53 protein-coding genes and 1 pseudogene (1 of these 54 cut by a window edge) are annotated in these 57,671 nt (G+C 52.5%); 21 read left to right on the forward strand and 33 right to left on the reverse strand.

Features of this window, described 5'->3' with window-relative positions:
• The first annotated feature begins 250 nt into the window (after nucleotides 1-250).
• The 3 genes from K0I63_RS14060 (at nucleotide 251) to K0I63_RS14070 (ending at nucleotide 1,870) form a co-directional block, all read left to right on the forward strand.
• Complete coding sequence (locus K0I63_RS14060; RefSeq protein ID WP_041406678.1) at nucleotides 251-499, forward strand: hypothetical protein; 249 nt, start codon at nucleotides 251-253, stop codon at nucleotides 497-499.
• A gap of 81 nt (nucleotides 500-580) precedes the next feature.
• Nucleotides 581-1,288, forward strand: a complete 708-nt coding sequence (locus K0I63_RS14065; protein WP_258406878.1) for a tRNA (adenine(22)-N(1))-methyltransferase — start codon at nucleotides 581-583, stop codon at nucleotides 1,286-1,288.
• 45 nt (nucleotides 1,289-1,333) lie between these two features.
• Entirely contained in the window at nucleotides 1,334-1,870 is a 537-nt protein-coding gene (locus K0I63_RS14070) for an NUDIX domain-containing protein (RefSeq protein WP_220081446.1), read from the forward strand.
• Nucleotides 1,871-1,965: 95 nt separating this feature from the next.
• On the opposite strand, the gene K0I63_RS14075 is transcribed toward K0I63_RS14070, so the two are convergent.
• From K0I63_RS14075 to K0I63_RS14085, 3 genes are all read right to left on the reverse strand, one after another.
• Nucleotides 1,966-2,880: a pseudouridine-5'-phosphate glycosidase gene (locus K0I63_RS14075; protein ID WP_220081447.1), complete on the reverse strand. Its 915-nt coding sequence runs from the start codon at nucleotides 2,878-2,880 to the stop codon at nucleotides 1,966-1,968.
• A complete protein-coding gene (locus K0I63_RS14080; protein WP_220081448.1) occupies nucleotides 2,874-3,965 on the reverse strand; it encodes a PfkB family carbohydrate kinase in 1,092 nt (363 codons plus the stop codon). The genes K0I63_RS14075 and K0I63_RS14080 overlap by 7 nt, the downstream gene beginning before the upstream one ends.
• A 330-nt stretch (nucleotides 3,966-4,295) precedes the next feature.
• Nucleotides 4,296-4,748 carry a YaiI/YqxD family protein gene (locus tag K0I63_RS14085; RefSeq protein WP_220043005.1) on the reverse strand — a complete coding sequence of 151 codons (453 nt, stop codon included), beginning with the start codon at nucleotides 4,746-4,748 and terminating at the stop codon, nucleotides 4,296-4,298.
• 167 nt (nucleotides 4,749-4,915) lie between these two features.
• Here K0I63_RS14085 and K0I63_RS14090 point away from each other — a divergent pair.
• Together K0I63_RS14090 and K0I63_RS14095 are read left to right on the forward strand one after the other, a co-directional pair.
• A pseudogene (locus tag K0I63_RS14090) lies at nucleotides 4,916-5,613 on the forward strand (DUF2461 domain-containing protein).
• Between the two features lie 12 nt (nucleotides 5,614-5,625).
• Nucleotides 5,626-6,495, forward strand: a complete 870-nt coding sequence (locus K0I63_RS14095; RefSeq protein ID WP_258406879.1) for an SPFH domain-containing protein — start codon at nucleotides 5,626-5,628, stop codon at nucleotides 6,493-6,495.
• A 123-nt stretch (nucleotides 6,496-6,618) separates the two neighbouring features.
• On the opposite strand, the gene K0I63_RS14100 is transcribed toward K0I63_RS14095, so the two are convergent.
• On the reverse strand, nucleotides 6,619-7,209 hold the full coding sequence (locus tag K0I63_RS14100; RefSeq protein ID WP_220081449.1) for a TetR/AcrR family transcriptional regulator: 591 nt from the start codon (nucleotides 7,207-7,209) through the stop codon (nucleotides 6,619-6,621).
• Nucleotides 7,210-7,369: 160 nt separating this feature from the next.
• Between K0I63_RS14100 and K0I63_RS14105 the strand changes: the two genes are divergently transcribed.
• Nucleotides 7,370-8,005, forward strand: a complete 636-nt coding sequence (locus K0I63_RS14105; RefSeq protein WP_220081450.1) for a glutathione S-transferase — start codon at nucleotides 7,370-7,372, stop codon at nucleotides 8,003-8,005.
• A gap of 168 nt (nucleotides 8,006-8,173) precedes the next feature.
• Here K0I63_RS14105 and K0I63_RS14110 read toward each other — a convergent pair whose 3' ends face one another.
• The 8 genes from K0I63_RS14110 to K0I63_RS14145 all read right to left on the reverse strand — a co-directional run bounded on the left by K0I63_RS14110 (nucleotide 8,174) and on the right by K0I63_RS14145 (nucleotide 15,338).
• On the reverse strand, nucleotides 8,174-8,578 hold the full coding sequence (locus K0I63_RS14110) for a DUF3169 family protein (protein WP_220071967.1): 405 nt from the start codon (nucleotides 8,576-8,578) through the stop codon (nucleotides 8,174-8,176).
• A gap of 101 nt (nucleotides 8,579-8,679) precedes the next feature.
• Entirely contained in the window at nucleotides 8,680-9,795 is a 1,116-nt protein-coding gene (locus K0I63_RS14115; protein ID WP_220081451.1) for a hypothetical protein, read from the reverse strand.
• A 124-nt stretch (nucleotides 9,796-9,919) separates the two neighbouring features.
• Entirely contained in the window at nucleotides 9,920-10,924 is a 1,005-nt protein-coding gene (locus tag K0I63_RS14120) for a DUF4365 domain-containing protein (RefSeq protein ID WP_220071969.1), read from the reverse strand.
• Between the two features lie 855 nt (nucleotides 10,925-11,779).
• Entirely contained in the window at nucleotides 11,780-12,166 is a 387-nt protein-coding gene (gene pcaC, locus K0I63_RS14125; RefSeq protein WP_220081452.1) for a 4-carboxymuconolactone decarboxylase, read from the reverse strand.
• Nucleotides 12,167-12,424: 258 nt separating this feature from the next.
• A complete protein-coding gene (locus K0I63_RS14130; protein ID WP_220083461.1) occupies nucleotides 12,425-13,285 on the reverse strand; it encodes a patatin-like phospholipase family protein in 861 nt (286 codons plus the stop codon).
• Nucleotides 13,286-13,387: 102 nt separating this feature from the next.
• A complete protein-coding gene (locus K0I63_RS14135; protein WP_011866533.1) occupies nucleotides 13,388-13,864 on the reverse strand; it encodes a MarR family winged helix-turn-helix transcriptional regulator in 477 nt (158 codons plus the stop codon).
• 202 nt (nucleotides 13,865-14,066) lie between these two features.
• Nucleotides 14,067-14,855: an AraC family transcriptional regulator gene (locus K0I63_RS14140; RefSeq protein ID WP_220081453.1), complete on the reverse strand. Its 789-nt coding sequence runs from the start codon at nucleotides 14,853-14,855 to the stop codon at nucleotides 14,067-14,069.
• Nucleotides 14,856-14,894: 39 nt separating this feature from the next.
• Nucleotides 14,895-15,338 carry a carboxymuconolactone decarboxylase family protein gene (locus K0I63_RS14145; protein WP_220081454.1) on the reverse strand — a complete coding sequence of 148 codons (444 nt, stop codon included), beginning with the start codon at nucleotides 15,336-15,338 and terminating at the stop codon, nucleotides 14,895-14,897.
• A gap of 226 nt (nucleotides 15,339-15,564) precedes the next feature.
• Between K0I63_RS14145 and K0I63_RS14150 the strand changes: the two genes are divergently transcribed.
• Both K0I63_RS14150 and K0I63_RS14155 read left to right on the forward strand, forming a co-directional pair.
• The gene (locus tag K0I63_RS14150; RefSeq protein WP_220081455.1) at nucleotides 15,565-17,016 is read left to right on the forward strand and encodes an RsmB/NOP family class I SAM-dependent RNA methyltransferase; all 1,452 of its coding nucleotides are present in this window, start codon (nucleotides 15,565-15,567) and stop codon (nucleotides 17,014-17,016) included.
• Between the two features lie 304 nt (nucleotides 17,017-17,320).
• Complete coding sequence (locus tag K0I63_RS14155) at nucleotides 17,321-17,491, forward strand: hypothetical protein (protein ID WP_190272391.1); 171 nt, start codon at nucleotides 17,321-17,323, stop codon at nucleotides 17,489-17,491.
• Between the two features lie 88 nt (nucleotides 17,492-17,579).
• Here the strand turns inward: K0I63_RS14155 and K0I63_RS14160 are convergent, their stop codons facing one another.
• Nucleotides 17,580-18,113 (reverse strand): YfaZ family outer membrane protein, encoded by a 534-nt coding sequence (locus K0I63_RS14160; protein WP_220081456.1) that lies wholly within the window; start codon nucleotides 18,111-18,113, stop codon nucleotides 17,580-17,582.
• 299 nt (nucleotides 18,114-18,412) lie between these two features.
• Here K0I63_RS14160 and K0I63_RS14165 point away from each other — a divergent pair, with 299 nt between their 5' ends.
• Entirely contained in the window at nucleotides 18,413-18,901 is a 489-nt protein-coding gene (locus K0I63_RS14165) for a glutathione peroxidase (protein WP_220043016.1), read from the forward strand.
• A gap of 892 nt (nucleotides 18,902-19,793) precedes the next feature.
• On the opposite strand, the gene K0I63_RS14170 is transcribed toward K0I63_RS14165, so the two are convergent.
• Nucleotides 19,794-21,614, reverse strand: a complete 1,821-nt coding sequence (locus K0I63_RS14170) for a M1 family metallopeptidase (protein ID WP_220081457.1) — start codon at nucleotides 21,612-21,614, stop codon at nucleotides 19,794-19,796.
• Nucleotides 21,615-21,843: 229 nt separating this feature from the next.
• Between K0I63_RS14170 and K0I63_RS14175 the strand changes: the two genes are divergently transcribed.
• Nucleotides 21,844-22,752 carry a collagenase gene (locus K0I63_RS14175; RefSeq protein ID WP_434086774.1) on the forward strand — a complete coding sequence of 303 codons (909 nt, stop codon included), beginning with the start codon at nucleotides 21,844-21,846 and terminating at the stop codon, nucleotides 22,750-22,752.
• A gap of 11 nt (nucleotides 22,753-22,763) precedes the next feature.
• Here the strand turns inward: K0I63_RS14175 and K0I63_RS14180 are convergent, their stop codons facing one another.
• From K0I63_RS14180 to K0I63_RS14220, 9 genes are all read right to left on the reverse strand, one after another.
• Complete coding sequence (locus K0I63_RS14180) at nucleotides 22,764-23,693, reverse strand: alpha/beta hydrolase (RefSeq protein WP_258406880.1); 930 nt, start codon at nucleotides 23,691-23,693, stop codon at nucleotides 22,764-22,766.
• A 368-nt stretch (nucleotides 23,694-24,061) separates the two neighbouring features.
• Nucleotides 24,062-24,478: an SRPBCC domain-containing protein gene (locus tag K0I63_RS14185; RefSeq protein WP_220081458.1), complete on the reverse strand. Its 417-nt coding sequence runs from the start codon at nucleotides 24,476-24,478 to the stop codon at nucleotides 24,062-24,064.
• A gap of 250 nt (nucleotides 24,479-24,728) precedes the next feature.
• Nucleotides 24,729-25,265, reverse strand: a complete 537-nt coding sequence (locus tag K0I63_RS14190) for a nucleotidyltransferase family protein (protein WP_220081459.1) — start codon at nucleotides 25,263-25,265, stop codon at nucleotides 24,729-24,731.
• Nucleotides 25,266-25,364: 99 nt separating this feature from the next.
• Entirely contained in the window at nucleotides 25,365-25,916 is a 552-nt protein-coding gene (locus K0I63_RS14195; RefSeq protein WP_220081460.1) for a hypothetical protein, read from the reverse strand.
• A 117-nt stretch (nucleotides 25,917-26,033) separates the two neighbouring features.
• Complete coding sequence (locus K0I63_RS14200) at nucleotides 26,034-26,459, reverse strand: hypothetical protein (RefSeq protein WP_220081461.1); 426 nt, start codon at nucleotides 26,457-26,459, stop codon at nucleotides 26,034-26,036.
• Between the two features lie 926 nt (nucleotides 26,460-27,385).
• Nucleotides 27,386-28,357, reverse strand: a complete 972-nt coding sequence (locus tag K0I63_RS14205) for a PstS family phosphate ABC transporter substrate-binding protein (RefSeq protein ID WP_011866544.1) — start codon at nucleotides 28,355-28,357, stop codon at nucleotides 27,386-27,388.
• Nucleotides 28,358-28,680: 323 nt separating this feature from the next.
• Nucleotides 28,681-29,973, reverse strand: a complete 1,293-nt coding sequence (gene phoR / locus K0I63_RS14210; protein ID WP_011866545.1) for a phosphate regulon sensor histidine kinase PhoR — start codon at nucleotides 29,971-29,973, stop codon at nucleotides 28,681-28,683.
• A 316-nt stretch (nucleotides 29,974-30,289) separates the two neighbouring features.
• The gene (phoB, locus tag K0I63_RS14215; RefSeq protein ID WP_041406681.1) at nucleotides 30,290-30,979 is read right to left on the reverse strand and encodes a phosphate regulon transcriptional regulator PhoB; all 690 of its coding nucleotides are present in this window, start codon (nucleotides 30,977-30,979) and stop codon (nucleotides 30,290-30,292) included.
• Between the two features lie 187 nt (nucleotides 30,980-31,166).
• Complete coding sequence (locus tag K0I63_RS14220; RefSeq protein WP_011866547.1) at nucleotides 31,167-32,117, reverse strand: porin; 951 nt, start codon at nucleotides 32,115-32,117, stop codon at nucleotides 31,167-31,169.
• Between the two features lie 301 nt (nucleotides 32,118-32,418).
• Here K0I63_RS14220 and rdgC point away from each other — a divergent pair, with 301 nt between their 5' ends.
• Nucleotides 32,419-33,330, forward strand: coding sequence for a recombination-associated protein RdgC (gene rdgC / locus K0I63_RS14225; RefSeq protein WP_011866548.1), 912 nt, complete (start codon nucleotides 32,419-32,421; stop codon nucleotides 33,328-33,330).
• A gap of 179 nt (nucleotides 33,331-33,509) precedes the next feature.
• Here rdgC and K0I63_RS14230 read toward each other — a convergent pair whose 3' ends face one another.
• Nucleotides 33,510-35,306 (reverse strand): M61 family metallopeptidase, encoded by a 1,797-nt coding sequence (locus K0I63_RS14230; RefSeq protein ID WP_220081462.1) that lies wholly within the window; start codon nucleotides 35,304-35,306, stop codon nucleotides 33,510-33,512.
• A gap of 127 nt (nucleotides 35,307-35,433) precedes the next feature.
• Between K0I63_RS14230 and K0I63_RS14235 the strand changes: the two genes are divergently transcribed.
• The 5 genes from K0I63_RS14235 to K0I63_RS14255 all read left to right on the forward strand — a co-directional run bounded on the left by K0I63_RS14235 (nucleotide 35,434) and on the right by K0I63_RS14255 (nucleotide 42,095).
• On the forward strand, nucleotides 35,434-37,590 hold the full coding sequence (locus K0I63_RS14235) for a tetratricopeptide repeat protein (protein WP_220081463.1): 2,157 nt from the start codon (nucleotides 35,434-35,436) through the stop codon (nucleotides 37,588-37,590).
• Nucleotides 37,591-37,781: 191 nt separating this feature from the next.
• Nucleotides 37,782-39,338, forward strand: a complete 1,557-nt coding sequence (locus K0I63_RS14240; protein ID WP_011866551.1) for a GGDEF domain-containing protein — start codon at nucleotides 37,782-37,784, stop codon at nucleotides 39,336-39,338.
• 76 nt (nucleotides 39,339-39,414) lie between these two features.
• Complete coding sequence (gene ppnN / locus K0I63_RS14245) at nucleotides 39,415-40,767, forward strand: nucleotide 5'-monophosphate nucleosidase PpnN (RefSeq protein WP_220043027.1); 1,353 nt, start codon at nucleotides 39,415-39,417, stop codon at nucleotides 40,765-40,767.
• Nucleotides 40,768-40,785: 18 nt separating this feature from the next.
• Nucleotides 40,786-41,556, forward strand: coding sequence for a flap endonuclease Xni (xni, locus tag K0I63_RS14250; RefSeq protein WP_220043028.1), 771 nt, complete (start codon nucleotides 40,786-40,788; stop codon nucleotides 41,554-41,556).
• Between the two features lie 152 nt (nucleotides 41,557-41,708).
• Entirely contained in the window at nucleotides 41,709-42,095 is a 387-nt protein-coding gene (locus tag K0I63_RS14255) for a DUF3192 domain-containing protein (protein ID WP_220071985.1), read from the forward strand.
• Nucleotides 42,096-42,118: 23 nt separating this feature from the next.
• On the opposite strand, the gene K0I63_RS14260 is transcribed toward K0I63_RS14255, so the two are convergent.
• Nucleotides 42,119-42,589, reverse strand: a complete 471-nt coding sequence (locus tag K0I63_RS14260) for a methyltransferase family protein (protein ID WP_258406881.1) — start codon at nucleotides 42,587-42,589, stop codon at nucleotides 42,119-42,121.
• Nucleotides 42,590-42,730: 141 nt separating this feature from the next.
• Nucleotides 42,731-45,544, reverse strand: coding sequence for an alpha/beta hydrolase family protein (locus K0I63_RS14265; protein ID WP_220081465.1), 2,814 nt, complete (start codon nucleotides 45,542-45,544; stop codon nucleotides 42,731-42,733).
• Between the two features lie 299 nt (nucleotides 45,545-45,843).
• Here K0I63_RS14265 and K0I63_RS14270 point away from each other — a divergent pair, with 299 nt between their 5' ends.
• Nucleotides 45,844-46,851 (forward strand): isocitrate dehydrogenase, encoded by a 1,008-nt coding sequence (locus K0I63_RS14270; protein WP_011866557.1) that lies wholly within the window; start codon nucleotides 45,844-45,846, stop codon nucleotides 46,849-46,851.
• Between the two features lie 114 nt (nucleotides 46,852-46,965).
• Here K0I63_RS14270 and rlmM read toward each other — a convergent pair whose 3' ends face one another.
• From rlmM to K0I63_RS14290, 4 genes are all read right to left on the reverse strand, one after another.
• Nucleotides 46,966-48,057 (reverse strand): 23S rRNA (cytidine(2498)-2'-O)-methyltransferase RlmM, encoded by a 1,092-nt coding sequence (rlmM, locus tag K0I63_RS14275; protein WP_220043031.1) that lies wholly within the window; start codon nucleotides 48,055-48,057, stop codon nucleotides 46,966-46,968.
• A 91-nt stretch (nucleotides 48,058-48,148) separates the two neighbouring features.
• Nucleotides 48,149-48,538, reverse strand: coding sequence for a DUF423 domain-containing protein (locus K0I63_RS14280; RefSeq protein ID WP_041509171.1), 390 nt, complete (start codon nucleotides 48,536-48,538; stop codon nucleotides 48,149-48,151).
• Nucleotides 48,531-49,253, reverse strand: a complete 723-nt coding sequence (locus tag K0I63_RS14285; protein ID WP_220081466.1) for an alpha/beta family hydrolase — start codon at nucleotides 49,251-49,253, stop codon at nucleotides 48,531-48,533. Before K0I63_RS14285 ends, K0I63_RS14280 begins: the two co-directional genes overlap by 8 nt.
• Nucleotides 49,254-49,312: 59 nt before the next feature.
• Complete coding sequence (locus K0I63_RS14290; protein WP_011866561.1) at nucleotides 49,313-50,224, reverse strand: transcriptional regulator GcvA; 912 nt, start codon at nucleotides 50,222-50,224, stop codon at nucleotides 49,313-49,315.
• Between the two features lie 182 nt (nucleotides 50,225-50,406).
• On the opposite strand from K0I63_RS14290, the gene K0I63_RS14295 reads away from it, so the two are divergent.
• Nucleotides 50,407-50,637, forward strand: coding sequence for a hypothetical protein (locus K0I63_RS14295; protein ID WP_220081467.1), 231 nt, complete (start codon nucleotides 50,407-50,409; stop codon nucleotides 50,635-50,637).
• 325 nt (nucleotides 50,638-50,962) lie between these two features.
• Here the strand turns inward: K0I63_RS14295 and thiI are convergent, their stop codons facing one another.
• From thiI to pomA, 3 genes are all read right to left on the reverse strand, one after another.
• Nucleotides 50,963-52,420: a tRNA uracil 4-sulfurtransferase ThiI gene (thiI, locus tag K0I63_RS14300; RefSeq protein ID WP_011866563.1), complete on the reverse strand. Its 1,458-nt coding sequence runs from the start codon at nucleotides 52,418-52,420 to the stop codon at nucleotides 50,963-50,965.
• A gap of 266 nt (nucleotides 52,421-52,686) precedes the next feature.
• A complete protein-coding gene (locus K0I63_RS14305) occupies nucleotides 52,687-53,631 on the reverse strand; it encodes a flagellar motor protein MotB (protein ID WP_220043034.1) in 945 nt (314 codons plus the stop codon).
• A gap of 4 nt (nucleotides 53,632-53,635) precedes the next feature.
• Nucleotides 53,636-54,403: a flagellar motor protein PomA gene (gene pomA, locus K0I63_RS14310; protein WP_220043035.1), complete on the reverse strand. Its 768-nt coding sequence runs from the start codon at nucleotides 54,401-54,403 to the stop codon at nucleotides 53,636-53,638.
• 395 nt (nucleotides 54,404-54,798) lie between these two features.
• Here pomA and xseB point away from each other — a divergent pair, with 395 nt between their 5' ends.
• The 3 genes in view from xseB to dxs are tightly spaced (at most 22 nt apart) and all read left to right on the forward strand, a layout consistent with a single transcriptional unit that may run on beyond the window.
• A complete protein-coding gene (gene xseB, locus K0I63_RS14315) occupies nucleotides 54,799-55,038 on the forward strand; it encodes an exodeoxyribonuclease VII small subunit (RefSeq protein ID WP_220081468.1) in 240 nt (79 codons plus the stop codon).
• Nucleotides 55,039-55,920, forward strand: coding sequence for a (2E,6E)-farnesyl diphosphate synthase (ispA, locus tag K0I63_RS14320; protein ID WP_220081469.1), 882 nt, complete (start codon nucleotides 55,039-55,041; stop codon nucleotides 55,918-55,920).
• 22 nt (nucleotides 55,921-55,942) lie between these two features.
• Nucleotides 55,943-57,671: the 5' portion of a 1-deoxy-D-xylulose-5-phosphate synthase gene (dxs, locus tag K0I63_RS14325; RefSeq protein ID WP_220071990.1), read on the forward strand. It continues 140 nt past the right edge of the window; only the first 1,729 of its 1,869 coding nucleotides appear in the window; it begins with the start codon at nucleotides 55,943-55,945; its stop codon lies off the right edge, out of view.

The following is a 57,671-nucleotide window of genomic DNA, read 5'->3' on the forward strand; positions in this document are numbered from 1 at the left end:
CAAGCTATCACACCAACTTGACAGCAACAAGGTGTTAACAAAAAATAAACATATGTTGCACGGGCGTACATTTTATTCGGGAGTGGAATTCGCTGGCTGGCTTATCGCGCCGCCAGACAAGAGGCTTTGCGGTCATCATACGAGAAGCTTTGCAATACAGATCCCGGCTTGTCGGCTGGTAAAAGCGCTGTTGCAACGCGCCAAGGCTGGTATACTAGGGCCTCATTTGCCACTATTGACGACATTGACGATGACAGACAACGCCACGCCAGCAAACCAAGCAGTAGACTTCTCGGCCATCAACAAGAGCACGGCCGCCTCCTTTAACGAGCAGAAGAATCTGATCAAGCGGCTATTTAAGGGCAACAGAGTCGATTGCCAAAAATGTAAACAACCGCTGCAGCTGATCGTGCCCACCGAGAAGGCACAGACAGGCCATTACGGCGTGTTTTGTAAGAAGGGTTGTACGGATATCGAGCTGGAAATCGATCTGCTTTAATTTTTAACGCCCTAGACCAAGCAACCCATTAAACACCGGCAATGTCGCTACAACCGCCATTCCCGGTGACGAGCCTCCCCTTTGAAACTCAGTCAACGTCTCTCTCACCTGCAGACTATGGTCGATGGCCGCTACGCCCATATCTGGGACTGCTGCTGCGATCACGGCCTGCTCGGCGCCGCCCTGCTTAAGAAACAGGTGGCCGGTACCCTGCATTTTGTCGATATCGTGCCTGGCATAATGCAGACCCTGCAGGGCAAACTTGAGCGCTTCTTCCCACTAAACCAAGATGCCACCAGCCCTCAATGGCGGGTGCACTGCATGGATGTGGCCAAGCTGCCGCTAGCGGACTATCCGAGCGAGACGCCGCAACTGGTGATCATCGCAGGGGTTGGCGGCGAGCTGACCGGCGAGCTGGTAAGTGCGATTCAAGCCTGCGCCGATGCGCTTGGTCAGCACATAGAGTTTCTCCTCTGCCCCGTGCATCACACCTATCAGCTCAGAGACAGGCTAAGTGCCATGGCGCTCAATCTGATCGATGAGAAATTGATTAGCGAGAACAAGCGCTGCTACGAGCTTTTGCATGTGGCGCGCCGCGGCGAGCGTCCCATCACGGCGATTGGCGACAGCCTCTGGTCACAGGCGCCGTTTGAGTTACAACTGGCCTACCTAAGGCGCCTTTTGAAACACTATCATCAGGTGGTCAGAGGCAGTAAGCAAGAGCAGAAGCCGCTGCTCGAGCGCGCCATCTCAGATTATCAGGCGCAGCTGGACCTGCTTAGCGCCTAGCCTGTTGTCTTTGGCATTCCTTTTTCATCTTCAAGTGAGTCACTTATGCGCCTGCTGAAATCCACTATCCATCCCGACCTTAACGCCGCCACGCCAGAGGAGGTATCCGGACAGGGCTTCATCCGCCGCGCGGCGCGCGCCATAGTGCTCAGGGGCAGCCAAATATTGATGCTCTACACGGCGCGGTATCACGACTACAGTATTCCCGGTGGCGGCGTGGATGAGGGCGAAGATATTCGCCAGGCGCTGCTGAGGGAACTGGAAGAGGAAACCGGCGCCCATACTATCGAGATACTGAGCGAGTTCGGCCGCTACCAGGAGTTTCGTCCCTGGTATAAACCCGGATTCGATTTTGTGCAGATGGAGTCTTACTGCTTCGTCTGCGAAATTGGTGAGGAGCTGGGCGATACTAAGCTTGAGAGCCATGAACTGCAAAACGGCATGCACCCGGTCTGGATAGAGATTCATGAGGCAATTGCCCACAATGAGCACACCATGGCTCATAGCGACAAGAAGGGATTATCTATCGAGCGCGAGACCTATCTGCTACGGCTGATCCGCGATGAACTGCTCACTTGCTAAACTGCTCACAAATTAAAATCATCTCAAGATAAACCGCCCGTAAACTCACAAAAAAAGAGCGCCGCAGCGCTCTTTTCAATACCGATAGCTAGCAATTAACGGCTGTATTCACAGGCGATCTGCGCCGCCAACTTGGCGTTGTTAAACACCAGCTGGATGTTGGCCGCCAGGCTACTGCCCTCTGTCTTCTCGGCCACCTTGGCCAACAAGAAAGGCGTCGAGGCCTTACCAGAGATCCCCTTGGCATCCATCTCGGCCACCGCATCTTTAATCACCTGATCGATCATCGCCTTATCCAGGGCATACTCGGCCGGGATAGGGTTAGCAACCACCACGCCGCCCTTGAGGCCCATCTGCCACTTGGCCGTCATGGCATCGGCCACCTGCTTAGGGGTGTCCAGACGATAGTCGACACCGAAGTCGCTCTCACGTGTGTAGAAGGCGGGTAGCGTCTCGGTTTCATAACCGACTACAGGCACGCCTTGAGTCTCTAAGTACTCCAGGGTCAGACCGATATCCAGAATCGACTTGGCACCGGCGCAGACCACGGCCACTTCGGTATTAGCCAGCTCCTGCAGGTCGGCAGAGATATCGAAGGTTTGCTGGGCACCGCGATGCACGCCGCCGATACCGCCGGTGGCAAATACTTTGATGCCCGCCATCGCCGCCAAGATCATCGTCGACGCAACCGTGGTCGCACCATCGGCCTGCTTGGCCACGATGAAGGGAATGTCGCGGCGGCTGGTCTTGATCACCGCCTGACCCGCCTTACCCAGATACTCTATCTCATCGTGAGTCATGCCCACCTTGAGGCGTCCCTTGAGGATGGCGATGGTCGCAGGAACCGCGCCGTTGTCACGGATGATCTGCTCCACCTTGAGAGCCGTCTCGACGTTTTGAGGGTAAGGCATACCGTGAGAGATGATGGTCGACTCCAGTGCCACCACGGGACGACCGGCATCCAGCGCCGCTTTCACTTCTGGGTTGATATCTAGGTACTGCGCTAACATAGAGACTCCTTGATAACTCGGTTAACTGATATTTCAGACATGTTTGGGTTGATCGTTGCCAGATCCGACAGGGCGACCACCGCCGCCGCCATGGCAAACTCGGTCGACTGACGGGTAGACCAGCCTTGAATAAAGCCGTGGGCCAGGCCTGCCAGGAAGGCATCGCCGGCACCGTTGGCGTTGACCATCTCCACCGGAATGGCCGGAATATGGGCCTGCTCCTCACCGTCGCTGTAGAAGACACCGTCGATCCCCAGGCTCAGGAAGACGCGCTTAACCCCCTGCTCGTGGAACCAATTCGCCAGCACTGGCAGCTCACCATAGTTGGCGATAGAGATCCCCGAGAGCTGCTCGGCCTCTTTGAGGTTCGGCTTGAGGGTATGCACGGCGCCGAGATAGGGCTTAATCTTCTCTGCCTTGGCGCAGGAGACGGTATCGACAAACAGTGGGATGTCGGCGAAGTTGCTTAGCAGATAGGCCAAGGCGGCCTCGGACAGGTTGGCATCGATAATCGCCAGGCTGGCGCGCTTGAGCATCTCCTGCTGACTCTTGAGCTGCTCGACCCCGAGACGCTCAAGAATCGCCATATCGTTGATCGCCACATGCATGTCGCTGTCGCCGTCGAGCACAGAGAGGTAGGTGGAGGTCACGCCATCGCTCAGCTGCAGACTGGGCTTCATGTCGATGCCGGCGCGCTGACAGTGCTCGACGATCTGCTGACCATAGGCATCTTTGCCCACGGCGGTCATCAGACGGGTATCCGACCCCAAGCGGGCCAGGTTCTCGGCGATGTTACGCCCCACCCCACCTGGGCTGCAGCTGACGCTCCCCGGGTTGGAATCCCCCACCCGCAGGCTAGCCGCCGGACGACCGAGAATATCCATGTTGGCGCCGCCGATCACCATGGCATACTTGGCCTCGGCCAGGATATAGCCCTTGCCACGAATCACCCCCTTGTTGGTGAGATTCATGATATGCCCCGCCACGGCGGAGCGACTGATCCCTATACGGTCGGCCAGCTCCTGCTGGGGGATCAAAGGGTCTTGCTTGAGTAGTGCTAAGATTTCTAATTCACGTTCCGTCATTTAGGCGATCTCACTAAGCAATAGGTAGTGTCTATATGGGTACTGCCTGGTTATGCAAAGCTATAGCAAGCAAATACCAATAGATAAACAAATGTTTGCATACCAAACTTTTGTTTTACGTTAATCGATCTCGCCAGCGAGCGCAAGGTAAACAAAATCGGAATCAAGTGGTTATGTGAGGTGCGCCACACAGCCCTGCAAGCTATTTCCCACTCAGACAGGCACTTTGGTGTCAGCAAGCACTAACTTTCGAGCATAAAAAAAGCGCCAAATAGGCGCTCATTAATTGACGGACGGCAGCTTAAACTAGGGCTAAATAGTTTAAGCCGCTTAACGCTTGTGATACTTAGTGATCAGGCGATCCAGCTGATTGCCGAAGGCCTGTTTCTCGCTCTGACCTATGGCCGCCGGGCCGCCGGTTTGCACGCCGCTGGCACGCATGGTGTCCATGAAATCGCGCATGTTGAGAATAGACTTGATGTTATGCTCGGTATACAGCTCGCCCCTAGGGTTCAGCGCCAGGGCGCCCTTGTCGATCACCTCTGAGGCCAGTGGAATATCGGCGGTGATCACCAGATCGCCAGGCACCGCGCGCCGCACTATCTCATTATCGGCCACGTCAAACCCAGAGGAGACAGTCACCAGCTGAATAAAACGCGATGGCGGGATCCGCATGGCGTGGTTGGCCACTAAGGTCACGGCAATCTCGGCGCGATCGGCGGCGCGAAACAGTATCTCTTTAATCACGCCTGGGCAGGCATCGGCATCGACCCAAATCTTCATCTCTTCTTCCTGTTATCACAGTCACTCATGGCTGCGAGCACTATAGCATAGCTATCGCGCTTTATAACGGGTGACCTTATCCCTTAGCAAGCGGCATTAACACTCCGGGGATCTCTTATGGTAATTTAACAAGACATTGATTGTAATTAGGACTTAGCGGATAGATTATGACCACATCTGCCACCAAGGAAGCGCTTTTCAGCCCGGACTGTCTCGAGTTTCTCGCCAAATTGGCCAGCAACAACGAGCGTGACTGGTTCAAGGCCCATCAGGCCGAGTATGAGGCCAAGGTTCGCACCCCGGCGCTTAACTTTATCGGCGCCATGGCGCCCCATATCCAGCAGCTCTCGCCGCGCCTCACTGCCGTGCCCAAGAAGGTCGGCGGCAGCCTGATGCGCCCCCAGCGCGATGCCCGTTTCAGCAGCGATAAGACTCCCTACAAGGTCAACTTGGCCTACAGTTTCGCCATTTTCAGGGCAAAGATGTGCACGCTCCCGGGCTCTATCTGCATATCGCCAACGACGGCTGCTTTCTCGGCGCCGGGATCTGGCACCCTGACAGCAAGGCGCTGAGCCAGATCCGCAGCTGCATCGACGATAACCCCAACGCCTACAAACAGGCACTCAAGCAGCTCAGCGCCGCCGGATTTGCCATGGAGGGCGACAGCCTGCAGCGTCCGCCCAAGGGCTATGACAAGCATCACCCCATGTTAGACGAGCTCAAGCGTAAAGACTTTATCGCCATCAAACCGCTCGACACTCAGCAGCTGTTTGCCAAGGATTTCGATACCTGGTGCGCCAAGCAGTTTAACCAGGTCAACAAACTCATGGGCTACCTCTGTTTCGCCCTGGATCTTGATTATTAAAAAGGATTTTTGATGTTTAATCGTAAAGCCAACAAGACTTTCGGCCCACGCCTAAGCGGACTCGGCCGTCTGAAATTTATCGCACCACTCTTGGTCGTACTGCCGCTGGCCACTGGCCTAACGGGTTGCACCAACCCCAACACCCCGGCGGGGGAAGAGGGCTATGTGTTTGAGAAGCCGCGCATCTTCGGCGCCGGCGGCTATCGCGGCACCCTCATAGGCCCCAGCAACTATGGGGTCTCCCTGTGGCGCAATGAGGTGATCAACATCGACATGCGTCCCAACACCTACACGGAAAACTTTAAGATCCTCGCTAAGGACGATCTCAACATCAGCTTCAACTTCCACGCGGTGATCGCCATCAAGTCGGGCACGGTGAAAGAGGTGGTGGAAAAATATGGCGCCGAGAACTGGTATGTACGTTTCGTGCGCGAGACCTTCCGCACCTATGTACGGGACGAAGTGCAGCGCTACGACAGCGTGGCGCTCAAGGAGAACCGCTCGGAGATCGCCCAGGCGGTGTCGGTCAAGCTCAAGGACTACCTTAAGACTTCGCCTTTCCAGCTCAACAATGTGATCGTGGGTAACATCAACTACCCCGACATAGTCGCCATCGCGGTCGAGAAGAAGCTCGCCGCCCAGCAGCTGCTGTCGGAAAAAGAGACCCAGAAGGAGATCGCCCAGAAGGATGCGGAGATCCGTATCGAAGAGGCCAAGGGTATCGCCCAGGCGCAGAAGATCATCAACGAGACCCTGACGCCCAACTATCTGCAGCACGAGGCAATTAACGCCCAACTGAAGATGGCGGACTCGCCGAATCACACTACCGTCTACATTCCGGTCGGCACCAACGGCATCCCTCTGATCAAGGGCGCCAAATAGCAGTAACGGAACCCAAAAAGCCTGTCGTCCGTTAGGCGACAGGCACTAGAAGCGTCAAAGATAAAGCATTAGTAAGGCCTTGATTCGAGTGCCTTAAACAAACTAGTTAGCGAGCAACTTTAGCTAACCACTCACAGCTAGCGATTTAAGATAACCCATAAGCACCTCACGGGCCTGGGCGATACGCGCCTGCTGTCTCGCCTTGCCCAGCACACGTATTCCCTGCATCTGCATCACCAGAAAGCTTGCCAGCTGCGCACATTGGACACCTGCCGACAACTCACCGCGTTGCTGCGCCCCTTCCAGCACCCGCTCGAAGGTCTGATGCAGCTCGTCAAACAGGCGAGAACAGATCCCCTGCACCACTTCATCGCTTAGGTATTTTTCCAGCACGGCATTTTGCAAGAAGCAGCCGAAGGGCTGGTTAGATTGCCTGACGATAAACTCCTCCAGATAGGTCACCAACTCATCTAGGCCAGCCGTCTCGGCAAACAGGGGCGTGAGATTGGGCATGGCATGGTTATCGAAGTAGTAGGCCAGCGCCTCACGATACAGGCTCAGCTTGTCACCGAAGCTGTTATACAGGCTAAAGCGGTTAATCTTAAGGTGATCCACCAGATCCGCCACCGAAGTATCGGCATAGCCTTTCTGCCAGAAGAGCTCCATCGCCTCTACCAGCTTCTCCTGCCTATCAAAATTACAACTTCTCGCCATAGATGATTTTGCTCTGCTTTAGTCACATGTGTTCGCAACAAGTTTCTTGACCGAACGTTCAGTTATGAATTAGATTCTATTCTAAACGAGCGTTCAGTTAAAGCAAAAACCTTAAACTGCGACCACCACAACAACTTCCACAAGAGTCAGAGAGGGATAGATGAAACTCTACGAATTAGCCATGACCCCCAGCGCCAGACGCGTCAATATATTCCTGAAGGAACTTGGCCTAAACGAACAAGAGATAGGCCTCGAGCGTAAGAGCCTCAACCTGCGCGCCGGTGACAATCTGAGTGATGAGTTTAAGGCCATCAGCGTCAACGGCCGCATCCCGGTACTCGAGCTCGACGACGGTCAGACCCTGTGTGAATCTGTGGCCATCTGCCGCTACTTCGACGAAGTCACTGCGCCAGCACACTCGCTGTTTGGCAATACGCCGCTGGAGAAGGCCCAGGTTGAGATGTGGCAGAGGATCTGCGAGCTGCAAGGCCTGTTCGTCGCCTTCCAGGCCTTTAGAAACATCACCAAGGTGTATGAAGACAGGGAGCGCTGCGTCGAGGCCTGGGGCCAAGAGTCCCGCCAGCGCGTGATAGAGTTTCTGCCCACACTAGAGAAACAACTCGGCCAGCAGCCTTTTGTGGCCGGTCAGAAGTTCTCCATCGCCGACATCACCGCCTACGTAATGATGAGCTTCATCAAACACCTGGAGATCACCCCAAGCGACGACCAGCCCCACCTCACCGCCTGGCTCAACAAGATGGAACAACGCCCCGCCATCATAGACGTCAACGGCTAAATTTGAGATAGAAGAATCTAAGGTGGCGAGTTCAAATGCTGAAGCTCGCCTGCCAAATGGCCAAGGACAAAAATAGTGAAGGTTAGGAATACTAGCTCAACGTCACCAGCTTCGGCCGAGTAAAACAAAATCCAGCAAACAACGGAAGCAGTGCTGGCTCGGTTAGATTTACTTGTTCCTGCGTTTACCGGCGCTTTTTCGCCATTTATTAAAATACAAATATGCAATAGCAAAAAAAACTATTCCAATTAAGACTCTTTCCCCCATTGAATCAACGGTTGTTCCTTGTCCTGTCCGCGAAGCTAGTAATCCAAAAAATGAGACTAAAACACCTAGCACTATATACATTAGTGCATAACCTAGAGGCTCCCTTCGCTTCCTTGACTTCTGAGCACGTTCTTCTTTTATTTTCTTACGATATTTATCAGTATTAACCTGTGCTCGCCGCTTAACCGGATCATTAAGAATCAGCTCTATTTCTTTTACGCGATCAGGCCATCTATCCCGATCAATGTGCCTATATGCGTCTTCTAATTCCTCGACGCTATACTTTGTGTAATCAATTTTATCCATATTTGACTAGTAACGCTTCACGTAGTGGGAACAGAATTCCCGGCTAAAATTTACGAGGCACGATCATGAAATACGCCTGCAGTGTCTTTTTATACATATTTTTAATTTTTAACATCCCATGGATTTGTATTAACGTTGTCATAGCGGAAATAGTCTGAACCATTTGGAAAACTATAATGCGCACGATACGCTATATCTAGTACCCATTTAGCAATCTTTTCAGCCTGATTTTTTGATAAATTAAAATTGTTTATATAGAAGTATGAGAGTGATTTCTCTGCGACCGGATATGATTTGATGATTTCTGCATAAACCTTTTTATATGAAGAACCAGTTTTAGACCATGCTGCTAAAGCCATATTAACTTCTTCCGTTGAGTTATAGGTATCGGAGTCAGAAAGAGCCCATGGTCTGAGAGCTGCATTTGCCCATACATCCTGAACATGGTTTCTTAGGCGAGCAGTTGGTTGTAACGTACCTTCATCATTTCCTGGCCCCATTGTTTCATCCAAAAGATGGGCGAAGTATTGAACTGGGTTTGGTAATAATGACTGAGAGAGTTTGACGTCCGGACGAAATTTGATTGTGCAGGATTGGTCGAATGCTTCAGAAGAATTTATATATATAGCCCATGGTGCTAGAAAATCATAAGGCTGGCCAACAGACATGAACCATTTTCTTTTTGTTTGCTTTGAAAGAAAGATAAGTGGCGATCTCCAAACATCTCCAATTAGTGCTGTGTATTTGGAGTGACCATAGCTTTCTTGTAAATCTTGCAGAAACTCATTTTTCTGGGCTTTCGAGTCAATTAAAAAAAGTGAATACATATCTCCACGCCAGCCAAAACTAGTTTCTTTTACTGCAATACGTACACCACCCGTAATATTCTTTTCCCAGTAAACACTGCGTATAGATTCTTCTCCAAATTGAGGAACTTTTTCAAACTGGTCTTGATCTGCTTCTAATGCGGCGCCACCAGAAATATCAAGTGCTGATGAACCTAAAATTAAATTACTATTTAGATTTTCAGGAATGTCGAGTGGGGCATATAGTTGTGTTGATTTTGAGTTAAACATGGATCTGGCGAGTGTTAAAGCATCTGAACATTCTTGACTAGATACATTGCCGGATATTGTAGGAAAAGTTTCCGCAATGGCATTAGAAACGATAAGTGATAGCATTGAAGCAAATATGTGAATCTTAATCCTTGAGCGCACGTGATATATCCTTTGTTTTAATAAAAAGCACGATCATGCAGTTTGCAAATATGTATAACGCGCGCTCTGCGGCAAATTTGGAGCGCAGCGGAAAATTTGTCCGACAGCAGCACCTTGTTAACCCTTACACAGATCGACCATGCCACGGAGCAAAACTGACGAATTCACTTTTACCCGGCTTTATTTCAATCAAGCCAATCTCCGACATAAACTTAATCCACTCAAACATTTGCAGACCTATATCATTCAACCGAACACCACACTCGTATGCAAAATACTCGTAAGCGGCATTAACGCCAGACATGACATCTCCGTTTGACAACACTACATCAGGAACTTCCTCATCATCCCACCAGTCTTCAGCATCTTGATCTACAAAAAACTCTATATAAGGATATGCATCCTCTAGTTGACCAATACTCATCATGTACTGCCAGTGCTCCCTAAGGATCACCCTTTCAGTTTCACTTTCTTCATAAATATAGAGCTGGCTTCTAGTCTTACTTTGCCAATCCCAAAACTCTAACTTATGACATACTGCTCTGCTCTCGGCTGTTGCCAAGTGCCAAATTAGGTCGTAATCTCGATAGCAGACATCTACATGCTCGTTTTCGTCCCCAAGAGCTTTCTTCCATTCTTTGATGTCGTTTTCTTGCAAAATAAGACGAAATGCCTGCGAATCTAGCTTGCTGCTCGTGGGAACATTAATTGTTGCAGTCTCTTGGCTTAGCGTAAGAATTTCTCTGCCCCAAGTGTTTTTTACGTACTCAGATATATTAAGAATTAAGAACTCTTCCGCTGACTCAATAAATAAAACAAGATAAGTCGGCATTGGTTGTAGAAACCAATAACGAAGGTGGTTAACTGATAAAGATATTTTTACTTCTTTGCTTTTCTCGTACTCTCCTAATGAAATGGTTTTTGCCATTTTACCTTTCATTTGAAACCACACGAGCGCGCTAGTCAGTTGCTCCTTCCCAGAAGAAAGTTTACGCGTAAGGTGCATCCCAATATCTCGAGCACCTCGATCATGTTCATAATTAATAAACTCTCCATACTCAGAAGCGAATGCTCTGAATTTCTCCATATACTTTCTTTCAAAGGAGTCAGTCTCTCCAACTACGATCACGTTTGTCTCCTTTTGGGGTTAACAACTTATTAATGAGACCTTGCAAGGTACGCTACCTTGTAAGGTAGGAAACCAAGCATGTAAATAAGTGGGGTCAGAGTCATCTTCTAAAGGAGGTGATTGGCTCATGTGGTTGGCTTTTTCATTCCCTGAATGGCGTAGTCGATGTTTGATTCGAGTTGGCCTAGCTCTGTCCTTGATTGGTGATACTTTAATCTATCTTGTCGGGACTACACAACATGCCCGCTCACATTTAATCAAAGATTTCTCTCTAAAAAATAGTGAGTTGAATCTATGTATTCTCAAATGACGATAAATCGAAGAGACGTTAGATACCGAGTGTAGATACGGCTGTGACCTTCGGTTTCAGGGATGAAACCGTAGAGCGGCCAGGGATGGCGCACAGCGTGTCACAGCAGTATCTGCACATAAGCCCACCGCAGGTGATAAGTCACAATGAAGGTGCGACCTTCAAATACCTTACCAAAAAGCATTCAGGTAAATGCCGCAACTTGGAACAAACCGAGAGTCCCAGGACACCAGAAGAAGCCAAATCGAAGAGACGGTATATACCGAGTGTAGATACGCCGGTGAGCTTCCGAAACAGGGCCGAAAATGTTCCCGACATTTTTCGGCATTCCCTCCATCCTTGGAGGTCAGATGGCGCACAGCGTGTCACAGCAGTATCTGCACATAAGGTCGCTCATTCACATCCATGTGATCGCGACATTGGTACATCCATTTACAGCACCCGCCGGGCAGGCGATAAGTTACAGTGAAGGTACGACCTTCAACGCCCCTTCAAACAACAATCCCGGTAATCGCAACAACAGAAACAAAAGGGCAAGAGTCCCCTTATGACTCTCCTTCCAACCACTCGCTAATCACCTTATTCGCCGCGCGAAACGCCTCAACCCCGGCTGGCATGCCGCAGTAGACGGTTGAATGAAGCAGCACCTCTTGGATCTCCTCGACGGTGCAGCCGTTACGCAGCGCGCCGCGCACATGGCCCTTGAGTTCGGTGGAGGCCTTGAGTGCGGCCAGGGTCGCTATGGTGATCAGGCTGCGGGTGCGTCTGTCGAGTCCCTCTCTGGCCCACACCTCGCCCCATGCGTTGCGGGTTACCAGCTCCTGCAGGGGCTGGGTAAAATCGCTGGCCGACGACAGCGCCCTGTCGACAAAACTATCGCCCATCACCTCGCGCCTGATGGCTAACCCTTGATCATACTTGGCCTTATCCATAGAGACTCCTTCTACGTCATGATTATAAACACTCGTTTAAAGTGCTTGTAAAACCGCCAAAGGTCAACCCCATTCCTGAGCCTGAGCTAAGAGGTATGAACCAGAGCCATGAACTTGAAGATGAGTAATGAGACTAAAGAGCAGCGAGGGTTAAAGCGGAGGCTTAAACAAACAATAGGAACAAAGTTTAGACTGCAAGATTAAGACAGGTTGCGGTTCACCTGAGTGAACACGAATCGCAAGAGAGGGCGAAGAGAGTTAGCTGTTTTCGATAAAAGCCAACAGGCTTGGGATAAAGGCTTCACCCTCACTAAGGCCGCGGCGATAGACGGCTTCGACCTTACTCACGTCCCGCTCCAGACGCGATAGCCCCAGCGGCGTGGCGGGCTGCAACACAAGGGCACTGCCATCGGCCTGGGCCTTGGCCAAATCATCGAGCGCCTGATTGTAGACTTGGTGGCGGGTAAGCAAGGCGCTGGCCACCTTGGGATAGCGGCGATAGAGACGTTTCGCCAGCCATTTGGCCTTGAAGGCCGATTTACGATAGTCCTGCTCCTGGGTCAGTATCACCACCTGACGCTTAAAGCCATCTTCACGGGCCTGTGCCAGGGGGATCGGCGCCCCTATGCCGCCATCGAGATAGGGCGTGCCGTCGATGAAGGTAGGTTTTGAGATAAATGGCAGACTGCTGGAGGCGATAAGCACCTCGAGAAAGGTATCGTGATCGGCAAAGTCTGCCATGCCGAAGAAGTCGGTCTCGCCGGTCAGGCAGTTAAAGGCCCCCACCTTAAACTCGGCCTCGCTACTGGCGAAGGCGTCGAAATCATAGGGCACCAGCTCATGGGCCATGCGGCGGTAGGTAAAGTCAGTGTTGACATAGTTGCCGGTGCGCAGCAGGTGCTTGAGCCCCATGTAGCGCTTATCGGCAAGAAAATTCTGTTGAATGGTGAGATTACGCCCCATCTGACGCGACAGATAGGAGGCGGGATAGATGGCGCCGGCGGATACCCCCACCAGATACTGAAAATGGATCCCAGCCCTTAAGAAGGCATCGAGCACGCCCGCGGTATAGATGGCGCGCAGGCCACCGCCTTCGAGTACCAAGGCGCAGTTATCCACCTTGAACTCGGCCGCTGCTGACGTTTCAGAGCCTGGCAAGGGTGAATCTGACATTCCTGATCCCGGTAATGCTGAGTCTTGTAGCGGCGCGCCCAACACGAATTACTCTTCCGCCTGGATCTGCCCCACCAGGAGTACAGGTGCGGCATCCAGCTCCTGGGCATCCATCATGGAGGCGATACGCTCGACGGACGAGAGCAACTGGCTCTGTTCCCAGTCTTCAAGGTTTTGATAACGCTTGATAAAGTGATCCTGCAGCGGCTTAGGCGCGGCCTTTAAGATCTCGATTCCCGCCTCGCTGAGAGACAGGTGCCACTTGCGCTTGTCTGACACGCTACGGGTTCTCACCACCAGGTCTCGCGCCTCGAGGCGATCGATAATGGTGGCGACCGTGGCAGGGCTGAGCGCCACTTCCTGGGCGATCTCCTTGGCCAGCGGGCGGTCGTAGGCGGCAATGGTCTGCATCACCATAAGCTGCGGTCCGGTGAGGCCAGATTGCTTGTTGAGCTGCCGAGAATGTATATCGATGGCGCGGATCACGCGGCGCAGCGAAATCAGTAGTTGTTCGTACTTTTCCATAATCTCCTCTCGTTTCAGCCGCACCATACCAGAAATAATTTCCAGACTCATGCTCTATTAGCAAAAAAGCAATACAAGCTTATCACTTGCTCTGCTTTTGCACTAATGCCAAGGGCTTATCTATGCTGAGGTTTTTTAAATATCGAGAAAGATGGGCTAAGCACAACGCTTGCAAGCCGACGAAGGCTTGGGGCACTATGCCTTAACCGGCGCCTTGAGTCAGACACTGGCGATAACGCTTGGGGGTGATCTTAATCAGCTGTTTCAGCTCTCGGGTCATATGAGCCTGATCGGCAAAGCCAAGCGCTAAGGCGACATCGGCAAGGGGCGCCAGAGGTGAGTGTTTCAAGGCCTGCAAGGTCTGCCTGGCCCGCATCAGCCGCTGATAATATTTGGGGGTCATCTCGAGATAACGGCGAAAATACCTCTCTATCTGCCGCTGACTCATGACCCCATTCTCAAAGGCCGTCATGTCGGCATCGGGCCTGTCTAGTGCCTGCAGCACCTCGTTGATCACTTGCGGCAATGGCTGGTTTAGCGTCTGATTGGCTCGCAGCCAACGATAGGTCAGGCTTAACCGCTGAAGATGGCCACGACATGCGCGCAGCGATGCCGCCAAGGCCATGAGTTCCGCATGAGAAGTGAGCGGCGTAATGGCCTCCCTCCCCTGCTCGAAGGCGAAACGCTCCATCATCCAGGCCCGCCCGGCGCCGGGCAGGAAACGCACGCCAACGGCCAAGGCGCCGGGCGGCAGCGTCACCCTGGTGGTCTGCTTGTTGACGGGTAGAAGATAGACTCCGGCGGGCACCTCCTGCTCGTCATAACCCAGCGGCGCACCGAGATTAATCAGCAGGCCGCTGGCCGCATCGCTATGGAGCCAAGCATGCAACTCATCGGCCTCTGCTGGGCACGAAACTGACCAGATCCCCTGAACTAAGTCAGACAGCGCGCCCTTAGGGCAGAAGAGGTGAAAGTCTAAGTCGCTGGTCACGTTTGCTCCCTTTAAATTCTGGTCTCGAAACCTGTCTGTCTAGATAAGGCTAGGCTTGAGCGCCTTACAGAGACGATTCCAACTATTGATCGCGTTGAGCCCTAAGGTCAAATCGACCAATAACTTGTCGCCAAAATAGCGCCGCGCTTGTTCACGGGCCTCGATAGAAATGTGCGGCAATGCCAACTGCTCGGCCCAGGCGAGCGCCTCACGCTCCGCCTCGCTGTAATAGGGTAGACCACGCCAGGCACTGAGGCCGACGATCTTGTCCAGGCTTACGCCCAACTCCAAGGCAACCTTGGTATGCATCTCAATACAAAAGGCGCAGCCATTCACCTGAGAGACATGCAGTTTCAACAGCTCAAGCTCCGCCAGCCCCAACTTCTCATGGTCACTAAACACCTGCTTTAGATAGTTTTCTTGGCTGTATAAGATGCCCAGGGCCTCTGGCGCCAGCGTCATGTAATCGATATTTGTACTCATTTGGGTTCCTCCGATAGTCGAGTAGCATCAGGATACCCAGCATCCGATTCGCGCTATTGCAGATTTTCGACATGAGGCGAACTTAACGTGCCTATGTGAATGAGGCGAGCGTGGCAACTAGAACCAAGGTTTCATGGGGTGTTTCGCGTGCCTCTGCGGTAGCAAATATGCCGACATCTGGTACACTTGCGCCCTCAGTATCAGATCTCAGCTTAGGCATACACTCATGGGCGACTCCACAACTTCGGCAACCACCTCTAGCAAGACTCCTCTGGCGGTCACCAGCATCAGCAGCGAGCAGCTTCATCAGGCGCTAAACGCCCAGAGCGGCGCCGAGAAACGCGCCCTGAGTTACAGCCTGACCATACACCAGCTATTTTGTCAGACCCTGCAGAGTAAGCTGCCGGGCGATCGCATCTTGGCCGACTATTTTCGCGCCCATAAGAAACATGGCTCCAAAGACAGACGGGTGATCCGCGAAACCCTGTTTGGCCTGTTTCGCTGGCATGGCTGGCTCAAGTTAATCCCGTTAAAGGATGACAGCCAGCAGGCTATCACCCAGCAGTGGTTTGCCCAGCTAGCCATGACCGCCGCCCTGGAGGCTCACCCCTGGCTGGATATCGTCTCGGCCTGGCGCGGGTTTGCTGGACTCGATGAGCCAGCAATAAATGCTCAAGCAGACTCAGGTTCTGGTTCTGGTTCTGGTTCTGGCTCAGACACTGACGCTCTTAAGATCAAACAGGCCATGCTAGAAACCACTTTCCCAGCTCAAGTCTTCCCCTTGACCGCACTGGCGCCGGACTGGTTCTGGGCCCATTTCGACCAAGACGTCGAGATGCAAGAGCACTTAGTAAGCAGCCTGTGCAGCCGCCCGCCTATCTGGGGTCGTCTGCAGGGGATCTCCCTGGCTAAGGCCAAGAGCAAGCTGGCGGAGCAAGAGATAATGGCGAGCGGCAGCGACTACTTCAAAGATGCTATCAACCTTGGCCATAAGAGCATCAACCTCAATGGCGTAGCACTCTATAGCGAAGGCAAGCTGGAGATCCAGGATCTCGGCTCTCAGGTGATAGGCAATATCTGCACGCCCAAGGCAAATGAAACTTGGTGGGATGCCTGTAGCGGCGCCGGCGGTAAGAGTCTGCAGCTGCGATCGCTCATGTTGCAGCAAGATAGCAAGGCCAGCGGCAGCGTGGTCGCCTCAGACATTCGCCGCAAGCCCCTCGAAGAGCTGGCTAAGCGCGCAAAGCGCGCCGGTTTTAGCCAGATCAGCACCCAGCCTTGGCAATCGGATGCACTGCCGGTTGCCACCGGTCATTTCGACGGCGTGCTGGTCGATGCCCCTTGTAGCTGCACCGGCACCTGGCGACGCAACCCGGATATGCGCTGGCTCGATGACGCCAGTGCCATCACAGACAAGGCGAGCCTGCAGCTGGATATCTTAAGCCGTGCCTGTGAGGCGGTAAGACCCGGCGGCGTATTAGTCTATGCCACCTGCTCTATCAGCCCGGTGGAAAACCAGCAGGTAGTCGAGGCCTTCCTAGCCAAACGACCCGACTTCAGCCTGCAGACACTGACCCATCCCTTCACCAATGAGGCCACACAGATGCTGACGGTACTGCCCTATCAGGCTGATAGCGACGGCATGTTTGTCGCTAAGATGATCCGCCAGGGCGAATAGTCTTCCCATCTCTCAACACGCAGCGCCGCACTCTTGCGGCGTGCGCTTTCTCCGTGCGCTGGCTCCGTGCTCTGGCTCAGTGCGCTGGATCCGTGCTCTTTGCTCAGTGCTCTGGCGGCGCACGTGTCACCTGTTCGTCTCATCTCTGTCACCTAAGCGTCATCTTAGCTTCTTACCATGCGACTTCGGCTTGATTAATGACAAGAGGCTGGTATCAGCAGATTAGTCATTGAAAACTCGCCACAAAAGATTAATCACAGAAGATTCGTAACAATAAGATAAGTCACAAGCGACAGGTGAGATCATGTCACACTATGATGAATTTGAGATGGCATCGGAGCAGACACCCACTTGGGAATTTGATGCCCAGGATAAGCTACGCAACAAGCGTAGCAAGCAGAGACGTCGCCATCAGGCAAACCAACCAAAGCGTTATGACCATGATGACGAGTTTGACGAAGAGATCTGGCGCTAGCCACTCTTGAGTAAATACCTAGCTCAGATGAAAGCTTGGGTGTGCGTAAGATCCCGCTCACCCAAGTTGCCGAGCCGCTAATCGCCGATTAGAAGTGGGCGCTGGCACCGATATAGAAGCCGCTGTCGAAGGTGTTATCGGAGCGATTATCGTACTGCAGGCGTATGTTACGGTAACCGGCAAACAGCCCCAGGCTGGGGTTGACCTGAAACTGGATCTTGCCATCCAGCTCGTACTGGCCATCGACGCTGCCGAAACTCAGCACGGAAGGCGCATAGTAGGCCGAGGTTTTAAGGGCAATGTTTGAGCCCAGATCCAACGAGTAACGACCACCGATCGCCACCACGCTGCCGTTACTGCTGTTTTTCGCCCAGTAATGGGAAAACTTTGGCCCTATCTCGAAGTGATGCGCCCCGGCATCGTGACTCATATGGGCCGCGGCCGAGACAGTGTGCCCCTCATGATTGGAATATAGATACCCCATCACCAGATTGGCCGACGGATTAAGATCCATCTGCAGATCCGTAGAGATCACATCATCATTTATTCCAAGATTAAAGTCGTTGGCCTGGGCCGTGAGGCTCAAGCTGCCTAAGAGCAGTAGCGCAAATTTGGTTTTCATCTTCACCCCTTAAAATGCGGTTTTTATTCGGCCAAGAGGGTATCAGACTGTATTTTCGCTCACCATTAAATATGCTTCATCAAATTGTTTTTAAAGGCATTATTAACAAACTCGCTGCATATTCACCCCATAGAACTTACAAGCCCATCGAGTCAGACACAAAGGTCACCTAAGGCAGCTGGATGCCGACCCGCAGCAGGTTAGACCCTTGCGAACTCATTCACCTCGAAACCGCAATTTAAATTGCGCACAATATATTTTATTGCTAGGCTTATAGCATCATCAGGAGGACTCCTATTATGTCGATTTACGATTTTTCACTCACCCGCATCGATGGCAGCACCCAGCCGATGGCGGATTACAAAGGTAAGGTACTGCTTATCGTCAACACGGCCAGTAAATGTGGCTTCACCCCTCAATATCAGGCGCTACAGGCGCTGTATGAGCAGTTCGGTCCTGAGCATTTTGCCGTGCTCGGCTTTCCCTGCAACCAGTTTGGTCAGCAGGAGCAGGGAGATGAGAGCGAGATCAGTCAGTTCTGCGAACTCAACTTTGGCGTCAGCTTCCCGCTCTTTGCCAAGATAGAGGTAAACGGCGACAAGGCTCATCCTCTGTATCGTTACCTCAAGCGTGAAGCCAAGGGGGTGCTTGGCAGCGAATCGATCAAATGGAACTTCACCAAGTTCCTGGTCGACGGACACGGATGTGTGCTGGAACGCTTCGCTCCCACCACAAAACCTGAATCTTTGGCAGAAAAAATTGCTGCTTTAGTGAGCCAATCCAAATAGATAGGAGAATGTTGGAAATATTTTCAAACATTTTTGGTTATTTTTTGAACTTTTCAACATTTGAAAACTCCAATTATTGAACGCGAAGATTTGCTTTTTCATGTTCATCATTCTCCCTGGGACTTCTAGCGCAGTCCCCCTAGATCTAGATGGATCGACAGGCAACCTCCTTGGTTGCCTTTTTTTATAAAAATCATCCATATCAATCTATTAGGATTCAAACTCCCATAGCTTCCAGCCCAACACCCGGAGCAATTTATGTCTATTCCCGACGGCAAGATGACAATCTGGCATCTATACTAAAAGGTTAAAATTGCCCCTTTGGCTACGGATAGGAAAAAAATTTGAATTTTTTACAAGCTTTATTGAACTTATCTGCTAAGGGAGACTCTGAATAAGTGAACGGATTAGCGGGTTGGGTAATTTAGCTAACGAATGATTCGGTAGGCTTACCTGGCTCAAGTTACATTGTTCATCATCATCTCCCTTTGGTGACCCTCTAGGTCCCAAGAGCATCTACCTCGCTAGCGCATTGAGGTTTATGACTCGACACTTATTTGATTCATGGCAACCTTTGGTTGCCATTTTTTTTGCCTGTTTAGACGCTTTGGCACCTAGCTTCCCAGCTAACGGGAAAAATCGGCCTTTTTCGAAAATTTTTTAACTAATTGTCGCGGCGTGGGGAACTAACTCGATATTGGTGACTCTGAAGAGATGTAACAGATTTTTCATCATTGTTTGTTCATCATCTCCCTTCGAGACTGAGTTGGTCTCAGGAGGCAAGAAATTTCGCTAGCGCACAGATTTCTTTCTCCAAATAGATAGTTGTGGCAACCCCTTGGGTTGCCATTTTTTTATCCTGCTTCTTTCGTTCTACTGCAAGCGCTCTGTCTTACTGCAATAGCTGCTTATCCAGCTGCACCGACAGCGAAGGATGGTAGCCCGCCCTCGCCTTCTGATAGATGCGACGCAGCTCCTCGCCATATCCGGCCAGCAGCAACTCGTTGTACAGAGGACGCACAAACTTCCCCCGCCCTATCTTCATCAGATAAGCCTCGACGAAGGGCAGTACGGGATCGTAATGATTACGTATGGCGACCCGATACCAGTCACAGGCGATCTCGGCATTAGTGCTGCGGCTGAAATCGAAGCTGGTCTCTAAGTCGATCAACGACTCTTGCTCGAGTACCTCGGGCAGGCTGTTTAGGAAGTACTGCCAGTGGTGCACCCGCCAACCCGCCGTGTTGGCCTTATTGATAGGCTCTCCACTGAGCCAGGCGGCGCGCAGGGCATCGACCTTCTCCAGGCTGTCTGAGCTAGGCGGCACGAACCAGGCGGGCATCCCCTCGCCATAGACCCACTCGAGCAACTCGGCCTCGGTTATCTTATCGCCATGCTGAACAAGCAATGTCTGTCTGGCGTAATCGACGAAGGTTTCAGTGGTGATCGCCTCGAAGGCAAAATGATTCACATACTCGAACAGGAAACGGTCGAAGGCGTCACGCCCCAGACGATGCTCCAGCTCATGGACAAACATGGAGGCCTTGTCATAGGTGAAGCGGTTAAAGGCATCGTTAGGATCGCCCGCCTGCACATTGGCCGGCAGGGTCTGCGCCTCGAGTGGCATGCTCACCAGCTCCTCCTTGAGCCGGCCATATTCCAACACTACCTCCAGTTCGGCCAGCTCCTTGCCATACACGGCCTCGACGATGCGATTGGTGAAATAGGTGGTAAAGCCTTCGTTGAGCCAGAGATCCCGCCAGGTGGCGTTGCTCACCAGATTGCCCGTCCAGGAGTGGGCCAGTTCGTGGGCGACGGTAGAGACCAGGCTCTTATCGCCGGCGATGAGTGTGGGGGTCATGAAGGCGAGCCTTGGGTTTTCCATGCCGCCGAAGGGAAAGCTAGGCGGTAAGATAAGCATGTCGTAGCGATCCCAGGCATAGGGGCCTAACAGGGACTCGGCGATCTCCACCATCTTCTCGGTATCTTCAAACTCCTTCACCGCCGCAGATAGCACCTCGGGCTCGGCATACACGCCGGTGCGTGGGCCGATAGCGCCAAAGTGAAGATCCCCAACGGCAATTGCCAGCAGATGAGTCGGAATAGGCTTTTCCATCTCGAAGCTAAACTCGCCCGTTAACGGCGCATCGCCGTGGTTCATGGCGCTCATCACGGCGCGCATGCCTGGCGGCACTGTGATCTTGGCGTCGAAGGTGATTCTCGCCTTGGGGCTGTCTTGCAGAGGGATCCAGCTGCGAGCGTTGATCGGCTGCGACTGACTGAAGAGAAACGGCAACTGCTTACCGCTGGTCTGCTCCGGTGATAGCCACTGCAGCCCCTGAGCCGAGGGCGAGGTGTGATACTGCACTGTGACCTGTTTACTTGGCGAGCGAAGTTCGATGGCCAAGCGCTGACCGCGCACCACATCTTGCTCATCCAGTCGGTAGACCAAGGCATTGCCGGCCTCGTCCTGCACACTGGTTATGGTGAGCTCGCGGGTATCTAAGTAAAGGACACGGCAATCTTGCTCGCGATAGTCTAAGTTAAGCTTGGCGCTACCTATGAGTTGCTGCGCCGCAAAATCGACCTCGAGGGCCAGGCTCAAATGCGTGACCCGCAGGGCGTCCACATTGGCAAATGAATGATGATCTTGTTGATTATCCCACTGAGTGACCACAAGGATTCCTTTTTTATGATGTAGGGCTGGTGCCATTTTAGTCCCGCAGGCCAAGAATGTCATGGCCACCCGATAGAGCGACCTGACTAAAGAAAGCCTAAGGCGATTGGCTCAAACAAATGGCCTTTACAAACGGGCTAAGCAAACGGGCTAAGCAAACGGGCTATACGGACCGCTTATACAATCTGCGTAGAAATTGACTTCGATGAATGAAGGTGAAACAATTGGGATATTTTATACAAAAAATAACAATAAGGAAACCTCTGTGTCTCAATCATCTCTCATGGGTTTTGTGGTTGCCCTCCCCCTGCTGACCAGCTTTGCCCTACAGGCAGGCGAAACCTCGCCGGTTGCTCCCTTGCAAGCCGTCTTAAGCCAAAACCACGACTGCAGCCCCACCATCACCATTCGCTCCCAGGCGCTCACCCAGGAGCAGATAACCCAGGCCTGCGCCCTGATGCAGAAGCAGGAAGCCAAGTTCCACCAGCTGTTCGGCACCCAAGGCAAGCCGGTCGCCAATGACAACAATCAGCGTATGCGCGCCAACGTCTACCACAGCCGCGACGACTATACCCGCTATGTCACGGCGCATTTCGACGTGCCAAGCGACAACGGCGGCATGTTCCTGGAAGGCCTCCCCCACCTAGCAGGGAATCAGGCAGAGTTTGTCGCCTATGAGCGCGGTGGACAGATCTGGAATCTAGCCCACGAGTATGTGCATTACCTGGATGGTCACTTCAATCTCTATGGCGACTTTTGCGCCTCGCTGCACGACTCCCATAGCGCCCCGGAATATTGCCCTGAGCCGGCGCCGCTGCTGCCTCACCTAGTGTGGTGGAGCGAAGGACTGGGGGAATATATCTCTCAGGGAGACGACAACCCGGCGGCCATCGCCATCATCGCCAAACAGCACTTCGAACTGAGTGAATTGTTTAACACCAGCTACGAGCACAACGGCGGCACAGATCGCGTCTATCGCTGGGGCTATCTGGCGGTGCGCTTCATGATGGAGCATCACAAAGACAAGATAGATACCATGCTGGGCTTTACCCGCAAGGGCGATTACCCGAGATATCAGGCATTGGTAAAGCAGTGGGGCACCAGCATGGATGCGGAGTTTCAGGCCTGGCTTAAGGCGCTGAATGCCACCAGCACCGCTAAACAAGCCTCTTAAAGCCGAGCTTACTACTGAGTACTGCCTTCCCCATCGCGCGCCAGGAGCCAATAGAGGCCTTGGCTCGCCGTGGTGGGAAAGGCGGTTTCGTGGCGCGCCCCCGCTATGGTGAGGCTCTCGAGTACCAAGTTATCCCCCAGCTGGCGCCTTAGGTGGCGTCCGAGTTTATCCGCCCCGGCGACCATGTCGTGTAACATGCCCGCCTTGGCAGGTGTCTCCAGCGCGCCGACCGCCAGAAACACTCGCCGCGCCTGTTTGTCATCGGCCCTCGGCTTTGCCGTTAGGGATAACAGCTGCTCGCCGTTAAACCACACCGAGGGGCTGCCCAACACATAGTTATCAAACAGATTCGGCCTTTCCAGTAGCAAATAGGCCCCAAGCAGGCCGCCGAGGGAGTTGCCCACAAAGGTGCGCTCCTTGTCATCTACCCGATAATGTTCGGCCATGAAGGGCAAGACCTGAGTCTCTAGATAATCGGCGTAGTGACTGGCACCGCCGGTTGTTAGCTTCCAGCTCGAATCGTTAAAGGGGGTATAGTCACGCACCCGGCTCTGCGCCCCCTTGTCCCCCTTGGCATAGGAGAGACCGACTATGATGGCCTCACGCATCTTGCCGCTATTCATGGGAAAGCGGGTCATGCCCGAGACAATCTGAAAGGCATAGGGCGCATCGGAGACATAGACCACGGGGTAATGTCTCGTGCTATCGGCTTGATATGAGCGCGGCAGCTTTACCCAGAGTGGATAGATGCGCTTGCTCACGGGGTCGGTCAGCTCGAGCACAGCTGTACGGGGGATCTCCACCTTAGGCACTGGCGCTTTAGCAACCGCCTTAGAAGCCGGCGCCGCATCGACGACTGGCTCAACAGCGGCGGCCATAGTGCTCAATGAAACGATTAACGGCAAGATGGCCAACGATAGGGCCAGTTGGTGTAACTTCATGTCGGTGCGCTATCCCTTGTAATGATGTGTGACGAATAAGCAGGCCAGCCTACTTTAGATGGCACTAAACATGAAGTTTTTAATTGATTTAATAAGGTTTTTTAAAAAAGATGAAAATATTTAAGAATTTTTATGAACTAATCCCGATGAAAGCACTCTGATAATATGAACAGAATTTGCATCGATTAGTTATCCCAGTGACAGGTCTTAATTAATCATCAGTGTGTTTACCGTTCATCATCATTCCCTTTAGATAGTTTCTAGCGCAACTATCCTTAGATTCCGAATTTGGAACTTAAGCGACCTCATCAGGGTCGCTTTTTTTTATCCTGAATTTCACCACTGTGCGCGACACAGGATATCCACGGCTAATCGCTGGAGTGTTTCTCAACATAGGCCCTGAAGTTATCTAAGATGCTCTGCCAGCCCTGACGCTGCTGCTCCACGGGATAGCTAGATTCGGTCTCAAAACGTTGAGTCACCCTGACACCGGCATCATTAGGGATAAAGGCAACCTCAACCTCGCGGCCATCTTCCAGCCTATAAGCAATCGCCTCGTGTGGTGCGACATGGGTAAACTCGCCGCAGTAGTCAAACCCCATAGCACCATCTTTGGCTTCCATACGATAGCTAAATTGCCCGCCCGGCGTTAACGCCTGCTCTGCGGCCGGGCAGCACCAGTCGTCGCTGGCAAAATACCAGCCTTTAATTTCCTCCGCCTGGGTCCATGCCGCCCACACCCGGTCGATACCTGCCCTCACCTGAGTTTCAATCGTCAGCCTCATAGGTTTCCCTCCCTAAAAATCATCATCTAGTTACGCTTATTCAACCTAACGTGAGAGTAAGTGAAGCCCAAGACAAAGGATAACGCCATCATGCTTTTGGCTGCTCATGCACTAAAGACGACCTTATATAAAATTGGAGAGACAATAACAATTGAAGAGACGATAGTGACGAAGCGGAAACCCTAAGCGGTAAACTCAGGCTTTAAGATCATAGATTTAAGGTCATAGACTTCAGACGGTGAATTCGCCCCTAGGGTGCGATGTGCAGCAATGGCCAGCGAACCAGCCAGCCCTTTGAGTTGACCCTATGCTCAAAGGTCTCGCGGGATCGCTTGGGGTTAGCCGTAATGCGGCAATTCAGCAATGATTCAAAGCCGAAGGCGGCGATGCACTGATAATGATTGTCTGCAATCTGCCTGATGCCGATGGCCGTCTCCTTCTCAGGCCAATGACCCATGGCATCCAGCGAACTGGTATAGGGGGAGTCGCCATTGCGCTCATGCATTGTCGCTTGATTTCGAACCTGCCAGTTAAGCCCCGGCATCTGCACCTTTAACTGCGCCTCATAAACCAGATAGGCGTCCGGAGTCAGTTCTGCTTGGTCGAAGTAGATCACATCGAGATCGTTTAAAGGAGTCGGTTCGTTGAAATTATGCAATAAGTCCCAAACTAAGTTTCGAACAAAACCTGCCGCAATATAGCATTGGGGCAAACCTAATTGAGACACATGATAAAGTGCCTCAACTCTGACTGGATCTTGTCTGATTAGTTCTACGATTTTTTCCATTTTCGCCCTGCGCCGTAACGCTTCATTAACGGATCTCCAAAAAGCGTAGCTTTTTGGAGGTCCGTTAATGAAGGGCGTAAGTTGAATGATTTGTTATATCTACAATGCACCATTGTAAGATATCGGATCTTTATCAATACCAACATCTATGCGTACTTCATTGATAAAACTGATTGCTAATTCTCTAACTTTGTCCCATTCATAAGCCGCACTGCCATTGGATATTTTTATCAAATGGTCGATGAGACGGTCATGCGCATCCATTGCCTGTTGAGGCGCTAGCATTGCCAAGTATCCGTACGCCTGCATGCGCTGCTCATTGAAGAGAGCGAATGCTTTAGCTGCATCTGGTTGCTGAAGGCGGCCTGATTGAAAGGAGTCAAAGGTCGCCAGCAACTTCGACACTATATCTATCACCGCACGGTATATAACTATCTTGTCGTTGTGATTTCGAAGATAGGTGTCTTTATAGACGTCAAGCTCCCTTTTTGTAGCCTCAAGCTCCTTGTTCAAAGAGTTTCTCTCGCGGTCTAAAATTCGAGATGCCCAAACTTTTCCTAGCCAGCTGGATAGAGCAAATATGATTGAACCGGCAACACCAACAGATGCGATTGCTGCGGTAATAAACTTAAAGACATCATCCCAGCTCAATGCACTTAACCTCCATGTAGATATAACGCCGCATTAAGGTGTGAGCAGCGCTTGCCTATACTTTGAGCGAAGCGAAAACGGCAAGCGTTGCGAATCACTCTTAAATGCTTTGTTAAATTACATTTCTTCAATACCAGTCATGATTAAAGCCATTCTACTTATTAATTCTCGTTCTGTCGGCAAAGTAACATCTACAAGTGTTAATCCCTGTTCTTTAAACTTTTCGATTCTCTGCTCAGTGGACATGGCTTCACTACAAATCCCTTTTGGGAACTTTGATCGTGAAAGGTAAAGCTCTGCATAATTACCATTTTTTTCGTAAAATGTAGTTTTCGTATGTTTAAATAAGTGTTTTATATCTTCTTTGATCCAATCAACTCTCACATTTTTCATTCGAGTCAATTCAAGAAAAGTTAATAGTTCATCTCTTTGGATAACGACACAATCAGCGCCCATTTTCCATGCCAACATTGATAAGTAACTACCTAAAATTCGGTGTAACCTTGCTTGTGCCTCACGATAAACGTCATCACCTGCCGCCATTTTAATCTCCTGTAATTTAACATTTTATTAGTGCGCATGCGCGTTTATCTCGTTGGACCAGTGAAAACGCGCACAGTTAACTATCTGTATGTAATGAACTTATCAACATTTTGCCGCTTTTCATATAAGTAATCCATCTGGAAAAACGCGCATGCGCGTTTTCCAAACCTATTATCTACTTAACAAGGATTGCAATTAGTTGATTTTGAAGGGAGTTATATTATCAATAACGGCAATACGCGCACGAATTTAGGCTTAAAGTCACCCAAAAGTCACATAATTTAAATATGACTGTGTATCTGTCCAGTTTCTACTTCTTGTGGTGAATCGCACAAACAGGACTTAGATAAGAAATTGTTGAGTAGTAAGTTTGCGATTTACTGGCTGACCAATAACTCACTTCGGGGCAAAACCAAATCAGCTTTTTCATTCCCTTTTCGCCCCAAACACGGCCAAATCGAAGAAACGTTATATACCAAGTGTAGATACGCCGGTGACCTTCGGTTTCAGGGATGAAACCGTAGAGCGGCCAGGGATGGCGCACAGCGTGTCACAGGCGTATCTGCACAACCCTCGCCGGGCAGGCGTTAGATTGCCGTGAAGGCATTACCTTCAAGTCCATAGCAAATACCCAAGCAGCCAAACGCTACAACCCGAAAGCATCCCACACTCCCCCGCCGGGCAGGCGTTATATTGCCATGAAGGTGTGACCTTCAAGTCCATAGCAAATACCCAAGCAGCCAAACGCTACGACCTGAAAGCATTCCCACATTCCCCCGCCGGGCAGGCGTTAGATAACCATGAAGGTAGGCTCTTCAAACACACTCAACAAATAAGAATGCAACCAAGACTCAAACAAAAATCCCGTCTTATTTGGAAGACAAAAAAGGCCTCACTAGGAGGCCTTTTCAGTTCAAGCTGTCGTCTTACAGACGGATACCCGCTTTTTCTAGGTCTTTAGCAGTCACACTACGTGGTAGTGGTACATAACCGTCTTTCATTACGATTTGCTGACCCTGCTTTGACAGTACGAAGCGTAGGAATTCACGCTCGAGTGGTGCCAATTCTTTGTTAGGGTGCTTGTTCACGTAAACGTATAGGTAACGTGATAGTGGGTAGCTACCGTCAGCAGCGTTAGCAGCTGAAGCTTCGATGTAGTTGGTACCTTTCTTAGCGATAGCAACCGCTTTCACGCCTGCTGTCTTGTAACCGATACCTGAGTAACCGATAGCGTTAAGTGATTGAGATACAGACTGAACCACTGATGCAGAACCAGGTTGCTCGTTTACGTTAGCCTTGAAGTCGCCCTTACAAAGTGCTTTCTTCTTGAAGTAACCGTAAGTACCAGATACTGAGTTACGACCATATAGCTGAACGTCTTTAGCAGCCCAAGAACCGTCTAGACCTACATCGCCCCAACGTTGAACATCGCTACCGCCACACTTGTGTGTTGCAGAGAAGATGCCGTCGATCTGCTCGATGCTTAGACCCTTGATTGGGTTATCTTTGTGTACGAATACTGCAAGAGCATCGATTGCTACACGGATAGCAGTTGGCTGGTAACCGTAGTGCTTTTCGAATGCTTCGATTTCGTTAGGCTTCATCTTACGGCTCATTGGACCGAACTGTGAAGTACCTTCAGTCAGTGCTGGTGGCGCAGTAGATGAACCCGCTGCTTGAATCTGAATGTTAACGTTAGGGTACATTTCTTTGTACTCTTCCGCCCATAGGGTCATCATGTTGGCTAAAGTGTCTGAACCTACAGAAGATAGGTTACCTGATACACCACTTGTTTTTTCATAAGTTGGCAGTGATGGATCAAGAGCGGCCATAGAGGCTGCTGAGAATACACTAGCGGCTGTTAAACTCACCGCACCGACAAGCTGTTTAAGTTTCATTCTATGCTCCAGTGTTAAGCGGACTTGCTTACTCGTTTCATTTAAGTTGCAGCCAGTATCAATCGCAACAGTGACAAGTCTATGACTGTGATGTGACACTTAGATGACAATGACAAATTAAATTGCCGCAAATGCGCTTTTTAGCGTCGCCATATTAAGTTTGACATCAAATCGTCAAGTTTGCGTCATGGGTGGCGGCGATTTCCATAGCCTAGCCGCCATTAAATAAGGCCCATAAAAAACGCCGTCATTAGCGACGGCGTTTAATCTATGCAATCCGACTAGTACCAAACTTCAGCCGTCTAATACCTCACATCAAACCGCTAAAGGTCGAGCAGATGATTAGGGATGATGAAGCTAAAGCGGCTACCCACCCCGAGCTTACTCTCTATGGTGAGATCGCTCTGGTGATGATGCAAAGCGTGTTTGGTGATGGCCAGACCCAATCCCGAACCGCCACTCTGGCGCGAGCGGGCGCTATCGACCCGGTAGAAGCGCTCGGTCAGACGGGTAAGATGCTGCGGAGCTATGCCCTCGCCGGTATCTGTCACGCTAAACTCGGCCCCCATAGGCACACGTTTCCAGCGAATGCTGATCTTACCGCCGGGCTCGGTATAACGAATGGCGTTCGACACCAGGTTAGAGCAGGCACTGCGAAGCTGCACCTCGCTACCATAGAGATTCAACCCGGGATCCGCCTCGATAGACAGTTCATACTGCCCCAAGGCCAGCGCCTGCGCCTCCTCTTTGAGAGTCTCCATGAGCACTGTCATGTTCACCTTGGTCTCAAGGTTTACCGCGCTGCCATCTTCGATGCGCGACAGCACCAGCAGCTGCTCGACCATGGAGCGCATGCGATTGGTCTGCTGCTGCATCTGCGACATCGCCTTGGCGTTAGGCGAGTCTGGCTCGGCCATCCCCTGCATCATCTCCAGGTAACCCTGCAATACCGTCAGCGGCGTCTTGAGCTCGTGAGAGACGTTGGCCACAAACTCCTTACGCATCCCCTCGAGCTGGCGAATACGTGTGATGTCGCGGGCAATCAATAGCCGCTGCCCCGAACCATAGCCCATGATACGTATCTCCAGGATCCGGCTATCACTCTGGGTGTCGATAAGTTCGAACGGCTCGTCGAAATCGGCCTGCTTGAGGTATTTGGAGAAGTCGGGATGACGGATAAGGTTGTCGATACGCTGACCGTTATCCTGGGGCCACACCAGGCCTAACATCAGCTGAGCCAGCTTGTTACACCAGGCGATGTTGTTCTCTGAATCGAGCACCACGGCCGCATCGGGTAGCGCCTCGGCCCCTTGTCTGAAGCGGGCGAGAAGATAGGCAAGCTGGCTGACACGTTTACGGTTTTTACCTTGCAAACGGTAGATACCGTTGAACACCCCTTCCCAACTGCCACTGCCGTTGGGGGGCGTTAGTCGCTTATCGCGCCACAGCCAATAGTTGAGTCTTGAGATCTGTTTATAGTGCCAAATGAGCAGGGCGATACTGCCCAGCAACATGATCCACAGCACCTGATTTATGAGTAATCCAACGGCAAGACAGAGCAGTAGATATATCACTAATCGAGTGAGTAGTTGATACCCTGAATATGAATCAAACATAGATAAGCCATAGTGAGCGAATGGGCACAAGATAGCTTAAATTGCCGCTTGTGCCTATCAATTTGCTTGGATCTATCGACCCTTGCTGTTTGTTTCTGCGGCGATCTTTTGTGTTTTTCCCCAGCAGTCCATGTCTGAAGCAATGATGTACACAGGCATGGGATGGCTGATAAATAAGACACAAGAGGCGCGGCCCCTAGGGTTCATCTAAACAGCGTCTGTGCTTTCTTGCCGGCTAGCAGTCTATGGTTACAACCCCCAAGCCATGCAATCAAAACCTGTTTAGATGAATCTTAAACCACAAAGAAATTTGGCCCTAGAGACGGGTCGAGAAACGGTAGCCTGCACCACGAACGGTTTGAATCAAACGGTCGTGATTCGATGGCTCGACGGCCTTACGCAGACGACGAATATGCACATCGACGGTTCTGTCTTCGACATACACATTGGTGCCCCAGACATTGTCTAGCAGCTGCTCACGGCTGTAGACGCGCTCTGGATGGGTCATGAAGAAATGGAGCAACCTGAACTCGGTCGGGCCCATCTCCAGTACCTGATCGCCCACGGTCACGCGGTGGCTCACAGGGTCGAGTACCAATCCTTGTACGTCTATCGGCTCTTCCAGTGCCGTTGGTGCCGCGCGGCGCATTACCGCTTTGATGCGTGCCACCAGCTCTTTGGGCGAGAAAGGCTTGGTAATATAGTCATCGGCGCCCACTTCGAGCCCCTTCACCTTGTCTTCCTCTTCGCCACGGGCCGTCAGCATGATGACGGGAATGTGACGGGTAAACTCATCCTGGCGAAGTTTCTTGGCCAGCTGGATACCACTGCCGCCTGGGAACATCCAATCGAGCAACACCAAATCTGGATAAGGTTCTGACAACATATCCAATGCTGAGTCGAAATCCTCTGCTGTAGTTGTCGTAAATCCATGTTGTTCTAAAACAAAAGCTAACATCTCTCGGATGGCCAGCTCATCTTCAACTATCAAAATCCTAGCAGTCATATGCGATCTTCTATCTGTGAATTCCCACGTGTCCATTATTGGTCTTTTTTATTACAAAATTATGAAACCGCAGGGCTAGTTTGTCATAAAACAGCTTATTTTGTCATAAATCTTACATCAAAAAGGGAGGCATAAGCCTCCCTTTAGTCAGCACTCGACTGGCGAGTGAAAGTTATTTATCAATAACTTAGAACTTGTGCTCTAGACCCAGACCGAAGAATTTATCGGTAGTGTCAACACCTTCGAAATCACGGTTGGTGTAGAAGGCAAACAGTTTAGTTGGCTTACCTAGCTTGTAGTCACCACCCACTGACCAAGAATCACCTTTGTCTTCCATGTCTTGGTACTGAGCCTTCAGTACTACGGCATCGATAGTGTAAGCAGCGCTTACCAGGTAACCTGTCTTGCTGTCAGCACCAACAACGGCAGTACCGTCTTTCTTGTAAGTCTCTTCCTGCTGCTGGTACATACCACCAATCTTCAGGCCAGCGATCTTACCTTGAACAGTAGCGCGAACGACTTCATAGCCTTTAACGTCTGAGTCGTAAGCGATAGAAGCGAAGATAGGAGACTTCTTCAGCTTAGCATCACCGTACATAGCGGCAACGCTGAAACCGTCTTGGCCATACTGTGAGCTAGCGCCTTCAGCAGCATAAGTCACACCTACTTTGAAACCGCTGAAAGAAGGCGTCATGTAAGTCGCAGTCTGCTCGATACGGTTTTCACCTTTGAACAGGTGCTTCAGGTCACCAGACAGGTCGTTGAACTGGTCAACTTTACCTTGAGATTGCTTCAGCATGGTGTCGTTACGACCCACAGAGAAAGCACCGAAGTTACCCTTTAAACCAACGAACTGGTTACGAGCCAAGAAGTTTTCCTTAGCCGCATCACCTGTGTCCACTTCATACTCAACAGTGTAGAAAGCTTCAAGTGAGCTGCTCAGCTCGAAAGCACCCTTCACGCCAAAACGAGAAGCGTTGCTCTGAATAGTCGTCGTTGCATCACCATCTACATCGTTAGATTGAGCCGTTACGTTTAGTTTGCCGTAAACAGTCAATGGCTCTGCAGCGTGTGCAGAAGCGAGAGTGGCAGTTGCTAGCGCAGAAGCGAGTAGTGTTTTACAAAAAACGTTCATCATTTAATCCTTTCGACGTTTGTTCGTCTTGGTTATTGGTTTGGACGGCCGAAAGTGTGCAACTTTTATGTTGCAGTTTTATTTCATCGATTTAGCAACTGGATAAATTTGATAATATGAACTACGCCCCCTGGCCACAAACCCAGGCGATATGGGCGGTTCGAGGCGATAAAAAGAAATATTACAGTTTGATGAATTATGTCACTTGAGCAATATTTGTGACATTTTGAGGAAGATTGTTAGCGGTTTACCCGCGCGGCGCAATGGCTTACACTGCGGCTTTATTTTTGATTGAGCGCCTATCATGTGGTTTAAGAATCTTACCGTATATCGTTTTAATAAACCTTTCTCTGTCGATACCGAAGCGCTAGAGAAGTCACTGGAAGACTTTACCTTTTCTCCCTGCTCAAGCCAGGACATCAGCAAGTTCGGCTTCTCCAAAGCACTGGGTAAACTCGGCCACACCTTAGTACACAGCGCCGAGAACAGACACCTTATCTGTGCCACCAAAGAGGAGAAGATCCTGCCTTCTCAGGTGGTAAAAGAAGCCCTCGAAGAAAAAGTGGCGCAGATCGAAGCCGAAGAAAACCGCAAGCTCGCCAAGAAAGAGAAAGACGCGCTCAAAGAGGAGATCACCACCACGCTATTGCCACGCGCCTTCTCTCGCCGCAGCCAGATCCACGCGTTGATATTGCCTGAGATTGAGATGATCCTGGTAGACTCATCAAGCGCCACCAAGGCAGAAGAGTTACTGGCCCTACTGCGTAAGGCGCTAGGCTCGCTGCCAGTGATCCCTATGAGTTTCAAGACGCCAATCGAAGCCCAGCTGACCGAGTGGCTCAAGAGCAACAGCGCGCCTGCACCATTTGAGATGCAGGATGAGGCCGAGCTTAAGTCAGATTCAGATGAAGGCGGCATAGTACGCTTTAAACAGCAAGACCTGACCGAAAATGAGGTGCTGGCGCATCTTGAGGTGGGTAAGCAGGTGCATAAGCTGGCGCTGCATTTCGGCCAGTCTATCGCCTTCGTGCTGCAGTCAGATGCCGGCATCAAACGCCTGAAGTTCTCGGAAGAGTTTAGGGCGCACAACGACGAGGTGAGCACAGAAGATCCACTGGCGCGTCTGGACGCCGACTTCGCCCTGATGGGCAGCGAGCTGATCGCCCTGATGAACTCGCTAGTCGAAGTATTGGGCGGCCTGGAAGATAGTCTATAAGCTAGCCAGGAAGATGGCTTGTAAGCCAGCCTGTAAGCTTAGATTCTTGACGGCTTGAGAGACTAACTTTCGAGTTGCCAAGGAATAAAAAACCACCCAAGCGGGTGGTTTTTTTACTGGTATGTTCTTGCGTTCAGACGATGCAACTGGCCCGACACCACAAATGCGATAGGCGTGAATTAGCCTTTCAGCTTACCTTCGCCATCGAAGGGCCAATCAATTCCCAGCCAGGCCTCGAAGAAGGCTTTCTGTTTCCGGCTCGGCTTATCGACACTAACGAGCTTAAGCTTCTCACTGGGCTGCTCAGCCAGCGTCAGCGCCACCTCTTTTAGGGTATCGTTACTAAAGAGCGTCACCTTGATGCTATCGCCCGGGGTAAAGTCTTTGATGCGCGCCGCAAAGCCCTTGGCGGTGACCTTAAGGCCATTTATCGCCACCAGCTCATCGCCCGCTACTATGCCTGCCCGCCAAGCCGGTCCCTCACGTTTCACATGACTTAGCTTCAGGCTGCCCTCGCGGGTCAGCATGCCGGCATAGGCGATCGCCTTATTATCACTGCCATAATCTTTCTTCAGTCCCGCCTTGGCCAGCAAGGCCTCATAGTCCAGCACCAGCGGGCTGTTGACATGACTCTGCCACCAGTCGCCATAATCTTTGCCCGACAGCTCACGCAAGATCTGCTGCACATCGCTAACTTGGTATCCCACCGGAAGCTTATAATCTTGATATAGTTTGGCATGCAGATCCCGATAGGAGGCCTTGAGGCGGGTGTCACTCAGCAGGCTAAAATCCAATGCCAGCGAGGTCAGGTAGCCTTCGGCATAGATGTTACTGCTGTGGTTCTGGGCATAATCGCCACCACCGGCCACCCACTGACCGGCGCTGGCCTCGGCGACAGACTGCACCTCCCGCCCCGGTGTCTGCTCGTTGCGCGTGATACGCCGCGCCAGATCTTCCAGAAACTCCTTAGGAGTGATCACACCGGCGCGCAACAAAAGCTGACTCTGAAAATAGCTGGTCGAGCCTTCGGCGATCCACAAGAGCTCGGTGATCCCCTCCTGCTGATAATCGTAGGGTACCAGGCCCTGAGGGCGATAGGCCTTCACGTTCCAGGTATGAATAAATTCATGGGAAGCCGTCTTGATAAAGCCGAGGTAATCTTTGCGCTCGCGAAAGCTAAAGCGTGGGCGCTGGATAACGGTAGAGTTCAGGTGCTCGGTCGCGCCACTGGCGCCGCTGGTGGCGTGCACCATATAGACATAGCGCTTAAAAGGATAACCATCCCAAATCGCCTTAGCCTGGCCGCTAAGCTTGGTAAGGTCTTCCACCATCTTATCGAGATCATAGTTACCCTCCCCCCAGACCACCAGCTCGTAGTCACGGCCGTCTGCCGAGAAAGCTCTGTGCTGGCTGATCCCCGTCTCTATGGGCGAGTCCACCAGCACATCATAATTGTCCGCTATAAATAGATGGGCATCCTTTGATTCCATGCCCGAGTAGCTGCGCCAGGCCTCAGGCACTTTTAGCGAGACATTTACCTTTTGATCGCGAAATTCTGGGCTATAGACAAATACGCCGCTGGCATCCAAATAGGCATGGGAAGCGTCGATATGGCTCACTCTCTGCCCCAGGCTGTTGGCATACAGCTGATAGGTAACCTTGACCTGAGTCGGCTGGCTCAGTTTCACCTGCCATTCGCCGCTGGCGCTGCGCTGCCACGCTAGCGCCTTGCCCGACTCATCTTCGGCCCTAAAGTGGCGGATCGCATCCCCCAGGGGCAACACCTGATACTTACCGGTGCGCCACACGGGCAGATTCACACTAAGCTGCTTGGCCTCGCTGCGGGGAAAGTCGACCTCCACCTTGGCCAGGTGATGCTGAGGCTGGGTGAGATCGATCCGGTAATTAACATCTGCGTGAGCTTGAGACAGGAAAAAAGGACTAAAAATCAAAATCAAGGGTACAGCTAGTTTCACTCTGGCTTCCTTCTGTTATCATAGTTGTAATGTGAAGTTCGTCAGTATAACCCGATTTATCCCTCTCACTGCGGACAGAATTCTAAAAACATAATATGCCCGCCTGCGGCTCGGTGATGCTACGAAAATGCGCGTATTTCTCTACAGTCTGCTGCTGTTCTTTTGCTGTGCGACCTCGGTCAATGCAGCCTTCAGCCAATTGATCAGCAAAGAGGTTAAGTTTAAAGAGTCGGCCCCCGAGTTTTACCAAGACGCCATCGCCAGCCTCTCCTTTCCCATCGAATTTGCCAGCGAAGTGGAATTCAACCACCTCGCCGATACCCAGGGCTTCAGTAGCCAGGAGCTAGAGCAGCAGCTACAGTGGCTGGCCCGTGTCTACCTAGAGCCGGGTATAGGGGTCGATGACGCCATGGAGAAGGCGCAGCAGGTGATGACCCAACTTGAGATCATCGCCGATACCCCCTACGACAGGGCTTACTTGCTGATGCTCCAGGGGCGCAAGACAGGCCGGGATAAGCAAGATTACCAGCTGGCGATCACTTACTATCAACAGGCGCTGGCTCAGCTCAAGGCCAGCGAAGATCTGCCGACTCAGCTGCTGCTACACAACATTCATTATCAGCTTGGCGACCTCTATCGCATCACGCTACAGAAGAACGCCGCCCTCACCCACCTCAACCAATATCGCGAGCTGGCCTATCAGCTCCGAGACGACTATCTGATCGCCAAGGCCGAGTCGACGCTGGGGCGCTACTACAGCGGCGATGAGCAGTTTGCCAAGGCGCTGCAACATTATACTGAGGCGATCCGCCTGGCCGAGGGGCTGGACAAGCCTTTCCTCAACGCCATCTTGTCGCTGCGCCTCGCCCGCGTCTATCGGGATCTCAAGTCTTGGGATGAGGCCCTGACCTACGCCCACAAGGCCGCCGACGGTTTTACCAAGGTGGGTAAAGACAACTATCTGTCTAGCGCCATGACGGTGATCGCCATGGTGTATGGTGAACAGGAGCGCTGGAATCAGGCGATCGATTACTACCTCAATGCCCAGCAGATAGATGTCAGACGCGGTAACCTGACCGCCCAGGCTCTTAACCTGCACAACCTGGGCGAAGCCTATTTCAACAACAAGGAACCCAAGCGCGCCCTGACAAACCTTATCAAGGCCAACGGCTTATTCCTGCAGAAGAAGAGCAAGCACTACCTGATCTATAACGATCTGCTGATCGCCCAGGTGGCCAGCCAACTCGGCGACTGGAGCATGGTCAACGCCTATGCCGCCAAGGCCTTCGTATTGGCCCGGGAGAAGAAATTGCCGGAGCAGATGTTTGAGGCGCTGCAATATAAGACCCGCGCCTTGAAGGAACTGGGCGATATCGACAAGGCCCTAGCGGCGCTGGAGCAGCTAATCGCCCTGAGTCAGGATCTCGAGCATGAGAGCCAGAAGCCCTCAGACTATAGCCCGAGTGTGTTGGCCGAACAGCAGCTCAAGCTGCAGCTCAGTCAGCTACAGGCATCAAACAAGACACAAGAGAAGCAGGCGCATCAGTTCAGGCTGGCCGCCAGCATCATCTTTATCGTGAGTCTGCTGCTGGCCCTGGCCGGCATCAACCAATGGCGCGGTAAGAGTAACTTGAAAAGGCAACTGGCAAGCCTTCAACAGAAGGTAAATCAGGAACCCATCACCCAGCTGCCGGGCTATCACGGTTTCATCGCCCGCATGGGGCAGAAAAATGAGATTGCCCAGCTGGCGCTGCTCTCTCTTGATGACGGCCACACGCTGGATCTCAACCTAGGCAACGACACCTATCTCGAGGCCACCGCGCGCCTGATGGACACCCTGAGCCGGGGCCTGGCCGGAGAGGCCTATCTTATTCGTCCGGGCCTCATCCTGCTGACCCTTAACGAGGTAAACGCCCATCAAGCACTGCTGGAGCGGATACGCTGCTTGCTCGATGACCAGCCACAGAGTCAGGGCACTCATTTCAAGCTGGGCTGCATCAAGGTGCCGCTACTTGGTAATCCGGACATCAAGGTGACGCCGGATACTTACTTCAATGTGCTGCAGATGTTGGTGGCAGGCGCCATGAGTCTGGGGACGCAAAAAGATTGTTATGTCAGTATTACACCACTGAATTTTGCGCCGGCAGCAATTTTGTCTAACCCGCTATACTTACACTTGGAAAAAGGGATCAGCCGAGGATTGGTAAAGGTCGAATGTAATGAGAATAAGGCACTCATCCAATGGCCCAAATGGCAGGGAGCAAACGATGCAGACCCCACATAATTTCACAAAAGTATCCTGCTTGGGTCACATACCCTCGACGGTGCATTTGCATAACCTACGAGATCGGATACCATTGGCCTCAAATAGGTCTCCATTAGACAATGGTAAAATTGTTCGGCAACTTCTAACTGCTTTACAATATAGAAGTTTCTTCCATAAACTGACGCTGAAGCTTATTGATAAGGTCTAGAATGAAAGACGCTATGACAAGCCTCTCCCAGGTATCGCTCCTTCAGCAGAAACTCCATTCTGCCAAAATCGCCTTGGCCGAACTCAACGATCAGAAGGCCCAGAGCCAGAGCTCACTGCTGCAATTTATCGGTCATCTCAGCCTCGCCTGCAAGGGTCAGAGCATAGAGCTGGACAACAAGTTGGCCAAGCTGCGCCACAACCTGATCAACGTCGAACATATCGACGAAGTCTTGCCGGATCTGCTCGAGGTCGAGCAGCTACTCAAGCAGCAGTACCACCATGTGATGGGGCAGCTCGAAGATGGCCGCGCCAGCCTCGCCAAGGTGATCCGTCAGCTACAGCGTGTGGACTCGGTACCGGACAAACTCAAGAAAGAGATCGCCTACTATAAACAAGATCTCGGCAAGCCGTTTCATACTTATTGGGATTACTTTCCTAAGGTAGAGCGCCTGGTGGGCTTCTTCGAAGCCATCATGCATGAGCAGCTCAGCCAGGGCGACAAGCTAGAGGTTCTGCCGAAACACAGGCAGCTGGCTCACGAGCTGGCGCAGATGATCTCTGAGATCGAGTTTCGTAAGGATCAGCGCGATCAGGTACTGGTGATCAAGGATTACCTGGCCGCCGAAATAGATGTCGACGGTCTTATCGACGCCTATCAGACCATACTCTCCCTGCTGCTGGAAAATATTGCACTGGAGAAGAGCGCCTCTCAGGAGTTCCTCTACGCCCTTAACGATGCCCTCTCTGCGGTGCGTGAAGTGGTGAATGACTCCTACAACAGCAACCAGCGCAGCTATCAGCTGAAGAAGCAGCTCAACCGTGAGATCAACTCGCGGGTCGACAATGTAGGCGATGCCATCATAGACATCGACGACATAGACCACCTCAAGCTGCAGGTCACTGAACAGTTAGCCTCTATCCGCACCGCCCTTGGGCGCAAGGAGGCGCTGGAGCAGCGCGAACAGGCGATGCTGCGCAAGTCGATGGAGACGATGCGCGACGAGCTCAACGAGCTGAGCAAAGAGGCCAACGCCTACAAAGAGCGTCTGTTCGAGCAGCAGAAACTCAACCTGCTCGACACCCTGACCCAGCTGCCTAACCGCGCGGCGCTGGAAGAGCGTATGGAGCAGGAGTTCCGCAACTATCAACGCCATCGTCATCCGCTTTGGGTGGCGGTTGCCGACATAGATCACTTCAAATCCATCAACGATAACTTCGGCCACAGCACTGGGGATAAGACGCTACAGGTGATCGCCATGGCGCTGAAAAACTCCCTGCGTGAATCTGAGTTTGTGGCCCGATACGGCGGTGAAGAATTTGTCCTCCTCATTCCGGATGTGTCGGCCAACGACATAGAGCAGCTGTTGAATCGCGTGAGGGAGAAAGTAAAAAATATTCCCTTTAAGTTTAAAAATCAGAGAATTACAGTTACAGTATCAATAGGTGCTGCACAAATTCTTGAAAACGAGCAGATAAGCGAAACCTTCGAACGCGCCGACGCAGCACTCTACAAGGCCAAACATGAAAGCAGAGACAGAGTGATTATTGACGCCTAATCCTGGGGGCCTTCCCCAGGAGTTTCCACCCTTTTCCCCGGTGTCATGGCTTTGAATCTACTGCTAAGGAGTCGCCATGATCGTCAATATCAGTCCCAGAGGCAGTATGGATCAACTTTCCCAGCTGGAAGTTGATCGCCTCAAGCAAAACGCTAGCAGTGAACTCTACCAACTCTTTCGCAGCTGCTCCCTGGCGGTGCTCGCCTCAGGATTAAAGAGCGACAACGCCTGCACCCTGTTTGAACAGTACAGTAACTTCAATATCAACGTGCTCAGGCGCGAGCGCGGCATCAAGATAGAGCTGGTCAATCCCCCCGAGGCCGCCTTCGTCGATGGCAACATCATCGCCGGGATCCAGGAACATCTGTTTGCCGTCCTCAGGGATATCGTCTACCTCAGCGATCGCTACGACAACCTGAAACATATCAACCTGACCAACTCCAGCCATATCACCAACGTGGTGTTCGACATACTGAGAAATGCCCAGGTGATCCCCCGTCAGGATCCAAACCTAGTGGTCTGCTGGGGTGGCCACAGCATAGATGAAAACGAATACCAATACACCCGAGAGGTAGGTTACGAGCTGGGCCTGCGTAGCATGGATATCTGTACCGGCTGCGGCCCGGGCGCCATGGAGGGTCCCATGAAGGGCGCCGCCATCGGCCATGCCAAGCAGCGGGTACGCACCGCCCGCTATGTCGGTCTGACCGAGCCCAGTATCATCGCCGCCGAGCCCCCCAATCAGATAGTCAACGAGCTGGTGATCTTGCCCGATATCGAGAAGCGCCTAGAGGCCTTCGTCCGCTTGGGACACGGTATAGTGATCTTCCCCGGTGGTGCCGGCACCGCCGAGGAGCTGCTCTACCTGCTGGGGATCTTGCTCAACAAGGAAAATGCCAACATCCCCTTCCCCTTGGTGCTCACAGGACCCAGGGAGAGCGCCGATTACTTTACCAAGATAGATGAGTTTGTCGCCGCCACCCTAGGCGAAGAGGCCCAGAGCAAGTATGAGATCGTCATCGATGACCCTGTGCGGGTCGCGCGGATCATGAGCCACGGCATGACGGTCATCAAGCAGCACCGAAGAGACACGGGCGACTCCTATCAGTACAACTGGTCGCTGAAGATAGAGCCCGAGTTTCAGCTGCCCTTCGTGCCGGATCATGAGATCATGAACAACCTCAACCTCTACTTCCAGCCCAACAAGGCGGATCTTGCGGCCAACCTGCGACGCGCCTTTTCTGGTATAGTGGCGGGCAACGTCAAGATGGACACCATGCGAGAGATAGAGCGCTCCGGCCCCTTCGAGCTCAGGGGCGACAAGCAGCTGATGAAATTGATGGACACCCTGCTGCAGGCCTTCGTCGATCAGCAGCGCATGAAGCTGCCTGGCAGTGCCTATGTCCCCTGCTATCGGATCGCCACTTAACCCTATGTTAGAGACAAGATGAACCGATTTTTAATCATAGATGGACTCAACCTGGTGCGGCGCATCCACGCCGCCCAGCCAAACGAAAATGATGTTAACGGCCTGCCAGAACGGGTCACCTCCGCCTGCCGTAAGCTGCTGAGCAAACACAACCCCAGCCATGTCACCCTGGTGTGGGATGGCGATGCCATCTCCTGGCGTAAGAAGCTCTATGACGACTATAAAAAGGGGCGCAAGCCCATGCCCGAGGCCTTGAGTCAGGCGCTGCCCGCCCTTAAGCAGCACCTCGCCGAGCGCGGCTTTCACTCCATCGACGCCATAGCCGAGGCCGACGATGTTATCGCCACTCTGGCCAGCAAGATGGTACAGGCCAAGGGAGAGGCGATCATCGTCTCCACCGACAAGGGCTTTACCCAGCTGCTCTCCCCCCAGATACAGCTGTGGGATCACTTCAATCAGCAGGCGATCACCATAGAAGATCGCGAGCGTCAGCTCGGCGTCGATAGGAGTCAGTTCATCGATTTTCTCGCCATGGCGGGCGACAGCGGCAACAAGATCCCCGGCATCCCGGGTATCGGCCCTAAGTCGGCCTGTGAGCTGCTAAAGACCTTCCGCACCCTGGCCAACGTCTACGCCTCCTTGGATAAGATAGGCGCCAAACAGGCCAAGAAGCTCGAAGAGGGACGGGCGCTAGCGAGATTGAGCTATAAATTGGTGCAACTGCAGACCGATATCCCCCTCAACACCCGCCTGGCGAACTTCAGGGTCGAGCAGACGGCCAAGGCGTAAACATTCGCTTACTTATTTGTTGACGTTCTCGCACCTGTAAGCAAAAACGGTACTACCATACCTTTTTCATCTGCTTTATATTGTAAGCAATATGTTGCAGTGGTTTAATCCACTGCAGATACACCCGCAGCATGGAAGGATCCCAAGGTAAGATGAAATCTAAAGTTCCAGTGATCATAGGCTCAATCTTCGCGGCCTATCTGGCCTTTGTCGCCGTCGTCGTCCTGGTTTATGAACCCACGCCAGACGATATGGACTGGGAAGACAGACAGGCCTACAACAACGCCAAGTTAACCGAACTGTCCATAGGACAACCGATAGAACAGATCAAGACACTCATGGGTAAGGCCGATTTTTCCGAGGCCAAGAGCAGCAATCAAGACACCCTACAGGTACTCTTCTATCGCACCCATCACAGCAAGTCAGATGGCGAGACCACCCGCGACGAATGTACCCCGCTACTGTTTAAGAACAACAAGCTGATCGCCTGGGGCCAGGACACCTATCAGCAATATCTCGACTCTCCCGTCGGCGGCTAACCGCCAAGATAGAACAGGCGCTGTTACAACCAGCGCCTGACACTCTTTAGATACGCCCCATATTCATTAGGAAACTTTGCCAGCAGGTAGGCCTCCTCACGGCGGATCGCCAGCCAATAGACCCCAAGACAGGCAGGCAAGGTGCTGAGCAATAACCAGGGCGAGGCTAACAAGAGCCCTAATCCAATGGGAAAGCCGCAGAAAGCCACATAGATAGGATTGCGGCTATAACGATAATAGCCAGAGGTGATGATGCTGGAGGTAGGCTTCCAGGGCTCGATGGCGGTCTGACGTCGCCTGAAGATGAGCATGATATGTAGCAAGACTAAGATTGTTACCAGCAGCAAGGCACCACCGGCTATCTGACCTATGGGGTGACTCGTCAGCCCCATGGGATAGTGCCACTCTAACGCCAATGCCAGCCCCATGGCGAAAATAAAGATCAAGGGCGGCGGCACCCTGACGCTGGCGCCCTTACTGTCGGTTTCAGTCATGCCCTGCTCCATATTGTTTCGCTCCTTTATCCTTTAATTCCTCAAACACCCAGACGCTTAATTATCTTAGGATGCAGCACGCTATTAAGACACACCATAAAAAAGCCGGGCTAGGCCCGGCTTAAGGTAGACAAGTTGGGCTTAGCCCGCCTTCTTATACTCTTGATAGGCCTCTCCCTCAGACAGCCACTTAGGCGCTGGCTTGCCCTTCAGGTAGTGATCGAAGTATTGCATCATGCGCAGGCTATAGTCGACCTTGTTAGGGTATTTTTTCAGGTGATGTGGCTCATCCTGATACTGGAGAAACACCACATCCTTACCCGCACGGCGCATCGCCAGATACAGCTCAACTCCTTGCTCCCAAGGCACTGCGTCGTCTTTGTCGCCAAACATGATCATCATAGGCGTCTTGATCCGCTCGACATAGAAGACGGGCGAGTTTTCGATATATTTCTGCGGCGCCTTAAACAGGCTCTCACCTATACGGCTTTGCCCCGTTTCATACTGGAACTGACGCGCAAGCCCGGTGCCATGACGAATACCACTGTAGGCACTGGTCATGTTAGACACAGGCGCGCCGGTGACTGCCGCCTTGAAGATGGAGGTCTGCGTCACGGCAAAGGCGGTCTGGTAGCCGCCCCAGGAGTGGCCCTGAATACCGACGCCATCTGGATCGGCGATGCCCATATCGATAAGCTTCTGCACCCCAGAGGTCAGCGCCTGAACCGAGCTCGCGCCAGGATAACCCACCTCGAAACGGATATCCGGCAGGAAGATGGCATAGCCGTTATCGGCATACCAGGCAAAGTTTGGTCTGTGGTTCAGCTTCATGTCTGGGAAGGCATGCAGTCTGTCGCTCATGAAACGGTAGAAATAGACCAGCACAGGGTAGCGCTTACCGGCCACATAGTTAGAGGGTTTGATCAGCACGCCATCGAGCGGCTTGCCATCACCATTGGTCCAGTGCACCAACTCGGCCTTACCCCAATCGAGCTGACGTTTCTGGTCGTCGAGACGGGTCTGGCGGGTCGCCTGCTCAGGGCTCTGCAGATCGCTGGCGTAAAGGTCCGGATAGAGATCATAACGCTCCTTAGAAAACAGCACCTTATCACTCTCTTCGGCGCGGGCCAGCAGCTTGAGCTTATAGTCGCCCTCCATCAGCGGCTTGACACCCGACACGCCCACCTTGGCGCTGTAGAAACCGTCGCCCTTGGTGCGCTCGTTATAGCCATGCAGCAGCAGGTTCTGATCCGCCTTAAGCAGATCCGGCTTGTCCGCCTTGTCTAGCAAGCCCGTGACGCGATACTGGATCTGCGCCTTACGTCCCTTGGCGGCCGTGAGACGAAACGCATCGCGAGAGTCGGTATTGAACTGCCAGATATCATACTTATCGTAGGCCAGAAAGGCCGAACCATCTTCGAGCCAAGGGCCCAATCCGTAGCCTGGAGCCACCGACGGATAGTCATGATCTTCATCGGCAAACGGCGTCTTGAAATCTTTGGTCAGCTTGACTCGGCTATCCTGGGCGATCTGATACAGGAAGATGTTGCCCTGCTGATAATAGGCCACGAAGCGCTCGTTAGGCGACAGCGACGGCTTCTCGGAAACAGGTTGCTGAACGAGAAACGCCTGCTTGCGCCCCGTGTTGAGATCCACCAGATAATAGTCGCGGTAGAAACCGGCCCAGGTGATCATCTTAAGGTAAGGCACATCTGTGCTGGCGAGCATGAAGCGTTGCTGCTGACCAAGCTCAATATCCGGCACCGCCTGATCGGCCAGCTGCACCACCTGCTTAGAGCCAAGGTGTAACACCGCCAGATAGGTACGTTTTAGTTCTTTCTTGTACTGCTTGACCTCGTTTGGCTTGATGCGTGGATCGTCACCATGCCAAACCCTGAGTTCGCGCTGGCCGGTGATCACCTCAGGATCATAGAGATCCTCGGCCTTGGCCACCTTAGGCAGCTCTAGCTGCTGACTCACCTCGGGCACACGGCCGAAGAACAGACGCTTACTGTCCTCGGAGAAGGTCAGCTCGCTGTAACGATTCAGGGTCCACTCCTTGGTGTTGGCCACCTGATGCAACTTGTCGCTACCCGCTTGATGCAGGGCGAGATGATATTCACGGCCCCAGGGGGCATCGCCGGCCTTGCCATAGGTGAAGGCAACATACTTACCATCTTCGCTGGCCGACACGGCGCCTATCTGCTGGTCCACATAACCGGCAATCACCTGCAACTCACCGCTGGCAAGGTCCATGCGCTGCACTCTGTGCAGATTGTTGGTAACATCGTTCTGTGCCACCACCAGCTGGCGACCCGCCTTATCGAAGTAAAAGGCGGTCACATTGGCGATTTTCTCACTGCTCCCCGCCTTGAGGTTCACCACCTCTAAGGTGCGTCCTTTGTCATACTTATCGACTTTGGGCTTCTTGGCAGCGGGGGCTGGCTTAGCCTCGTTATTCTTATCGTTGGCTTCCGGCTCATCTTTCTTATCGCTATCGGCCTCTTCACCGGCCTCATACCAGATGGCGAGATGAGTCCCGGCATCGTTAAAGGCAAACTCCTTCACCTTGTCATAGCGGGTCTCTTTGCCAGATTGAGTATCTAGCAGCGCCAGACCGGCCTTAAGTTTCTTGCGTGCCTTGGGGCTGGCTTTTTCCTGCTCGAGCAAGGCTGGCGCGATAGCAAAGGCGGCGAAACGGCCATCATGGCTGATCAGCGGCTTGCTGCCGCCCGCCACGGTAAAACTCTGCTCGCTGTCTAAGCGCTTCACCATGCCGTGACTGTCTCCCCTGTCGGGACTGACCTCGACGGCAAAGGCACTGCCATTGGCGGCGAGCACTGGCTTATTGAGAGATTCGAATTTCATGATGACATCGGGTGTCACATCGGCGCTGAAGGCGGCGCAAGAAAAGAGACTGGCACACAAGAGGGATAGGGTCGGTAATGGCTTCAAGGTCTTCCTCGTTTTTAACTTATTATTAACGGATGCAGCTTGTCATTAACGGATGTAGCCTGGGTTATTAGACTAAAGTAGACTTTTTTAACGCTTAAGGATCAATCATCGTCATTAGCCTTTGTTATTGCAAGTTAGCCTACACAAAAAAACGTGAGATTGCTCACTATTTCCTGTGAAATTTGCGCAAAAGTAGTTAAAATAAGACCGATAAGATTCTAAAAATTCATAGTCATAACACCGTGTCTTTCGACATGGTCAGACAATAGCAGTAACGACCAACCGTGGAAGGACTCTCCATGTCAAAAAGAACTATTACCGTTATCCCGGGTGATGGGATTGGCCCAAGCATAATCGACTCAGCAATCAAGATCTTAGATAAAGCTGGATGTGATTTCGAATACGAATTTGCCGATGCTGGCCTAGCCGCACTTGAGAAGCAAGGTGAACTTCTACCTCAACGTACATTGGATATGATCGAGAAGAACCGTATCACGCTGAAAGGGCCACTAACGACCCCTGTCGGCGAAGGTTTCACCTCAATCAACGTCACTTTACGTAAAAAATTCGGCTTATATGCCAACGTACGCCCTGTATTGTCTTTTAAAGGCACTCAGGCACGTTATGACAACATCGACATCATCACGGTACGTGAAAACACCGAAGGCATGTACTCAGGCCTAGGTCAAACCGTTTCAGAAGATGGTGCGACGGCGGAAGCCACCAGTATCATTACCCGTCAGGGTGCCGAGCAGATCACTACCTTCGCCTACGAGCTAGCGCGCAAAGAGGGTCGTAAGAAGGTGACTATCGTACACAAGGCTAACATCATGAAGTCGACCTCAGGCCTGTTCCTGAAGGTAGCTCGTGAAGTGAGCCAGCGTTACCCAGACATCACCACTGAAGAGATGATTGTCGACGCGACCTGTATGAAGCTGGTGATGAACCCAGAAAACTTCGACGTGATCGTCACCACCAACCTGTTCGGCGACATCCTGTCGGATCTGTGTGCCGGTCTGGTGGGCGGCCTGGGCATGGCACCTGGCGCCAACATCGGCAAGAACGCAGCGATCTTCGAAGCGGTACACGGCAGCGCGCCAGATATCGCAGGTAAGAACCTGGCTAACCCAACTTCGGTGATCCTGGCGTCAATCCAGATGCTGGAATACCTGGGCATGTCTGACAAGGCGCAAGCCATTCGCGCGGCGGTTTCTGCCGTGATCGAAGAAGGCGATCGCACGACTCGCGACCTTGGCGGTACTCACGGTACCTCTGACTTCACTCAGGCGGTACTCGAGCGTCTGTAATAGACCAAGTAGCCGTAAGCTAAAAAACAAAAAGCCCCGCAATCGCGGGGCTTTTTATTATCCGATAATTCTTTAGTTAACCGATATTTCTTAAGTTAACCAATGATTCTGTCGTTAACCAAAGTTAAAACCGACGCTAGGTTTCAGCCAGAGATGCACTGTCACCTCGTCTCTGTCGTGGTACAGATGCTTACAGGCCAAGTGGAAGTCGTCGATACCATTTTCCCTTAGCACCTCTTGCATGGTCTCCAGGATGGTCGATACCTCTTTGTAGCGGCTCTTCATCGGCAACTTGAGATTAAATATCGCTTCCTTGAACCAGCCGTTGATCGCCCAGGCCTCCATCAGCTCCGCCACTCTTGAGGGCTTCTCAACCATGTCACACACCAGCCAGTAGATATTCTTCTTAGGTGGCTCGAAACGGAAACCGTCGGCCTGATAGTGTCTCACCTGCCCTGTGTCCATCAGGTTTTGCGCCATGGGGCCGTTGTCCACCGCCGCCACAAACATGCCCCGGCGCACCAGTTGATAGGTCCAGCCACCCGGGCAGGCGCCGAGATCCACAGAATTCATGCCGCTGCGCAGACGCTGCTCCTGCTCCGACTTAGGGATGAAGTGGATGAAGGCCTCGTCCAACTTGAGGGTCGAGCGGCTCGGCGCATCGCTGGCCATCTTGAGTCTAGGGATCCCCATGAAATAGGGAGAACTGTTATGGCTCAGCGAGTAGCCCACGTAGGCGGTACCCGGCCCGACAAAACAAACATGTATGATAGGACGCTTAGGGTTTTCCTTCTCAAGCAGGGCACCACTACGTTTCAGCGCCTGTCTCAGGGGCACGGTAAACTTACGACAGAAGGTCGACAGCTCCTTGGCCTCGTTGGTATCTGGCGTCTCGACTCTGAGCTCGCCCGCCTTATGTACCTTAGCCAGGGCATCGACGATAGGCGTGACGCGATCCCCTTCGGGCAGATCTTTGAGCAGCTCATTGGCGGCAAACATCTGACGAGTGAAGATAAGCGAGTCCAGCTCGATCTGCTCGGCCAACAGATCGGCATCTCCCGCTTGGAAGCACTGAAAAATCACGTAACCATCGTTACGATTGGTCTTTACAAAGCCGCCAACATTCAGCTCCGCGGCTCGCTGCTGGATCTCGGCGGCGCAGTCTTTCTCGTAGCCGGCACGGCAATATAAAAATAGGTTTATCATAGGAAGATCCTGAATAAAAAATGGCGACCCATATCATTGGGGCGCCATTCTACACTTTCTCGAAAATGAATACGATTATCTTAATGGCCGGTTAATCGTCCAGCTCCACCACGCGATTCCGCCACACGGCCACCGCGATGAACAACCAGCCCAGCAGGAAGCAGACGCCGCCCATAGGCGTCACAGGGCCTGTCCACTTGCTCCCCACCAACACGTAGAGGTAGAGGGAGCCGGAAAACATCACTATGCCCAACAGGAACAGGTAGCCCGCCCAATCGATCAGGCGCGACTTGAGCCAATGACCGCTAAAGGCCACGGCGATCAGGGCAAAGGTGTGATAGAACTGATACTCGACCCCTAGATTAAAGATGTCGATCATCTCTGGCGTGGTCACCTGCTTGAGTCCATGGGCGCCGAAGGCTCCCAGGGCCACGGCTAAAAAACCACTCAAGGCCGCCAGCAATAAAAACCCTTTACGCATCTAACCCCCTAATAAATTGAATACTGTGTGAGACTGCCAAATCCAGATTAGCGCTTTGGGTCGTGCCTGACGACTTTCTTGGTAAAAAACTATGATCGCCATCGGTTAACCACTGGAGTTTGGCCTTAAAAGGTGCAAGCCAAGGCTCTACCTGCCCTTTGGCGCCAAATTTATCGCGCTCCCCCTGTATCACCAAGAGCGGCGCCTGACACTCGGCGACGGGCTCGAGTCTTGGCTCGCCCCCTTTAGGCGGCACGAAGGGATAACCCAAGCAGATAACCCCATCGACCGCTTGCTCGCCAGCGAGTATCGCCGCCATGCGTCCACCCATGGACTTGCCCATCACCACCAGGCGCTTAGGCTTATAGACCTCACGCACCGTCTCTATCAGCAGGCTAAAATCTTTAATCAGCTTAGGCGCCCTATCCGGCGGCCTGCGCTTACCATCTATGGCGTTGCTGCGCATGTAGGGAAAGTTAAAACGCAGCACGGCTATTGCTTGTTTTCCATCATGCTCACCACTATTTCTAGAGCCTAGCCGTTCGGCCATCTGCGTCATGAATTCGTGTTCCATGTTGGCCCCAGCCCCATGGGCCAGCACCACTAAGGTGTCGCAGGCCAGCGCATTGTCGTCCAGCGGGCCCGAGAACAGGCACTGACTCGCGGGCAACTCGGCCGCCTCGAGCCGTTCATTCAAGCTTTGCGTAAAACTCATCTCGCCTCTTTATGTTTGGCTCCCCCCCATAAAGGGCGTAGCCAGGTAATTCAATCGGGTTAGCCCGGCAGTAGCTCGCTGCGAGACTCCTCTTCGAACATGTCCAGCATCCACTTTCTGAAGGCGACTATCTTACCTATCTCGGCGTGGTTTTGCTGACACACCAGATAATAGGCGTTCTTACTCACCAACACCTCGGGGAAGGGGCACACCAAACGCCCGGCCTTGATGTCGGGACGGGCCAGTACGCTGTAACCCAGGGCGACCCCCTGACCGTGAGCGGCGGCCTGCAATACCAAGGAGGAGTGACTGAAGATAGGACCCTGGTTCACATTAATGTCATTAATTCCACATTGTCTAAACCAAGCCTGCCAATCATGACGGCTAGAATCATGCAACAGGGTGTGATGTTTCAGGTCACTCGGCTGGGATAACGGCTTGGGGCCGCTGAGTAACATGGGCGAACAGACAGGGATCAACACCTCGTTTCTCAGCTTATCGGCACGCAGCCCTGGCCAGTTGCCCATGCCGTAATAGATGGCCACATCCACGTCGTCGGTCAGGCTGCTGGTCTCATCGTCCACAGCCTTGATCCGCACGTCGATGTCGGGATTATTCTCGCTGAAATTCGCCAATCGGGGCACCAGCCACTGGATGGCGAAACTTGGCGAAGTGCTTACCGTGAGCGAGCCTATGGCGCTTCGAGCCAGCAATCTGTCGGTGGCATCGGCCAGTTGCACAAAGATATCTTTTATGTCGAGAAAGTAGCCCTGCCCCTCTTCGGTCAGCAGCAAAGATCGGTTCTTACGACGAAAGAGCTTTAGCCCTAAATATTCTTCTAATGCCTTAATCTGATGACTTACTGCGGCCTGTGTCACAAAAAGTTCTTCCGCGGCGCGCGTAAAGCTTAAGTGACGGGCTGCAGCCTCGAAAGCCTTCACCGCATTCAATGGAGGTAAACGTCTCGACATAGTGATCCTTGTCTCACATTTTAATTAGTTTTTCTAATCCGTATTGTTACATTTTATCGTTTGTAAAGGGAAGGGGTTTTGGTTAAATTTTGCGCCAACGAAATGATTGAAGTTAGACAGCCTCTACGACGTATTTGGGGAGTGTCTGACACCCCAAGATATGCCGCCCGGAGGCGACCACTATGATTAACTTTAAAACTATATTTGCCATCGCACTGCTCTCAGCCTCAACCGCTGCCACTGCCGATGAAATCGTTATCGATACCACAGACCTGCACGCCGCCATCAGCGCACAACTGGCCGAAGGCCTAGAGCAGATGCAGCAAGATCTGAATGAAGACCTCAACGCCATTCTGGTTGCTCAGAAAGACGAGCAGGCGGACACCAGCGTCAGCGCCCAGCGCGCCGAGTAATCACCAGCCGGCAGTTAACGATAGCCAGCTGTTAACATTAGCCAGCTGCAAACACTAAGCAACAAGCCGCGTCTTATGATGCGGCTTTTTTATGTCCGCCAGCTTTAAGCCAACCAACTTAAGCAACCCCATCTCTGGCAGTAAAGGCGAGAGTGACTCGCCAGATACGTTACGTCAGAAGCTAAACAGATCCAAGGTTTTATAGATCTAAGCGTGGAAGCTCTCCATAGAAACATCCCATAAAAAAGGCCGCCCTCTGGCAGCCTTTCTCTCGAATGCTTGGCTCTCTAATGCATGGTTTTCTATAAAAGGCCGCTTAAAGCGCTTAAGCGGGACGATAGACCTTCACATTGTGATAGCCCTGCTCTTGCAGATAAAGCGCCTGTAGCTTGCTCATGACGCCTCTGTCGCAGTAGAGCAGATAGGTCTTCTCTTTATCGAGATCGGCAAACTGGGTCGCCAACTTGAAGAAAGGAATACACTTCACCTCGATGCCGTTAAGGCTAAGCGGGCTCTGCTCCTCCTCTTCTGGCGAGCGGATATCAACCACAACCTCACCACCGGATACCGCATCGACGGTTTCAGTCTCGGTGATCTTGGTATCCATGCTGACGGCGATATCGCGAATATCGATCACCTCAGCGGCTTCCACCACGCGGTCGATCAAGTCTTCGGAGAACTTCTCCTCCTCGGCGAGGATCTTACCCATCACAGCCTTCACTGTCGGCTTCTGTGAGATCACGCCGCAATATTCAGGGATCGACTTGGCAAAGTCTTCGGTGCCGATCTCGCGGCTCATGTTGATGATGTCTTGCTTATCCATCACGATCAGCGGACGCAGAATCAGCATATCTGTGCTGCGGTCGATCACATTCAGGTTAGTCAGAGTCTGGCTGGACACCTGCCCCATCGCCTCCCCCGTCACCAGCGCCTGAATGCCCATTTTCTCGGCGATACGGCTGGCGGCGCGCATCATCATGCGCTTGAGGATAACGCCCATCTGGCCGTTATCTATCTTCTCCAGGATCTCCTGCACCACAGGATCGAATGGCACAGAGATAAATTTCACCTTGTGAGACTCGCCATACTTCTGCCACAGATGATAGGCCACCTGCTTCACACCTATCTCGTGTTGGTCGCCGCCTAGGTTAAAGAAGCAGTAATGGGTACGAGAGCCGCGCTTGATAAACTGGAAGCTGGAGACGCCAGAGTCGAAACCTCCCGAGATCAGCGACAGCACATCTTCCTGAGTCGCCATAGGGAAACCGCCCAAGCCGTCGATGCGTTTCTCCACCAGATAGAGATGTTCGTTGTCTATCTCAAGGTTCACCGTCATGTCGGGGTTCTTCAACCTGACACCGGCCGCCTCGGTAAACTGGTTGAGTCCACCGCCCACGTAGCGCTCTACCTCGATAGAGTTGAACTCATGCTTACCGCTACGCTTTACCCGCACACAGAAAGTCTTACCGGCCAATTCCTCTTTGTAGAGTGCCAGCGTCTGCTGGTAGATATCGTCCACCGACTCGAAGGTGCTCTCACGCACCTGCAGCACATGGGCGATACCCGGAATACAGGCGAGACGCTCGGCATAACGCTCAATCATCTCTGGCTTGTCTTCTGGCACCCTGACCATGATCTTATCCCACTGGCGCTGTACTCTGGCCTCTTCATCGACCTTACGCAGCACGTTTCGGATATTGGTTTCAAGCATCTTGGTAAAACGCATTCTTACCGGTTTGCTTTTCATCATGATTTCAGGAAAGAGTTTTACGATAAATTTCATGGGCGTTCCGCGGGAATAATTTTAAACAGCAATCTTGCCATTATACCAAGCCCGGTGCACAAATGCCCATAAATCAGCGACTCGGCAGGGATTTTCTGCCCACATCCCCTTAATGTGCACAATATTTATTCAGAGATGGATTAATCCAGCCCTGAGCAGCCCTGAGAGAGTGGCTGAGGATAGGCTGGTAGAAATGAAAAGCGTCCACCGGTGTGGACGCCTTACTTGAGGGGGTTGCCTTGAGCTAGGACCTAGAGAGAAACAGGCTACTGCTCGACTTGAATCTCGTCTGACTCTTTCGGCTTGCCCTGCTCGATGGCAATTTCGACCCTGCGATTACGGGCGCGGTTGGCTGCCGAATCGTTTGGCACCAACGGCGCGGTGCTGGCCATGCCCACCACCTTCATCCGCTGCTGGTCGAAGCCCGGCACACGCACCAGCTCATGGGCCACAGCCACAGCGCGCTTACTGGAGAGATCCCAGTTGGAGCTGTAGAGTTCGTTGCTGATATTCATATCATCCGTGTGACCGGAGACGGTAATGATCCCCGGCACATCCTTGAGCAGCTCGCCCACTCGGCGGATCACCGGTTTAAACCTAGGCTGTAGGAAGCCAGAGCCCGATGAGAAGGCGCCCTTCTCTCGAATCCGAATGATGATCTGCTGCCCCAAGGACTCAATCTCGATCGCCCCATCGACGATCTCCTTGTTGAGCTCCTGGGCCATCTTCTTCACCTGATCGTTGATCTGATCCTGTGACGCGGCGTCTTGTTTCTCCTGCTTGGCTTGGGCCTCGGCATCCGCCTCTTCCTGAGCGGTGGATGACGCTTCGCCGCCGCGCTGCTCACCGCGCTGCTGCTGCACGCCACCGGCGCTATCGTCTTCACCTGCCTGCACCTCGATGGTGGGCTCGGTCATCTCATTGGTTTGCTGATTAATGATCTCGATGGGAGTGGGTTCTGGCTTACCGGGGCGAAACTCCAGCGCGATCACCGAGGTGCCCTTAGGAATATCTTTGACTTCAACCTTGTTCTGCACACCGAAGGCATACTTCATCGACCCGGCGATCTGCTTGAACTTCATCACATCCATCTCGGAGAAGGCGAGCAGCAGGACGAAGAAACACATCAATAGCGACATGAGGTCGGCAAAGGTTGCCAACCACATGGGCGCCCCGGCGGGCGGACAATCGCATTTGACCTTCTTAGCCATCTGGCTATTCCCCGTCCGTCGTGTCTATATTCCGCTGTTTCTCCGAGAGATAGTTCTTCAAGAAGCCCTCGATAACCCTAGGGTTTTGACCGTCTTGAATGGCGAGTACCGCATCCATGATCAGGTTACGGTTGAGCATCTCCTCGCCCATGCGCAGTGAGAGCTTATCGGCGATCGGCAAGGCGATCATGTTGGCAATTACAGCGCCATAGAGTGTAGTCAACAAGGCCACCGCCATGGCGGGGCCGATAGACTTAGGGTCATCCATGTTAGACAGCATGGCAACCAGACCGATAAGGGTACCTATCATCCCCATGGCAGGCGCCACATCACCCAGCGCCTTGAAGATGCTGATCCCCGTTTTATGGCGCTCCTCGGTAAGGGCGATATCCTTCTCCAAGGCTTCGCGCACCACCTCGCCGTCATGGCCATCCACCAGCATGTCGACCGCCTTCTGCATGAAGCTGTTGCTGATCTCCGCCTCTTCCAGGGCCAGAAAGCCCCCCTTACGGGCGGCATCGGCCATGGTGACCGACTGCTCGATCAACTCGTCCGGCTTATCTATCTTGAACATAAAGGCTTTTGCGGCGATCTTGACCGCACCGAGGAACTGTTTGAGGTTAAACTTCATCATCACCACAAACAGAGAGCCTATCATTACGATAAGCACAGAGGGCACGTCAACAAAGATGGCAATACCACCACTGCTGACCATAGCTCCGATAATAAAACCAAATGCACCAATCAGGCCTATCAGGGTCGCTAAATCCACAACTCTTCCTCATTTACAGTATCGGCCGTTGCTAATACCTTGATCTCGGGATCAAGCTCTCAGTCAACACCATAATCATCTCGAGACAGGTCTCTACTCTACTCACTCTTGCAATGAAAGGCATCTCCCAGGACCTGGACGACGACACAAAAGTCGTCAATTAGACGGGAATTCGCCTAACCGCAGACGGGAGTTTACGATATAATATCTGACAAAATTGAGTATTGTTCTAATTCAATTATCGGACAGCTTACACGCAAGTTTAGCTACAAATTCAATTTTTTATAAAAAAACCTCCTTAAAGCGTGCTATTGCACAAATATACGACAGCGCAATTTGACCCCTAGGGTCGACTGAGATACTTTGTCTGTCGCTAAATTCTTGGGAAAATCACCGTGGCCAAAAAACCTGAAAACCTGACCTTCGAAGAGTCACTCACAGAATTAGAAAACATCGTCACCAGCCTTGAGCAGGGCGATGTCTCTCTGGATGACGCCCTCAAACAATTTGAGCGCGGCATCAATCTGGTCAGAAACAGCCAAGGCAAACTCGAACAGGCCCAACAGAAAGTCTCTATCTTGACCCAGGAACACGATCAACCCAGCTTGCAACCCTATCTGCCAGAGGGCGAATAATTGCTAAATGAAGCGATAACGCGATACCAGCAGCGCGTCGACGGCCAGCTGCGCCATTTTATCAATGCACAAGACGATACCGAGCCACAACTCAAGGCCGCCATGGAACACGGCGCCCTGATTGGCGGCAAACGTATCCGCCCCTTTCTGGTCTACGCCGTGGGCGAGATGCTGGGTGTTCCACTGGAAAGGCTAGATGCCTGCGCCGCCGCCATCGAATGTATTCATGCCTACTCGCTGATCCACGACGATCTCCCGGCCATGGATGACGACGCCCTGCGCCGTGGCCAGCCGACAGTGCATATCGCCTTTAATGAGGCCACCGCCATTCTGGCTGGCGATGCGCTGCAAACCTTGGCCTTCGAGATCATCAGCCAGGAAGGCAGCGAGCTGAGCGCCAACCAACAACTGGCCATGGTACGCGCCCTCGCCAAGGCATCTGGCTACAGCGGCATGTGTGGTGGTCAGGCGATGGATCTTAACGCCACCGACAGACAGATAGATCTCGAGACCCTAAAGCGGTTACACAGATTAAAAACCGGCGCCTTGATTCGCTGTGCAGTAGAATTACCTATCATTGCTGCCAAGGTCACAGATGAGCAAGCGAGCCATCTGATAACATTTGCCAACGCCATCGGCCTCGCCTTCCAGGTACAAGACGACGTGCTGGACATCATCGCCAGTACAGAAGAGCTGGGTAAGCCCCAGGGCTCGGACTGCGAATCGAACAAGAGTACCTATCCGAAACTACTCGGTTTATCCGGGGCCCAAGCGACTGCGAAAAGTTTGATCGAAGACGCCCTATCAGCGCTGGCTAAATTACCATACAATAGCCAGTTAATTGCCGAATTCGCCCGTTTCATCATAGAGCGAAGAGTATAATAAAGAGCCAAAGAATCTCGCTATGAGTTTGGATATTACGAAATACCCTGTGCTGGCACAGGCCGACACCCCAGATGAATTAAGACAGCTTCCCCAGGGTGTGCTACCAAAACTTGCTGACGAACTCAGAAGTTATCTCCTACAGTCGGTAGGCATCTCCAGTGGCCACTTCGCTTCTGGCCTGGGCACTGTCGAGCTGACGGTAGCCCTGCACTATGTCTACAACACCCCGTTCGATCGCCTGATCTGGGACGTGGGCCACCAGGCCTATCCCCATAAGATCCTCACGGGTCGTCGAGACAAGATGCCTACGATACGCCAGAAAGGCGGCATTCACCCCTTCCCTTGGCGGGAAGAGAGCGAATATGACACCTTCAGCGTGGGTCACTCAGGCACCTCTATCAGTGCGGCGCTGGCCATGGCCGTTGCCGCCGAGAAGGAACAGGCTGGCCGTAAGGTTGTGGCCGTCATCGGCGACGGTGCCATGACGGGCGGCATGGTGTTTGAAGCCATGAACCACGCCGGCGATCTACACAACGACATGCTGGTCGTACTCAACGACAACGAGATGTCGATCTCCGAGAACGTCGGCGCGCTGAACAACCACCTGGCGCAGCTGATGTCGGGCCGTCTCTACACCACCATTCGCGAGAACAGCAAGAAGGTGCTCAAAGGCATGCCCGTCATCAAGGAGATGGCCAAGCGCACCGAGGAGCATCTCAAGGGCATGGTCGTTCCCGGCACCATGTTTGAGGAGCTGGGCTTTAACTATATCGGCCCTATCGATGGCCATGATGTCGACGCCCTGGTCGAGACTCTGCGCAACATGCGTAACCTCTCCGGCCCACAGATTCTGCACATCATGACCAAGAAGGGACGCGGCTACGAGCCGGCGGAGAAAGACCCCATCGGCTGGCACGCCGTGCCTAAGTTCGATCCATCTACCTTTGCCAAGCCAGCTGCGAAACCGGCTAACCCCACCTTTTCTCAGGTGTTTGGTCGCTGGTTGTGCGACATGGCTCAGAAGGATGACAAGGTACTGGGGATCACCCCGGCCATGCGTGAAGGCTCAGGCATGGTGGAGTTCTCCCAGCGCTTCCCGAATCAGTATTTCGATGCGGCCATCGCCGAGCAGCATGCGGTAACGCTCGCCGCAGGTTTCGCCTGTGAGGGCTACAAGCCTGTGCTGGCGATCTACTCTACCTTCCTGCAACGCGGTTATGATCAGCTGATCCACGACGTGGCGCTGCAGAAATTGCCGGTGATTTTCGCCATCGACCGCGGCGGCATCGTCGGCCCAGACGGCCCGACCCACCAGGGCGCCTTCGATCTCAGCTATATGCGTGCCATTCCTAACATGGTGATCATGGCGCCGTCGGATGAGAACGAATGTCGCCAGATGCTCTACACAGGCTACTGTTACAATGAGGGACCGACGGCGATCCGTTACCCACGTGGCAGCGCCACCGGCGAGCCTCAGGTCGAGACCATGACCGCCTATGAGATTGGCAAGGGCCTGATCAAGCGCGAAGGCAAGAAGATCGCCATCCTCAACTTCGGTACCACGCTGGCATCGGCGAGTCAGGCGGCCGAGGCGCTCGATGCCACCCTGGCAGACATGCGCTTCGTTAAGCCGCTGGATGTGGAGCTGGTGAAACAGCTGGCCGCCAGCCATGATCTGCTGGTAACAGTGGAAGAGAACGCCATCATGGGCGGTGCAGGCTCGGGCGTACTCGAACTGCTACAACAGC

It is taken from the genome of Shewanella rhizosphaerae, assembly GCF_019457655.1.
Lineage (GTDB): Bacteria > Pseudomonadota > Gammaproteobacteria > Enterobacterales > Shewanellaceae > Shewanella > Shewanella loihica.

What these genes read in the sequence shown, in the direction of transcription:
- K0I63_RS14060 (WP_041406678.1), top strand. Translation starts at nt 251, where the DNA reads ATGACAGACAACGCCACGCCAGCAAACCAAGCAGTAGACTTCTCGGCC.
- K0I63_RS14070 (WP_220081446.1), top strand. Translation starts at nt 1,334, where the DNA reads ATGCGCCTGCTGAAATCCACTATCCATCCCGACCTTAACGCCGCCACG.
- K0I63_RS14075 (WP_220081447.1), bottom strand. Translation starts at nt 2,880, where the DNA reads ATGTTAGCGCAGTACCTAGATATCAACCCAGAAGTGAAAGCGGCGCTG.
- K0I63_RS14080 (WP_220081448.1), bottom strand. Translation starts at nt 3,965, where the DNA reads ATGACGGAACGTGAATTAGAAATCTTAGCACTACTCAAGCAAGACCCT.
- K0I63_RS14085 (WP_220043005.1), bottom strand. Translation starts at nt 4,748, where the DNA reads ATGAAGATTTGGGTCGATGCCGATGCCTGCCCAGGCGTGATTAAAGAG.
- K0I63_RS14095 (WP_258406879.1), top strand. Translation starts at nt 5,626, where the DNA reads ATGTTTAATCGTAAAGCCAACAAGACTTTCGGCCCACGCCTAAGCGGA.
- K0I63_RS14100 (WP_220081449.1), bottom strand. Translation starts at nt 7,209, where the DNA reads ATGGCGAGAAGTTGTAATTTTGATAGGCAGGAGAAGCTGGTAGAGGCG.
- K0I63_RS14105 (WP_220081450.1), top strand. Translation starts at nt 7,370, where the DNA reads ATGAAACTCTACGAATTAGCCATGACCCCCAGCGCCAGACGCGTCAAT.
- K0I63_RS14110 (WP_220071967.1), bottom strand. Translation starts at nt 8,578, where the DNA reads ATGGATAAAATTGATTACACAAAGTATAGCGTCGAGGAATTAGAAGAC.
- pcaC (WP_220081452.1), bottom strand. Translation starts at nt 12,166, where the DNA reads ATGGATAAGGCCAAGTATGATCAAGGGTTAGCCATCAGGCGCGAGGTG.
- K0I63_RS14135 (WP_011866533.1), bottom strand. Translation starts at nt 13,864, where the DNA reads ATGGAAAAGTACGAACAACTACTGATTTCGCTGCGCCGCGTGATCCGC.
- K0I63_RS14145 (WP_220081454.1), bottom strand. Translation starts at nt 15,338, where the DNA reads ATGAGTACAAATATCGATTACATGACGCTGGCGCCAGAGGCCCTGGGC.
- K0I63_RS14150 (WP_220081455.1), top strand. Translation starts at nt 15,565, where the DNA reads ATGGGCGACTCCACAACTTCGGCAACCACCTCTAGCAAGACTCCTCTG.
- K0I63_RS14155 (WP_190272391.1), top strand. Translation starts at nt 17,321, where the DNA reads ATGTCACACTATGATGAATTTGAGATGGCATCGGAGCAGACACCCACT.
- K0I63_RS14160 (WP_220081456.1), bottom strand. Translation starts at nt 18,113, where the DNA reads ATGAAAACCAAATTTGCGCTACTGCTCTTAGGCAGCTTGAGCCTCACG.
- K0I63_RS14165 (WP_220043016.1), top strand. Translation starts at nt 18,413, where the DNA reads ATGTCGATTTACGATTTTTCACTCACCCGCATCGATGGCAGCACCCAG.
- K0I63_RS14170 (WP_220081457.1), bottom strand. Translation starts at nt 21,614, where the DNA reads ATGGCACCAGCCCTACATCATAAAAAAGGAATCCTTGTGGTCACTCAG.
- K0I63_RS14180 (WP_258406880.1), bottom strand. Translation starts at nt 23,693, where the DNA reads ATGAAGTTACACCAACTGGCCCTATCGTTGGCCATCTTGCCGTTAATC.
- K0I63_RS14185 (WP_220081458.1), bottom strand. Translation starts at nt 24,478, where the DNA reads ATGAGGCTGACGATTGAAACTCAGGTGAGGGCAGGTATCGACCGGGTG.
- K0I63_RS14190 (WP_220081459.1), bottom strand. Translation starts at nt 25,265, where the DNA reads ATGGAAAAAATCGTAGAACTAATCAGACAAGATCCAGTCAGAGTTGAG.
- K0I63_RS14200 (WP_220081461.1), bottom strand. Translation starts at nt 26,459, where the DNA reads ATGGCGGCAGGTGATGACGTTTATCGTGAGGCACAAGCAAGGTTACAC.
- K0I63_RS14205 (WP_011866544.1), bottom strand. Translation starts at nt 28,357, where the DNA reads ATGAAACTTAAACAGCTTGTCGGTGCGGTGAGTTTAACAGCCGCTAGT.
- phoR (WP_011866545.1), bottom strand. Translation starts at nt 29,973, where the DNA reads ATGTTTGATTCATATTCAGGGTATCAACTACTCACTCGATTAGTGATA.
- phoB (WP_041406681.1), bottom strand. Translation starts at nt 30,979, where the DNA reads ATGACTGCTAGGATTTTGATAGTTGAAGATGAGCTGGCCATCCGAGAG.
- K0I63_RS14220 (WP_011866547.1), bottom strand. Translation starts at nt 32,117, where the DNA reads ATGATGAACGTTTTTTGTAAAACACTACTCGCTTCTGCGCTAGCAACT.
- rdgC (WP_011866548.1), top strand. Translation starts at nt 32,419, where the DNA reads ATGTGGTTTAAGAATCTTACCGTATATCGTTTTAATAAACCTTTCTCT.
- K0I63_RS14235 (WP_220081463.1), top strand. Translation starts at nt 35,434, where the DNA reads ATGCGCGTATTTCTCTACAGTCTGCTGCTGTTCTTTTGCTGTGCGACC.
- K0I63_RS14240 (WP_011866551.1), top strand. Translation starts at nt 37,782, where the DNA reads ATGAAAGACGCTATGACAAGCCTCTCCCAGGTATCGCTCCTTCAGCAG.
- ppnN (WP_220043027.1), top strand. Translation starts at nt 39,415, where the DNA reads ATGATCGTCAATATCAGTCCCAGAGGCAGTATGGATCAACTTTCCCAG.
- xni (WP_220043028.1), top strand. Translation starts at nt 40,786, where the DNA reads ATGAACCGATTTTTAATCATAGATGGACTCAACCTGGTGCGGCGCATC.
- K0I63_RS14255 (WP_220071985.1), top strand. Translation starts at nt 41,709, where the DNA reads ATGAAATCTAAAGTTCCAGTGATCATAGGCTCAATCTTCGCGGCCTAT.
- K0I63_RS14260 (WP_258406881.1), bottom strand. Translation starts at nt 42,589, where the DNA reads ATGACTGAAACCGACAGTAAGGGCGCCAGCGTCAGGGTGCCGCCGCCC.
- K0I63_RS14270 (WP_011866557.1), top strand. Translation starts at nt 45,844, where the DNA reads ATGTCAAAAAGAACTATTACCGTTATCCCGGGTGATGGGATTGGCCCA.
- rlmM (WP_220043031.1), bottom strand. Translation starts at nt 48,057, where the DNA reads ATGATAAACCTATTTTTATATTGCCGTGCCGGCTACGAGAAAGACTGC.
- K0I63_RS14280 (WP_041509171.1), bottom strand. Translation starts at nt 48,538, where the DNA reads ATGCGTAAAGGGTTTTTATTGCTGGCGGCCTTGAGTGGTTTTTTAGCC.
- K0I63_RS14285 (WP_220081466.1), bottom strand. Translation starts at nt 49,253, where the DNA reads ATGAGTTTTACGCAAAGCTTGAATGAACGGCTCGAGGCGGCCGAGTTG.
- K0I63_RS14290 (WP_011866561.1), bottom strand. Translation starts at nt 50,224, where the DNA reads ATGTCGAGACGTTTACCTCCATTGAATGCGGTGAAGGCTTTCGAGGCT.
- K0I63_RS14295 (WP_220081467.1), top strand. Translation starts at nt 50,407, where the DNA reads ATGATTAACTTTAAAACTATATTTGCCATCGCACTGCTCTCAGCCTCA.
- thiI (WP_011866563.1), bottom strand. Translation starts at nt 52,420, where the DNA reads ATGAAATTTATCGTAAAACTCTTTCCTGAAATCATGATGAAAAGCAAA.
- K0I63_RS14305 (WP_220043034.1), bottom strand. Translation starts at nt 53,631, where the DNA reads ATGGCTAAGAAGGTCAAATGCGATTGTCCGCCCGCCGGGGCGCCCATG.